The 56,420-nt window shown below is 58.5% G+C and carries 56 protein-coding genes and 1 tRNA gene (2 of these 57 running past the window's edge); 21 read left to right on the top strand and 36 right to left on the bottom strand.

The features are described 5' to 3' along the window. A protein-coding gene (locus tag GOX73_RS07850) for a CPBP family intramembrane glutamic endopeptidase (protein WP_171124324.1) crosses the window boundary here: on the top strand, positions 1-388 show its 3' portion. 401 nt of this gene lie to the left of the window's left edge; 388 of the gene's 789 nt are visible here — the last part of the coding sequence; its start codon lies off the left edge, out of view; the stop codon is at positions 386-388. 1 nt (position 389) lies between these two features. Here the strand turns inward: GOX73_RS07850 and GOX73_RS07845 are convergent, their stop codons facing one another. Then, the gene (locus GOX73_RS07845) at positions 390-848 is read right to left on the bottom strand and encodes an Lrp/AsnC family transcriptional regulator (protein ID WP_171122720.1); all 459 of its coding nucleotides are present in this window, start codon (positions 846-848) and stop codon (positions 390-392) included. Positions 849-984: 136 nt separating this feature from the next. Here GOX73_RS07845 and ald point away from each other — a divergent pair, with 136 nt between their 5' ends. Further along, the gene (gene ald / locus GOX73_RS07840; protein WP_171124322.1) at positions 985-2,103 is read left to right on the top strand and encodes an alanine dehydrogenase; all 1,119 of its coding nucleotides are present in this window, start codon (positions 985-987) and stop codon (positions 2,101-2,103) included. A 130-nt stretch (positions 2,104-2,233) separates the two neighbouring features. Here ald and GOX73_RS07835 read toward each other — a convergent pair whose 3' ends face one another. Next, on the bottom strand, positions 2,234-3,040 hold the full coding sequence (locus tag GOX73_RS07835; protein ID WP_171122723.1) for a mechanosensitive ion channel domain-containing protein: 807 nt from the start codon (positions 3,038-3,040) through the stop codon (positions 2,234-2,236). 214 nt (positions 3,041-3,254) lie between these two features. Here GOX73_RS07835 and GOX73_RS07830 point away from each other — a divergent pair, with 214 nt between their 5' ends. Next, positions 3,255-3,953 carry a glutathione S-transferase family protein gene (locus GOX73_RS07830; RefSeq protein ID WP_171124319.1) on the top strand — a complete coding sequence of 233 codons (699 nt, stop codon included), beginning with the start codon at positions 3,255-3,257 and terminating at the stop codon, positions 3,951-3,953. Positions 3,954-3,995: 42 nt separating this feature from the next. On the opposite strand, the gene GOX73_RS07825 is transcribed toward GOX73_RS07830, so the two are convergent. The 9 genes from GOX73_RS07825 to GOX73_RS07785 form a co-directional block, all read right to left on the bottom strand. After that, positions 3,996-4,445, bottom strand: coding sequence for a YtoQ family protein (locus GOX73_RS07825; protein WP_171124317.1), 450 nt, complete (start codon positions 4,443-4,445; stop codon positions 3,996-3,998). A gap of 128 nt (positions 4,446-4,573) precedes the next feature. After that, positions 4,574-6,970, bottom strand: a complete 2,397-nt coding sequence (gene pheT, locus GOX73_RS07820; protein WP_171134845.1) for a phenylalanine--tRNA ligase subunit beta — start codon at positions 6,968-6,970, stop codon at positions 4,574-4,576. A gap of 78 nt (positions 6,971-7,048) precedes the next feature. After that, a complete protein-coding gene (locus GOX73_RS07815; protein WP_171124313.1) occupies positions 7,049-7,852 on the bottom strand; it encodes a PHB depolymerase family esterase in 804 nt (267 codons plus the stop codon). Positions 7,853-8,280: 428 nt separating this feature from the next. After that, positions 8,281-9,354: a phenylalanine--tRNA ligase subunit alpha gene (pheS, locus tag GOX73_RS07810; protein WP_171124311.1), complete on the bottom strand. Its 1,074-nt coding sequence runs from the start codon at positions 9,352-9,354 to the stop codon at positions 8,281-8,283. Positions 9,355-9,439: 85 nt separating this feature from the next. Beyond that, on the bottom strand, positions 9,440-10,507 hold the full coding sequence (locus tag GOX73_RS07805) for a Hint domain-containing protein (protein ID WP_171124309.1): 1,068 nt from the start codon (positions 10,505-10,507) through the stop codon (positions 9,440-9,442). A 127-nt stretch (positions 10,508-10,634) separates the two neighbouring features. Further along, a complete protein-coding gene (locus GOX73_RS07800) occupies positions 10,635-12,005 on the bottom strand; it encodes a glutamate--cysteine ligase (RefSeq protein ID WP_171122737.1) in 1,371 nt (456 codons plus the stop codon). A gap of 64 nt (positions 12,006-12,069) precedes the next feature. Next, positions 12,070-12,597: a hypothetical protein gene (locus GOX73_RS07795; protein WP_171124306.1), complete on the bottom strand. Its 528-nt coding sequence runs from the start codon at positions 12,595-12,597 to the stop codon at positions 12,070-12,072. Next, the gene (locus GOX73_RS07790) at positions 12,594-13,442 is read right to left on the bottom strand and encodes a GNAT family N-acetyltransferase (protein WP_371808576.1); all 849 of its coding nucleotides are present in this window, start codon (positions 13,440-13,442) and stop codon (positions 12,594-12,596) included. Before GOX73_RS07790 ends, GOX73_RS07795 begins: the two co-directional genes overlap by 4 nt. Next, a complete protein-coding gene (locus GOX73_RS07785) occupies positions 13,439-14,164 on the bottom strand; it encodes a 16S rRNA (uracil(1498)-N(3))-methyltransferase (RefSeq protein ID WP_171124305.1) in 726 nt (241 codons plus the stop codon). The genes GOX73_RS07790 and GOX73_RS07785 overlap by 4 nt, the downstream gene beginning before the upstream one ends. A gap of 12 nt (positions 14,165-14,176) precedes the next feature. Here GOX73_RS07785 and ubiA point away from each other — a divergent pair, with 12 nt between their 5' ends. The 3 genes from ubiA (at position 14,177) to GOX73_RS07770 (ending at position 17,437) form a co-directional block, all read left to right on the top strand. Beyond that, complete coding sequence (ubiA, locus tag GOX73_RS07780) at positions 14,177-15,139, top strand: 4-hydroxybenzoate octaprenyltransferase (protein ID WP_171124303.1); 963 nt, start codon at positions 14,177-14,179, stop codon at positions 15,137-15,139. A 65-nt stretch (positions 15,140-15,204) separates the two neighbouring features. Beyond that, positions 15,205-17,115, top strand: coding sequence for an OmpA family protein (locus tag GOX73_RS07775; protein ID WP_171134844.1), 1,911 nt, complete (start codon positions 15,205-15,207; stop codon positions 17,113-17,115). A gap of 1 nt (position 17,116) precedes the next feature. Next, the gene (locus GOX73_RS07770; protein ID WP_170387322.1) at positions 17,117-17,437 is read left to right on the top strand and encodes a hypothetical protein; all 321 of its coding nucleotides are present in this window, start codon (positions 17,117-17,119) and stop codon (positions 17,435-17,437) included. A 1-nt stretch (position 17,438) separates the two neighbouring features. On the opposite strand, the gene GOX73_RS07765 is transcribed toward GOX73_RS07770, so the two are convergent. From GOX73_RS07765 to pgsA, 3 genes are read right to left on the bottom strand one after another with little or no spacing between them, the layout of a single operon-like run. Further along, positions 17,439-17,882 (bottom strand): molybdenum cofactor biosynthesis protein MoaE, encoded by a 444-nt coding sequence (locus GOX73_RS07765; RefSeq protein ID WP_171124299.1) that lies wholly within the window; start codon positions 17,880-17,882, stop codon positions 17,439-17,441. 3 nt (positions 17,883-17,885) lie between these two features. Beyond that, on the bottom strand, positions 17,886-18,131 hold the full coding sequence (moaD, locus tag GOX73_RS07760) for a molybdopterin converting factor subunit 1 (protein ID WP_142635267.1): 246 nt from the start codon (positions 18,129-18,131) through the stop codon (positions 17,886-17,888). Between the two features lie 3 nt (positions 18,132-18,134). Beyond that, positions 18,135-18,803, bottom strand: coding sequence for a CDP-diacylglycerol--glycerol-3-phosphate 3-phosphatidyltransferase (gene pgsA / locus GOX73_RS07755; RefSeq protein ID WP_171122753.1), 669 nt, complete (start codon positions 18,801-18,803; stop codon positions 18,135-18,137). A gap of 170 nt (positions 18,804-18,973) precedes the next feature. On the opposite strand from pgsA, the gene GOX73_RS07750 reads away from it, so the two are divergent. Beyond that, positions 18,974-19,858: a DMT family transporter gene (locus tag GOX73_RS07750; RefSeq protein WP_171124296.1), complete on the top strand. Its 885-nt coding sequence runs from the start codon at positions 18,974-18,976 to the stop codon at positions 19,856-19,858. Here GOX73_RS07750 and uvrC read toward each other — a convergent pair. The 7 genes from uvrC to GOX73_RS07715 all read right to left on the bottom strand — a co-directional run bounded on the left by uvrC (position 19,855) and on the right by GOX73_RS07715 (position 27,916). Beyond that, a complete protein-coding gene (gene uvrC, locus GOX73_RS07745) occupies positions 19,855-21,729 on the bottom strand; it encodes an excinuclease ABC subunit UvrC (protein WP_171124294.1) in 1,875 nt (624 codons plus the stop codon). The genes GOX73_RS07750 and uvrC overlap by 4 nt on opposite strands. Positions 21,730-22,019: 290 nt before the next feature. Next, entirely contained in the window at positions 22,020-22,799 is a 780-nt protein-coding gene (locus GOX73_RS07740; RefSeq protein ID WP_171124293.1) for an SDR family oxidoreductase, read from the bottom strand. A gap of 21 nt (positions 22,800-22,820) precedes the next feature. Further along, positions 22,821-23,783 (bottom strand): calcium/sodium antiporter, encoded by a 963-nt coding sequence (locus GOX73_RS07735; protein ID WP_171122759.1) that lies wholly within the window; start codon positions 23,781-23,783, stop codon positions 22,821-22,823. 168 nt (positions 23,784-23,951) lie between these two features. Continuing rightward, positions 23,952-24,749: a S49 family peptidase gene (locus GOX73_RS07730; RefSeq protein ID WP_171124291.1), complete on the bottom strand. Its 798-nt coding sequence runs from the start codon at positions 24,747-24,749 to the stop codon at positions 23,952-23,954. Between the two features lie 113 nt (positions 24,750-24,862). Beyond that, positions 24,863-25,624 carry an ABC transporter permease gene (locus GOX73_RS07725; protein WP_171124289.1) on the bottom strand — a complete coding sequence of 254 codons (762 nt, stop codon included), beginning with the start codon at positions 25,622-25,624 and terminating at the stop codon, positions 24,863-24,865. Next, entirely contained in the window at positions 25,621-26,550 is a 930-nt protein-coding gene (locus GOX73_RS07720) for an ABC transporter ATP-binding protein (RefSeq protein WP_171124287.1), read from the bottom strand. The genes GOX73_RS07725 and GOX73_RS07720 overlap by 4 nt, the downstream gene beginning before the upstream one ends. A 100-nt stretch (positions 26,551-26,650) precedes the next feature. Then, positions 26,651-27,916 (bottom strand): TAXI family TRAP transporter solute-binding subunit, encoded by a 1,266-nt coding sequence (locus GOX73_RS07715; RefSeq protein ID WP_171124285.1) that lies wholly within the window; start codon positions 27,914-27,916, stop codon positions 26,651-26,653. A 123-nt stretch (positions 27,917-28,039) separates the two neighbouring features. Here GOX73_RS07715 and GOX73_RS07710 point away from each other — a divergent pair, with 123 nt between their 5' ends. Continuing rightward, positions 28,040-29,128, top strand: a complete 1,089-nt coding sequence (locus GOX73_RS07710) for a CaiB/BaiF CoA-transferase family protein (RefSeq protein ID WP_171124282.1) — start codon at positions 28,040-28,042, stop codon at positions 29,126-29,128. An 82-nt stretch (positions 29,129-29,210) separates the two neighbouring features. On the opposite strand, the gene hemE is transcribed toward GOX73_RS07710, so the two are convergent. Beyond that, entirely contained in the window at positions 29,211-30,245 is a 1,035-nt protein-coding gene (gene hemE, locus GOX73_RS07705; protein ID WP_171124280.1) for a uroporphyrinogen decarboxylase, read from the bottom strand. Positions 30,246-30,351: 106 nt separating this feature from the next. Between hemE and hemC the strand changes: the two genes are divergently transcribed. Next, a complete protein-coding gene (gene hemC / locus GOX73_RS07700; protein WP_171124278.1) occupies positions 30,352-31,311 on the top strand; it encodes a hydroxymethylbilane synthase in 960 nt (319 codons plus the stop codon). A 232-nt stretch (positions 31,312-31,543) separates the two neighbouring features. Here hemC and GOX73_RS07695 read toward each other — a convergent pair whose 3' ends face one another. From GOX73_RS07695 to GOX73_RS07675, 5 genes are read right to left on the bottom strand one after another with little or no spacing between them, the layout of a single operon-like run. After that, positions 31,544-32,821, bottom strand: coding sequence for an aspartate aminotransferase family protein (locus GOX73_RS07695; protein WP_171124276.1), 1,278 nt, complete (start codon positions 32,819-32,821; stop codon positions 31,544-31,546). 1 nt (position 32,822) lies between these two features. Beyond that, on the bottom strand, positions 32,823-33,926 hold the full coding sequence (locus GOX73_RS07690; RefSeq protein WP_171124274.1) for a mandelate racemase/muconate lactonizing enzyme family protein: 1,104 nt from the start codon (positions 33,924-33,926) through the stop codon (positions 32,823-32,825). Then, positions 33,923-34,498: a dimethylsulfonioproprionate lyase family protein gene (locus GOX73_RS07685; RefSeq protein WP_171122780.1), complete on the bottom strand. Its 576-nt coding sequence runs from the start codon at positions 34,496-34,498 to the stop codon at positions 33,923-33,925. The genes GOX73_RS07690 and GOX73_RS07685 overlap by 4 nt, the downstream gene beginning before the upstream one ends. Next, positions 34,495-35,577: an alcohol dehydrogenase family protein gene (locus GOX73_RS07680; RefSeq protein WP_254429138.1), complete on the bottom strand. Its 1,083-nt coding sequence runs from the start codon at positions 35,575-35,577 to the stop codon at positions 34,495-34,497. The genes GOX73_RS07685 and GOX73_RS07680 overlap by 4 nt, the downstream gene beginning before the upstream one ends. Then, a complete protein-coding gene (locus GOX73_RS07675) occupies positions 35,574-38,030 on the bottom strand; it encodes an FAD-dependent oxidoreductase (protein ID WP_171124271.1) in 2,457 nt (818 codons plus the stop codon). Before GOX73_RS07675 ends, GOX73_RS07680 begins: the two co-directional genes overlap by 4 nt. Before the next feature lie 68 nt (positions 38,031-38,098). Between GOX73_RS07675 and GOX73_RS07670 the strand changes: the two genes are divergently transcribed. Genes GOX73_RS07670 through GOX73_RS07660 form a run of 3 tightly spaced genes read left to right on the top strand, consistent with a single transcriptional unit; the run spans position 38,099 to position 40,498 of the window. Beyond that, the gene (locus GOX73_RS07670; protein WP_171124269.1) at positions 38,099-38,986 is read left to right on the top strand and encodes a MurR/RpiR family transcriptional regulator; all 888 of its coding nucleotides are present in this window, start codon (positions 38,099-38,101) and stop codon (positions 38,984-38,986) included. After that, positions 38,983-40,071 (top strand): aromatic ring-hydroxylating dioxygenase subunit alpha, encoded by a 1,089-nt coding sequence (locus tag GOX73_RS07665; protein WP_171124267.1) that lies wholly within the window; start codon positions 38,983-38,985, stop codon positions 40,069-40,071. Before GOX73_RS07670 ends, GOX73_RS07665 begins: the two co-directional genes overlap by 4 nt. Positions 40,072-40,114: 43 nt before the next feature. Further along, positions 40,115-40,498, top strand: a complete 384-nt coding sequence (locus tag GOX73_RS07660; protein WP_171122788.1) for a carboxymuconolactone decarboxylase family protein — start codon at positions 40,115-40,117, stop codon at positions 40,496-40,498. A 39-nt stretch (positions 40,499-40,537) separates the two neighbouring features. On the opposite strand, the gene GOX73_RS07655 is transcribed toward GOX73_RS07660, so the two are convergent. After that, the gene (locus tag GOX73_RS07655; protein WP_254429137.1) at positions 40,538-41,134 is read right to left on the bottom strand and encodes a TetR/AcrR family transcriptional regulator; all 597 of its coding nucleotides are present in this window, start codon (positions 41,132-41,134) and stop codon (positions 40,538-40,540) included. A 140-nt stretch (positions 41,135-41,274) separates the two neighbouring features. On the opposite strand from GOX73_RS07655, the gene GOX73_RS07650 reads away from it, so the two are divergent. The 4 genes from GOX73_RS07650 to GOX73_RS07635 are packed head-to-tail and all read left to right on the top strand — an operon-like array spanning position 41,275 to position 45,240. Further along, positions 41,275-42,630, top strand: a complete 1,356-nt coding sequence (locus GOX73_RS07650; protein ID WP_171124262.1) for an NAD(P)/FAD-dependent oxidoreductase — start codon at positions 41,275-41,277, stop codon at positions 42,628-42,630. Beyond that, complete coding sequence (locus tag GOX73_RS07645; RefSeq protein ID WP_171124260.1) at positions 42,627-43,529, top strand: bile acid:sodium symporter family protein; 903 nt, start codon at positions 42,627-42,629, stop codon at positions 43,527-43,529. The genes GOX73_RS07650 and GOX73_RS07645 overlap by 4 nt, the downstream gene beginning before the upstream one ends. Then, positions 43,526-44,464, top strand: a complete 939-nt coding sequence (locus tag GOX73_RS07640; RefSeq protein WP_171124259.1) for an SDR family oxidoreductase — start codon at positions 43,526-43,528, stop codon at positions 44,462-44,464. Before GOX73_RS07645 ends, GOX73_RS07640 begins: the two co-directional genes overlap by 4 nt. Next, positions 44,461-45,240 carry an SDR family oxidoreductase gene (locus tag GOX73_RS07635; protein WP_171124257.1) on the top strand — a complete coding sequence of 260 codons (780 nt, stop codon included), beginning with the start codon at positions 44,461-44,463 and terminating at the stop codon, positions 45,238-45,240. The genes GOX73_RS07640 and GOX73_RS07635 overlap by 4 nt, the downstream gene beginning before the upstream one ends. Positions 45,241-45,256: 16 nt before the next feature. Here the strand turns inward: GOX73_RS07635 and GOX73_RS07630 are convergent, their stop codons facing one another. From GOX73_RS07630 to GOX73_RS07620, 4 genes are all read right to left on the bottom strand, one after another. Then, positions 45,257-46,333: an AI-2E family transporter gene (locus GOX73_RS07630; protein ID WP_171122801.1), complete on the bottom strand. Its 1,077-nt coding sequence runs from the start codon at positions 46,331-46,333 to the stop codon at positions 45,257-45,259. 224 nt (positions 46,334-46,557) lie between these two features. Further along, the gene (locus tag GOX73_RS07625; protein WP_171124255.1) at positions 46,558-47,316 is read right to left on the bottom strand and encodes a bifunctional 2-polyprenyl-6-hydroxyphenol methylase/3-demethylubiquinol 3-O-methyltransferase UbiG; all 759 of its coding nucleotides are present in this window, start codon (positions 47,314-47,316) and stop codon (positions 46,558-46,560) included. Continuing rightward, positions 47,300-47,431 carry a hypothetical protein gene (locus tag GOX73_RS20920; protein ID WP_256367678.1) on the bottom strand — a complete coding sequence of 44 codons (132 nt, stop codon included), beginning with the start codon at positions 47,429-47,431 and terminating at the stop codon, positions 47,300-47,302. Before GOX73_RS20920 ends, GOX73_RS07625 begins: the two co-directional genes overlap by 17 nt. A gap of 154 nt (positions 47,432-47,585) precedes the next feature. Next, positions 47,586-47,675, bottom strand: a tRNA-Ser gene (locus tag GOX73_RS07620). A gap of 320 nt (positions 47,676-47,995) precedes the next feature. Between GOX73_RS07620 and GOX73_RS07615 the strand changes: the two genes are divergently transcribed. Together GOX73_RS07615 and GOX73_RS07610 are read left to right on the top strand one after the other, a co-directional pair. After that, on the top strand, positions 47,996-49,039 hold the full coding sequence (locus GOX73_RS07615; RefSeq protein WP_254429136.1) for a FecR domain-containing protein: 1,044 nt from the start codon (positions 47,996-47,998) through the stop codon (positions 49,037-49,039). Positions 49,040-49,072: 33 nt separating this feature from the next. After that, positions 49,073-51,307 (top strand): CHASE2 domain-containing protein, encoded by a 2,235-nt coding sequence (locus tag GOX73_RS07610; RefSeq protein ID WP_371808575.1) that lies wholly within the window; start codon positions 49,073-49,075, stop codon positions 51,305-51,307. Positions 51,308-51,351: 44 nt separating this feature from the next. On the opposite strand, the gene GOX73_RS07605 is transcribed toward GOX73_RS07610, so the two are convergent. The 3 genes from GOX73_RS07605 to GOX73_RS07595 all read right to left on the bottom strand — a co-directional run bounded on the left by GOX73_RS07605 (position 51,352) and on the right by GOX73_RS07595 (position 53,718). Next, positions 51,352-52,431: a hypothetical protein gene (locus GOX73_RS07605; RefSeq protein WP_171124253.1), complete on the bottom strand. Its 1,080-nt coding sequence runs from the start codon at positions 52,429-52,431 to the stop codon at positions 51,352-51,354. Between the two features lie 106 nt (positions 52,432-52,537). Then, entirely contained in the window at positions 52,538-52,855 is a 318-nt protein-coding gene (locus GOX73_RS07600; protein WP_171122860.1) for a DUF3775 domain-containing protein, read from the bottom strand. An 89-nt stretch (positions 52,856-52,944) separates the two neighbouring features. Beyond that, entirely contained in the window at positions 52,945-53,718 is a 774-nt protein-coding gene (locus tag GOX73_RS07595; protein ID WP_171124251.1) for a DUF1365 domain-containing protein, read from the bottom strand. 147 nt (positions 53,719-53,865) lie between these two features. On the opposite strand from GOX73_RS07595, the gene GOX73_RS07590 reads away from it, so the two are divergent. The 3 genes from GOX73_RS07590 to GOX73_RS07580 are packed head-to-tail and all read left to right on the top strand — an operon-like array spanning position 53,866 to position 55,644. Continuing rightward, complete coding sequence (locus GOX73_RS07590; RefSeq protein WP_171124670.1) at positions 53,866-54,522, top strand: sigma-70 family RNA polymerase sigma factor; 657 nt, start codon at positions 53,866-53,868, stop codon at positions 54,520-54,522. Positions 54,523-54,532: 10 nt separating this feature from the next. Further along, entirely contained in the window at positions 54,533-55,183 is a 651-nt protein-coding gene (locus GOX73_RS07585) for a ChrR family anti-sigma-E factor (RefSeq protein WP_171124249.1), read from the top strand. A gap of 59 nt (positions 55,184-55,242) precedes the next feature. Then, the gene (locus GOX73_RS07580) at positions 55,243-55,644 is read left to right on the top strand and encodes a hypothetical protein (protein WP_171124247.1); all 402 of its coding nucleotides are present in this window, start codon (positions 55,243-55,245) and stop codon (positions 55,642-55,644) included. A gap of 3 nt (positions 55,645-55,647) precedes the next feature. On the opposite strand, the gene GOX73_RS07575 is transcribed toward GOX73_RS07580, so the two are convergent. Continuing rightward, positions 55,648-56,420, bottom strand: partial view of a DNA recombination protein RmuC gene (locus GOX73_RS07575; RefSeq protein ID WP_171134843.1) — the 3' portion only. The gene runs 457 nt beyond the window's last position; only the last 773 of its 1,230 coding nucleotides appear in the window; its start codon lies beyond the right edge, outside the window; it ends in the stop codon at positions 55,648-55,650.

Below are 56,420 nucleotides of genomic sequence, written 5' to 3'. Positions count from 1 at the left end.
TGGCCTAATACTCTTGCCTCTGCTGTTCGCAACTGGCCTTGCAACCGGGGCCGTACGGCCCGAGATCGGCCTGCCCGAGTGGTGGCTGTTGTTCGCACTCGCAAACCTGCTGCTAACCTGCCTGACGGAAGAGGCTTTCTTTCGCGGCTATCTGCAATCCATGATTTCTTCAAAACTTGGGGCAGCCTTGGGAATTGCCGCCGCGAGCGTTCTGTTCGGTCTGGTGCACTGGCCGGGTGGATTGGCGCTGGTCGCGTTCGCTTCGATCCTCGGGGCGGCTTGCGGGCTTGGCTATTATGCAACCGGTCGGCTTTGGGTGCCCACGCTGATGCACTTTGCGTTTAACGCGGTGCATCTGGCCTTTTTCACCTATCCCGGCCCTGTCTGAATTACACTGGCAAAGCCGTGGTCTTGAACACCGTCCGCAGCGCGAAAGAGCTTTGCATCTGCGCCACGCCCGGCAGTCGCGACAAGTACTGACGGTGAATGCGAGCGAAATCTTCAGTATTTTCAGCCACGACCTTCAGAATATAGTCCGCCGTTCCCGCCATCAGATGACACTCAAGAACATCCGGAATCCGTGCAACGGCCTTCTCGAATGCATCCAGAACCTCTTCGGCCTGACCCTGCAGCGTGATCTCGACAAATACGGTCGTCGGCACCTTCATCATGCGCGCATCGAGCAAGGCAACATAGTCCCGGATATACCCTTCTGACTCGAGTCGCTGCACGCGACGATGACAGGCCGAGGGCGACAGGTTGGCCTGCTCGGACAATTCGGCATTGGACATTCTGCCATTTCTTTGCAACGCGGCAAGAATCTTTCGATCTGTCGTATCAAGGCTCATGAGCGCAATCCTTTTGCAGGTAGACGCTATTTTATCGAAGAATCTTCGGAAGAAAAGCACAGCGGCAGGCAGAGTTTCACAGAAATTGCATCCGGCATTGCCTATATTTTAGGCAATTAATAAACGGAGAGGCCAAATGAAAATCGGTTGCCCCAAGGAAATCAAACCGCAAGAGTTCCGCGTCGGCATGACACCCAACGCCGCGCAAGAGGCCATTGCCAGAGGTCACGAGGTGATTATCGAAACCGGGGCCGGACAGGGCTCGGGCTTTGACAATGCCGACTACATCGCAGCCGGAGCGACGATCGTCGACACCGCGGCCGAGGTTTTCGCCACGGCAGACATGATCGTCAAAGTGAAAGAACCGCAGGCAGCCGAGCGCAAGATGCTGCGCGAAGGTCAGTTGTTGTTTACCTACCTCCACCTTGCACCCGATCCAGATCAGACGCATGACCTGCTTGCTTCGGGGTGTACGGCCATTGCTTATGAAACCGTAACCGACTCCAGCGGTGGCCTGCCCTTGCTTGCGCCGATGTCCGAAGTCGCGGGTCGCCTTGCGCCGCAAGTCGGCTCATGGACCCTCCAGAAGGCCAACGGTGGCCGCGGGGTGCTGATGGGCGGTGTCCCCGGTGTAGGCCCCGCGAAAGTTGTGGTCATCGGCGGGGGCGTTGTGGGAACGCATGCCGCCCAGATCGCAGCCGGCATGGGCGCAGATGTCACTGTGCTGGACCGCTCTCTGCCGCGCTTGCGCTACCTCGACGACGTGTTCGGGAACAGGTTCAAGAACCAGTACTCGACGGCCGGTGCCACGGCTGAGCTGATTCAAACCGCGGACATGGTCATCGGTGCGGTGCTGATCCCCGGAGCCGCTGCGCCAAAACTGGTTACGCGCGAACAGCTATCCACGATGAAACCCGGCGCGGTTTTGGTTGACGTCGCCATTGACCAGGGTGGTTGTTTCGAGACCTCAAAAGCCACAACCCACGCCGAGCCGATCTACGAGGTCGATGGCATCATGCACTATTGCGTGGCCAATATGCCCGGCGCCGTCGCGCGGACTTCGACCATTGCATTGGGGAACGCGACGATGCCCTTCATGCTGGCGCTAGCCGACAAAGGTTGGAAACAGGCCTGTCAGGACGATCCGCACCTGCTGGCCGGGCTGAATGTTCACGCCGGACAACTGACCTATTATGCGGTCGGTAAGGCACTGGGGATCGACGTTGTATCACCCAATGTGGTGATCAAGTCCTGAACCCTCCCGCCCCTGAAAGCGCCCTCTGCCGAGGGCGTTTACAGCGTTGGGTCCGGCGCCGCGCCAAAGGCGCGGCGCCGGACCCAACCGGAGAAGGGCATTTTCAATGCCCGACGACGGGCGGGAGCACTTACGCCTGTTTGTGAATCTCCACCGAATGCGGATATGGAATCGAGACACCCTTGGCGTCGAACGCTTCCTTGATCGCTTTGGTCAACTCGAACTTCACGTCCCAGTAATCGGCATTTGCGCACCACAACCGTGCGGTCAAATCAACCGAGCTGTCGCCCAGATTGGTCACCCGTACCCAGGGTTCGGGATCGCTCAGAATGCGGCTGTCCGCCTGCGCGACACTTAGAATGATCTTCATCGCCTCATCCGCGCTGTCGCCATAGTCGATCCCAAACACCAAATCGACACGCCGGGTATCATGCGCCGAATAGTTCGAGATGATCGACCCCCAGGACTGACCATTGGGGACAATGATCTGTACGTTGTCGGGCGTCACAAGCTCGGTCGTGAATAGGTTCAGGTCTTTCACGGTGCCGGACGTCCCGCCAATGTCGACATACTGACCCAGCTTGTAGGGGCGGAACACCACCAGCATCACTCCGGCGGCAAGATCACTGAGCGTTCCCTGAAGCGCCAAACCGATCGCAAGCGAAGCAGCACCCAGAATGGCGACGATGCTGGTCGCCTCGATGCCGAAAATGCCCAGCACGGCGACCAGAACCATGGCCAGTATCGCCCATTTCACAAGGCTGGCGACAAAATTCCCAAGCGTCTGATCAATGTTCGGTGTTGCATTGATCCGGCGGCGGACCACGCCGCTGATCGCTCCGGCCACGATCCACCCAAGGATTAGAACAATCAATGCCTTCACAGCGTTCACGATAAGGGGGGCAAACGCACCCACCTGAGTCACGACCTCATCCACGCGCTTCTCCTTTCCGAGTTGTTCCTGACCCGCGACGGCTGCGCGGGATTGCCGAAGTTTGAGCGATAACGGGGCTTTGGTCTAGGTGTGAGATCCAGACCTTTTCCCCGTTGTTCCAGAATACACAGCCGCTGACCGGCTGCGCACACTCCCACCACTGGAAGGATCGTCCATCCGTGCTTACCTGTTGCAGACCGTCTGAAAGGAACCAACCATGCTGGACACCACCTCACACCCGATTACAGCCCGCTGGCCTACCAGCAGCCCCGACAAGATCCAACTCTATTCCTATCCTACGCCCAATGGCGTCAAAGTCTCGATCATGCTGGAAGAAACCGGCCTGCCCTATGAGCCGCATCTGGTCACGCTGTCCGACAAGGATGTTAAAAGCCCCGAGTTTCTTTCGCTGAATCCCAACAACAAGATCCCCGCGATCATCGACCCCAATGGTCCGGACGGAGAACCGCTGGCGCTTTTCGAAAGCGGTGCGATTCTGCTGTATCTCGCCGAAAAAAGCGGCAAGCTGCTGGGGTCAACGCCGGCCGACAAACATCGTGTCACCCAATGGCTGATGTTTCAGATGGGCGGTCTTGGGCCGATGTTCGGACAGTTGGGCTATTTCCACAAATTCGCCGGAAAAGAGATCGAAGACCCACGCCCCCGCGAACGGTACATCGCCGAAGCGAAACGGTTGCTGAACGTCCTGGACACACAACTCAGCGGTCAAGACTGGATCGCCGGAGAGTATTCGGTCGCCGACATAGCCATCGTCCCATGGCTGCGCGGTTTGGACTATTATGGCGTCAAAGAGATCGTTGGATGGGACGATTTCGCGAACCTTCAACCCTATGTCGACCGGTTCCTTGCACGGCCCGCCGTTCAGCGCGGCCTGCGCATTCCAGCGACAGAGTAAAACCGGGTAGGGTGAGGTCCCGCCTCACCCCGCACCTTCACTTCAGCCAGGAAGTTTGCCCGTCAAGACGTACCGCAGCACGTCAACAACTTGCGCGGGCTGCTCGGCAACTGCCAGCGCAGCGGCGTCCACCTCTTTCAGGGCGTGCTGGTGATCGGGGCCGTGCAATACGATCAGGGACTTGCCCAAAGCCGCAGCATACCCTGCGTCGAACGCTGCGTTCCACTGCTTGTACTTCTCGCCAAACCGCACCACGACAACGTCAGCATCGGTGATCCCGTTGCGCGTGCGAATAGCGTTAACCATCGCGCCCTTATGGTCATGCCAGTATTTGTTCGACTCGGCACCCAGAATGGTCACTCCGCAATCATCGCTGGCGTCGTGATCCGTCACGGGGCTGTTGAACGTAATATCCAACCCTTTTGCGCCTTCGATGATCTGCTCACGCCAGTCGGTGTGAATCTCTCCGGACAGGTAAACGCTCAGGCTCATGGAACTCTCCTTGCTGGTTGGCGCGACCCTAGTGCGAATTCCTTGGCAACCCAAGAGGTCGCAACGTCATAGGTTCGGCAAAAAAAGCGCGCCCGAAGGCGCGCCCTAAACTTCGATTGCAGACCGGCTTAACCGCGCAGGGTTCCACCGGTCGCCTTGGTAACCTTGGCGATGATCTTCTGGGCGGCCGCCTCGATATCTTCTTCCTTGAGCGTCTTGTCAGTCGGCTGAAGGCGAACAGTAATGGCAAGGGATTTCTTGCCCTCACCGACGCTGCCACCGATGAATTCGTCAAAGACACGCACATCCTCGATCAGTGCCTTGTCCGCACCTGCGGCCGCATTGACCAAGGTCAGTGCCTCGACACTTTCGTCTACGACAAAGGCAAAATCCCGCTCGACCGCTTGCAGGTCACGCAGTTCTAATGCCGCTCGGGTCGCGCCGGACTTACGGGGCAGAGGCACCTCATCCGGCCATATGGTAAAGGCCATCGCCGGGCCTTTGATATCCATCGCCTGCAGGATACGCGGGTGCAGTTCACCAAACACACCCAACACCTTTTTCGGACCCAGACAGATTCTACCGTGACGGCCCGGATGCCACCACGCATCGCTATCGCGCAGAATCTGAACCTTGGCGGGCGCACCAATGGCTGCAAGCACAGCCTCGGCATCTGCTTTCACGTCGAACAAGTCGACGGGGCGTGACGCACCATGCACATCTTTTGGCCCGTCGCGGCCGACCAGCAGACCGGAAATCTGAGTTTTCTGATCCCCCGGTTCGCCATCATGGAAGACAGGGCCGACCTCGAACAGGGCCACATCTGCATATCCGCGCGCCTGATTGCGCGCCGCCGCCTGCAACAGACCGGGCAGAAGATCGGGGCGCATATGGCTCATCTCAGACGAGATCGGGTTTTCCAACTGCGTCACCTCATCACCGCCACCGAACAGCGCAGCCGACGCCTGATCAATGAACGTGTATGACACGCACTCATTATACCCCAAGGCCGCGCAAGTACGACGCGCCATGGATTGACGGCGCTGTGTGGGCGTCATCACCGGTTTGGGGATACCATCCGTGATACGCGGCAGCGGCTTGCCTTTCAGCTTGGTCAGGGACGCAATCCGCGCGACCTCTTCCACCAGATCGGCTTCACCCATGATATCGGGGCGCCAACTAGGAACATGGGCCATCTCGCCCTCAAGGCGGAACCCCAGACGGGTCAGGGTCTGGCGCTGCTCGCTTTCGGGAATATCCATCCCGACCAGCGACTGCACACGCGCCGCGTCCAGCTTGTAGGCACGCGCATGGTTCGGTGCTTTGCCTGCTTCGACAACGGACGAAACCTCGCCCCCGCAGATATCCAGAATCATCTGCGTTGCCTGCTCCAGCCCTTCGCGGGTGTAATCGGGATCAACGCCACGTTCGAACCGATACCGCGCGTCCGAGTTGATCTTGAGCGCACGACCGGTCAGGGCGATCTGCACATGATCCCAGAACGCGCTTTCGAGGAAGACATTTACTGTCTCTTCGGTACAACCGGTTTCCTCGCCACCCATGATGCCAGCGATAGATTCCGCGCCCTTGTCGTCCGAAATCACCATCATGCCGGGCTGCAAAGTGTATTCTTTTTCGTCCAGCGCCACCAGCTTCTCGCCGCCCTTAGCGCGATGAACGCGCAGGTTGCCCTGCACCTTGTCCGCATCAAACACATGCAACGGGCGGTTCTGGTCAAAGGTCATGTAATTAGTGATATCCACCAGAGCCGAAATCGGACGCAACCCAATCGCCTTCAACTGATCCTGCAACCATTGCGGGCTGGGTCCATTCCTGACCCCGCGGATCACCCGTCCAGTGAAATGAGGCGCACCGTCGAGCGTGTCTTCGTCAATCGTCACCTTGATCGGGCTTTCGAAATCGCCGGGTACAGGCGTATAGTCACGCTGCTTCAGCGTCCCCACACCCCGCGCGGCCAGATCGCGCGCAATCCCCGCCACACCAAGCGCATCGGGGCGGTTCGGCGTGATCGCGATCTCGATCATCGGGTCGACCTTCGAGGGTTCATTCTCGGCCAGCCAGTCCACGAACGTGTCACCCACCTCGCCCGAGGGCAGCTCGATAATGCCGTCATGTTCGTCCGACAGCTCCAGCTCGCGCTCGGACGCCATCATGCCAAAGCTTTCGACGCCGCGAATCTTGCCGACGCTGATGGTGATATCCAGACCAGGGATATACATGCCCGGCTTGCAGACAACGACCGTGATCCCTGTGCGGGCATTGGGCGCACCGCAGATGATCTGCAAATCGCCCTCATCGGTTTCCACGGTGCACACACGCAGCTTATCCGCGTCGGGGTGCTTCTCGGCATGTTTCACATGGCCCAGCGTAAAGCCTGCCAGCCGGTCCGCCGGGTTCACGATCTCTTCGACCTCAAGGCCAAGGTCGGTCAGCGCCTCGGCGATCTCATCAACCGACGCATCCGTATCGAGGTGGTCTTTCAGCCAGGACAGAGTGAATTTCATTGCAGCGGGCTTTCTTGGGCAATCATCCGTTTGGCACAGGCAATGGCAAAGATTGCGCCAAGGTGCAAGCGCTGCGCGCTACGGATAGGTGGGGGTGCGGCCCAAAAGCTCGTCCAATTGCCAGCCGATCCAGCCATGCGGAATGAAATGTCCGCCCGGATGCGTGTCCAGCACCACCTGCCCCTGCGCGCAATCGGTCCATTCCGTGCGGCTGAGCGTCAGGAACGGCTTCACGCTCCAATCCCCGCGCGGGGTCGCGCCGTTGCAATTGTACTTCTCGCGCCACAGCGCCACCGGATAGGTCGTGTCCCCATCGGGGCCAAGGGGGAAATCCATCACTGTATCATCCAAGCCATGCACATGCCGCACCTCGCGCGGGGCTTCGGGACAGGTTTCCGTCTGACGGATCGAGCCGGCAACGGCCAGCAGCGCCGCCATGTCATTACCCGACTGGCACACAAAGCGCCACGCCATCGCACCGCCATAAGAATACCCCGAGACATAGATGCGGTCCGGGTCCACCGGATAGCGATTGGCCACATCCTCTAGCACCCGATCGGCAAACGGGACATCCCCGGTATCCGCCGACCAGAAATTCCAGCTTTTGCCCAAGCCGTTCGGGGCCACCAGCAACACACCCCGCAGCTTCGTGGCCCCCGCGATCCGTTCATGGTTCACCACTACGGTGCCCTGCCGCGACCATCCGTGAAAATGCAGCAGCACCGGCAGAGGACTTTCCCCATCCCATCCATCCGGCTCCAGCACATGATACGAGCGGTCCCCGACCTCACAGGCGGTATCGCCATGGCAATCGGATTTCCAAGGTCCCATGGCGAGCGCCGGGGTTGCGGTCATCAAGAGGAAAAGCAGTCGATAGATCATAGGCCAGAGCCTAGTCACCTGACACGCGGTGTCACATAAAATATTGGTGTAGGCCGGGCTTCAGCCCGGCACCCATCCGAACCAAATGGCGGGCTAAAGCCCGGCCTACAATCAACGCAGCGCCAAGCCGTACAATTCTACTTTCTCTTCTTTGTCCCGCGCTGCACTCGCAAAATTCGCAATTTTTCTTCCTGTCGCGGCCTCACTTGCATGCTGAAACGAACGTAAGCGGCCCAAATACCTGGGCAAACCGCTACAAGAAGGACAAAACCCATCAACACAGCGCTGGAACCTGCAATAGAAACAGCCACTCGTGTAACTATCACAATCCCAAACGCTAGACCCAAAAGCCAACGTAAGGGAGCATGTGAAACCCGATCGTCCCAACAATCCAAGTAACGGGCCAGATACAGTCCCAGCGGATATATTTACCGCGACAAACCACCATGCAGGTTCGGCATATCCAGCGCCGCGAACCCGTAGTGGCGCAGCCAGCGCAGATCGCTATCAAAGAACGCCCGCAGATCAGGAATACCGTATTTCAGCATCGCCAGACGGTCGATACCGATGCCGAACGCAAAGCCCTGATAGGCTTCGGGGTCGATCCCGCCGGCGGCGATGACCTTGGGGTGGACCATGCCGGAACCCAGAATTTCCATCCAGTCGTCGCCCTCGCCGATCTTTAGCTGGCCGTTATCCCATGAACAGCGGATATCGACCTCGGCCGACGGCTCGGTGAAGGGGAAGTGCGAGGCGCGGAAGCGTAGTTCGACATCGTCGACTTCGAAGAACGCCTTCACGAACTCTTCCAGAACCCATTTCAGGTTCGCCATCGAGATGTCTTTGTCGATGGCCAACCCCTCGACCTGATGGAACATCGGCGTGTGGGTCTGGTCGTAGTCGGCGCGGTACACACCGCCCGGACAGATCACGCGGATCGGCGCGCCTTGCAGTTCCATCGACCTGATCTGCACCGGAGACGTATGGGTCCGCAGCACATGCGGCGGGCGATTGTCACCCTCGGCACGGTGCATGTAGAACGTATCCATCTCGGCCCGTGCAGGGTGGTGGCCGGGGATGTTCAGCGCGTCGAAGTTGTACCAGTCGTCTTCAATGCGCGGCCCTTCGGCCACCGAGAAACCCAGTTCAGCAAAGATCGCAGTCAGTTCCTCGGTCGCCTGACTGACCGGGTGGATCGACCCCTGTCGGCGCGCGCGGGTCGGCAGGGTCACGTCCAGCCATTCAGTGCGCAGGCGTTCGTCCAGCGCGGCATCGGCCAAAGCCGCCTTTTTCGCGGACAGGGCCGAGTTGATCTCGTCCTTCAAAGCGTTCAGCGCAGGGCCTGCGACCTGACGTTCCTCGGGCGTCATCTTGCCCAGTTCGCGCATTTTTAGCGCGACCTCGCCTTTTTTGCCCACGGCCGCGACGCGGATCGCCTCAAGCGCGTTCTCGTCGCCTGCCTCGGCGATCTGCCCCAGATATTTTGCCTTAAGATCGTCCATGACGCTTCCTGAACCTGGCCTCTGACTGATGTTCAGGACCTGCTATCACAGCGACGCGCGAAAGCAAGAGGGGGCCGGTGCGCTTTCAAATCGACCGCAGCGCGATTGCCTCGGCCTTGCGCTGTACGGGCCGTGATGTCGGGCCATAGCTGCCAGGATGGTCGCGTAATTCGGGAAACAGCGCGAAAAGTTCATCCGCCGTGTCAGCACCAAGCCCCTTTAGCCCTTCACCCCCTGGAAAAAAACTCTCAGAAATCAAGCCAGAGGTTGAGACAAGCTGATGGCGATCAAACATCAGATGCACATAGCGCACGATATCGCAGGGCGCAGAGGCGATCGTTTTGCCATTGGTCAAAGCGCTGGCGGCGATCAGCACGTCGTCCTCGCCAAACAGCAATTGCGCCTGCCAGCCAGAAATCAGCAACCGATGTTGGGGTGAGACAAGGATGTCGCGCTGCGCGCCCAAGGTGCCGGCCTGAATCCGAACAGGGGCAAACCGGCCGTTGCCCCTGACCGTCTGCCCTCCGACCCACCGCACCGGGCACGCACCGTCGTCAACCGTCAAAACCAGATCGCCCGGCCGCAGCGTTTCAACCCGACGCGGGCCGTCCGGTGTCTCCACAAGCGCACCCGCCACAAAACAGGCCGCACCGCTGTCACCCGGCGAAAGAGGCGCGTTAACCTGCGTATCAGGGTCTGGCTGATTAAACTGAATAGACGTCGTCGTCTGACCCGGATTTGTCAAAACCGGCAGGTTTTCCGAGGTCGCACCAGCAGCGGCCCCATCCAAAGCCAGAATATTCTGCGTCCCGCGACCGATGTCGTAAAAGTCGATCACTTCGTTCGTCGCGGTGTTGGTGAGCGCATAAGCCTCAAAAATGTTCGGACCACCGCCGTTAGGATCGGTAAGCAGGATCGGGAAATCGTCCGCCGAGATCACAAAGACCTGCTCGCCGTTGTCAGGGTCGGTAAAGACCTGAACAGACGGGTCATCAAGCGGAATTTCTATGCCGACCGTACCATTGGCCTGATAAAAGGACACCGTGAAATCCGATGGGTCCTCGGACGGGCTGAGCGAGACTTCCAGAAACTCGGCCACGCCTGTTTGCGCGGCATACGCGTTCGAATAATGTAGTTCACTGATACGAGCCATATGTCCACCGACACACAAAGGTTTGTCGGGACTATACCCTCAAAACCAAAAACCGAACCTTAATACACATGAGATTTGGACCGGGGATCACTCATTTGCAACAATCCGGCGATCGGCGTGACGGCAATCAATAGCTGTATTCGGGATAAATCCGGGTCAGATCGCCGTTCCAGTCGCCATTGTAGTGATCCAGCAACTCATCCGCGGGGACTTTGCCTGTCTCGATGCTGTCCTTCAGAGCGTTCAGAAAATGGGTCTCATCCGGAACCAACCCGCCAGCGCCGGGCAAGGCGCGGGACTTCAGGCCAGACTCGGCAATCGAAACAACTTCGCGCGCAAGATCGTGCATGTTGATGTTTCCGACCCGTGCCTGCAGGCCATCTTTAGCGGCCTCGACGCGTAAGGATTCGCGCGTTTCAGCGTCCCATCCTTTGACCAGATCCCACGCGGCATCCAGTGCACCCTGGTCATAGGTCAGACCCACCCAGAAAGCAGGCAACGCACACAGGCGACGCCAAGGGCCGCCATCTGCGCCGCGCATCTCCATGAACTTCTTGATCCGCGCTTCGGGGAAGGCGGTCGTCAGGTGATCGGCCCAATCCGATAGGGTTGGCGTTTCACCGGGCAGCGCGGGCAGCTTGCCCTGCAGGAAGTCGCGGAAGGACATGCCCAGCGCGTCGATATACTGCCCATCGCGATAAACGAAGTACATCGGCACATCGAGCGCGTATTGCACGTAACGCTCGAACCCGAAGCCTTCTTCGAACACGAAAGGCAGCATTCCGGTCCGTGCATCGTCCAAATGCCGCCAGATATAGCTGCGCCAGCTTTTCTGGCCGTTCACCTTGCCCTCGAAGAACGGCGAGTTCGCAAACAGTGCGGTCGCCACCGGCTGCAACGCCAGCGCCACACGCAATTTCTGCACCATGTCGGCCTCGGACCCAAAGTCAATATTGACCTGAACCGTACAGGTGCGACGCATCATGGCGCGCCCCATGGTGCCAACCTTTTCCATATAGTCGTTCATCAACCGATAGCGGCCCTTGGGCATCAACGGCATCTCGTCATGGGTCCAGATGGGGGCCGCGCCCAGTCCGATGAACCCCACGCCGATCTCGTCGGCAATATCCTTCACCTCGCGCAGGTGGGTGTTCACCTCATCGCAGGTCTCGTGGATGGTCTCGAGCGGAGCACCCGACAACTCCAGCGCACCGCCGGGTTCAAGGCTGACATTCGCGCCGTCTTTCTCAAGCCCGATCAAGTGACCCGCTTCGCGCACCTCGGCCCAGCCATGGCGGTCGCGCAGACCTTCCAGCACAGCCACGATCGAGCGTTTGCCTTCAAACGGCAGCGGTTTCAGAGTGTCCTTGCAATAGCCGAACTTCTCATGCTCGGTCCCGATACGCCAATCGGACTTGGGCTTGCAGCCCGATTCCAGATATTCGGCAAGTTGTTCGTGGCGTTCGATCGGCCCGCCGCCGGACTGGGGGATGGACATGAACCGCTCTCCGATCCTGATGTGTCTGTCTTTCGGTCAGTCGTGCGGTGAAATGCCGCCAGTGTCAATGCAGCCGAAGATGTGGCGGGCGCATCGGGTTACGCTCCCATATGACTACCGGATGCACGCCTCCGCTGTTCAGTTCCGCCAGCATTGCTTCGGTTTTAAGCCCCGGCAAGGCCGAGAAAACGTCGAACAACGCCTCGGCCCCTTCTGCATTCACAGGAATGTGAAGCGCAGGCTGACCCGGCTGATCCAGAACCCAATGCGCAGGGTTCGAGGTCGGGTCCAATGCCAGCCGCTCGATTTCACGTGCAGCGACGATGCCACCATCCAACGGGCCAAGATAGGTGATCTGCCCTTCGTCAATAGTAACAACGCCGGGTCCGCCTGCTCCGGTTCTGAACCGCGCGCGTTGAATACCGATCACGGTCAACGCCGCGGCGACAATCACCAGCACCCACCCCAACCAGCCAAGCAGGCCCCCGGGGCCGCTGATCCAACTGAGTCCGACCAACAGAACCACACCGGCCGCCAGCACCTCGCGCCAGCGCCACAGGGTCAGTTTGGCTTCGGGTCGGATGAAACTCATGCCGGGTCCTTTGGGGTCTTGAACAGGATCAGGGAATACTGACCTGCGGGTTTAAATCCGATTGCGATATAAGCACGCGCAGCGGAATCGGAAGCCGCAAAAAGAACAGCGCGGGTTACACCCGCCGCCCGAGCCTCAAGCAGGTGCAGCGCGACGGCCAATTTCGCATAGCCGCATCCGCGCAAGGTAGGCGGGGTATAAACGCCACCGATTTGCACCACTTCGGGCAATCGCGCATTGAATCCCGTCATTCCCACAGGCTGACCAGAAACCAGCAAAGCCCGGTGAGAATCGCGTTCGACATAGGCGGCAACGTCTTTCTTTGACTGGTTTTGCGCGCGATCCTCGTCGAAATCCATCGCTTCGGTCAGGTAGCTCTGACGCCAGCCCTCGGCAATCTCGCGATCCACATCACCCAGCGGCACTAGCGTGGCGCCGGACGTATCGGGCAAGACGATGTGGTTCAGATCCAGTGTGAAGCCCGGTTCGTCACTGTTCATGGTCGCAGGCCGATTATCCCACCCCGCCAAATGCATGAATCGGCGGGCCTGCGTTGCCTCGGCCGCCAGACCGAACAATGCGCGGCCCCGGATCAACTCTATCGCTTCTAAAAGCTCGGCATCGCTGCAATCAGGGCATTGCGGCAGCACCATACCCTCGTTCGTGATGGCAAGAATGGCACGCGGACTATCGCCCAATGCCCAGACATTCAACGCGCGCGGGTCACACCCCCGCAAACCAAAATCACGCAAATTGGCCAGAGGAAACATCGATGTCTGAATGTGTTTCGACAGAAACCGGTCGATCATTGGCACGTCTTCTTGCCGCGCCTGCCGCCACGTCACGTCCAATCCCCCAGCGCCTGCTGCCACATTGTCAGCGCAGCAACCGCCGCCGTATCCGCCCGCAGGATGCGTGGGCCCAGACTGACCACATGCGCAAAGGGCAACCCAGACAGGCGCGAGCGTTCCCGATCGGAAAACCCTCCTTCGGGCCCTATGAGGATAGCCCAGGGCTGATCCTTTTCGTTCGCTGCCAGACGCAGGGCTGATCCCACCTCGGCCTCGTCACAGAACATCAGTTGGCGACCGTCAGGCCATGAATCCAGCACGCGGTCCAGACGCTGCAGGTCGGCGACTTGGGGTACATAAGTCCCGCCGCATTGCTCAGCGGCTTCGACCGCGTGGGCCTGCAGGCGGTCCTGTCGGATACGTTCGGAATTGGTGAATTCGGTCTGGACGGGCAGGATGCGCGCGGCACCCATCTCGGCCGCCTTTTCGACAATGAAATCGGTCCGTGCTTTTTTGATCGGCGCAAAAAGCAGCCACAGATCAGGCGGCAGTTGCAAAGGTTTGGACTGTTTCAAACAGGTCAGCACCCCGCCGCGTTTTCCGGCCTGCACGACCTGGGCCAGCCACTCTCCGTCTTGGCCGTTGAACAGCGCCACGTGCCCGCCCACGGCCAGACGCATGACGCCGAAAAGGTAATGCGCCTGCTCGCGCGTCAAATCAACGGATTGCCCCGGACCCAGAGGGTGCTCTACATACAGTCTGATCTTTGCACTCATGAGACGTTACATATGCAAGGCAACGCCCCAACACCAGACGGTCAGGTCGCCGATGCGGTATCCGGCAACTGGGTCGATACACACGCGCCCGCTTTCGCCCGGCCATACTTGCGCCTGAGCCGTGCAGACCGGCCCATCGGCACATGGCTATTGCTGATCCCCTGCTGGTGGGGTCTGGCGCTGGCGATCCTGAGCGACGGCAATCCGCGTTTGGAAGATCTTTGGATCGCTGTCGCCTGTGCCATCGGTGCGTTCCTGATGCGGGGCGCGGGCTGCACATGGAATGATATCACCGACCGAGAATTCGATGCTCAGGTCGAACGCACCCGGTCGCGACCCATTCCTTCGGGACAAGTCAGTGTGCGGCAGGCTGCGTTCTGGATGTTGCTGCAATGCCTTCTGGCATTGATGATCCTGCTGACCTTCAACCGGGCCGCCATGGCAATGGGCGTGCTGTCTCTGCTTCCTGTAACGATCTACCCTTTCGCCAAACGCTTCACTTGGTGGCCGCAGGTGTTTCTGGGCCTCGCGTTCAATTGGGGCATCCTTCTGACTTGGGCCGCGCATACGGGAACAGTCAGCGTTCCCGCAATCACGCTGTATCTGGCAGGCATCGCGTGGACGTTGTTCTATGACACGATCTATGCCCATCAGGACGCCGAAGATGACGAGCTGATCGGCATCAAATCCACCGCCCGTCTATTTGGTGAGAACACGGCGAAATGGCTGAAATACTTCCTTGTCGCAACCGTCGCGTTAATGGGCCTTGCGATCATCGACGCAGCAACGGGACAGGCGTCGACCCTTGCACTGTTCGTGGCTCTTTTCGGTCCTTGGGCGATGGGATGGCATATGGCGTGGCAGTTGCGCGGATTGGACACGGATGACAACGCCAAGCTGCTGCAATTGTTCCGCGCCAATCGGGACACCGGCCTTATTCCGCTGATCTTCCTTGGCGTCGCGTTGCTGGTCTGATTGCACCTCGGCGCAGGCCTCTGTAAGAGTGCTGCTCAATCACCCGAGGAGTCGATTGCCCGCACATGCGCCTGCCCTATTTCATCGCCGTTGCCCTGATTTTCCTCGTGTCAGCCGGAGTATCCCTGCTGGCAGCCAGTTACGCGGTGACAAAGGTCGAAGAGGCATCCGAATTCGCAGTGCGGCGCGCGCTGGACCTTAAAGGCCATGACTGGGCCGAAGTTGAATCCGACGGCCTGCGAGTCATCCTGACCGGAACCGCACAGGATGAGGCCGCCCGTTTCAACGCATTAACAGCCGCAGGGACCGAAGTTGATACGTCGCGCGTCATTGACGAGATGCAGGTTGAAGCGACGCGTCAGTTGGCTCCACCACGCTTTTCCGCAGAAATCCTGCGCAACGACAGCGGCATTTCGGTTATTGGCCTCATACCTGCCAGCCAGGACCGGGACGCGTTGGTAGACCGGCTTCGCAATCTGAATGGCGGCAAGGTCTCGGACCTGATGGAAACCGCAGACTATCCAAAGCCGAAAGGCTGGGAAGAAGCGTTAAACTATTCGGTTGAGGCACTGGCGCGTCTGCCGCGCGCCAAAATCTCAGCCAGCCCCGGACTGGTCAAGATCACGGCCATCGCAGACAGCCAGCAGGAAAAAGAGCAACTGGAACAGGACCTGACCCGGGCAGCCCCCCCCAGCCTGCGCATCGGGCTGTCCATTTCGGCGCCAAGACCGGTGATCACGCCTTTCACCCTGCGTTATTTGATTGATGAGTCCGGCGGGACCTTTGATGCGTGCTCGGCGCAAGACGAAGAAGCGCGCGACACGATAATCCAAGCGGCGCAAGGCGCTGGTCTGACGGGTCCGTATTCCTGCACGATCGGGCTGGGTGTGCCATCGCCCCGCTGGCCCGAGGCTACATCTCTGGGCATTCGCGCGCTGGCGGAAATTGGTCAGGGTTCAATCACAATTTCGGACGCTGATGTAACGCTGGTCGCCGCCGAAGGCACCAATCCCGCGCTTTTTGACAGGATCGTAGGCGAGCTTGAGGCCGCTCTGCCCGGTGTTTTCGCCTTGCACGCCGTATTGCCGGAACCGACCGAAGACGCACCTGCGGGTCCGACAGAGTTCTCCGCAACACGCAGCCCTGAAGGTCTGGTGCAGATGCGCGGCCGTTTGGGTGACGAAGCGGCGCGCGACATGGTCGACAGTTTCGCACGGGCGGCTTTTGGGTCTGAACAAGTTTATACCGCCGCGCGGATTGCCCCCGATTTACCGTCAGACTGGCCCGTGCGCGTGCTGGCCGGGCTCGAAGCCCTGTCTCACCTGCACAATGGCGCTCTGACAGTAACGCCGGATGATGTCGTCCTTAGCGGCATCAGTCACGATCCCGAGTCCAAGGCCCGCATCGCCGGTCTGCTGTCCGAAAAACTGGGGGACGCGCAGGACTATACTCTGTCCATCACCTATCAAGCACCCCCTGAACCAGAAGACACGCTGCCGGACCCCGAAATGTGTGAGGAGCAGATCGCGGAGATTCAGGCAGCAACCAAAATTGCCTTCGAGCCGGGCTCGGCCACGATTGCGTCAGACTCGCGCGACACTGTGAACCAAATTGCCGACATTTTGCGAGAGTGCGGACCAATTCGGATGGAAATTCAGGGCCATACCGACAGTCAGGGCCGCGAAGAGATGAACCAGCAACTCAGCCAGGCGCGGGCACAGTCCATTCTGAACGAATTGCGCGGCCGCCGGATTCCAACCGGCAGCTACTCGGCCGTCGGCTATGGTGAAACCCAGCCCATCGCAGAAAACGACACCGAAGAAGGCCGTGAGGAAAACCGTCGGATCGAGTTCCGACTGATCCGACCCGAACCTGTCGCCAATTCCGAAACCGGGCTTGAGGCGATGGAAGCCACGACAGGCGACTCGGAAGACGCGCAGCCAGAAGCCGAAAATACCGGCGCAGAGGAACAGTAAGTTGAACAGAATCGAATTCATCATCGCCACCGCCGTTATCCTGTTTGCGGCATTCTGCATGGGCTGGTTCGCGAACTGGCTTGCGCACCGCCTGTCGCGTGTGCGTCAAAGCGATGTGGCCGATCTGGACCGCATGAGTCAGGAATTGCACGAAGCCGAAGAGACCCGCGATCAGGCGATTACCTACCTGCAACAGCGTGAAGCGGAACTGACCAACCAACTGACGCAGGCCGAGGCGGAATTGTCCGCAGCCATGGATGGCCTGCGCGCTGCACGTCAAGAGGCCGAAGAACTGCGGGGCCGTATCAACAACGCGGACTGACCTACCACCGGGTCAGCGCGTCTTCATCCTCGTCCTTGGCGGCCACCCAATCGGCCCCATCCGACGTGATTTCCTTTTTCCAAAACGGTGCGCGGGATTTCAGGTAGTCCATCAGAAATTCTGCAGCCTCGAACGCATCCTTGCGGTGCGGTGCGGCGGTTGCCACCATCATGATCCGATCCCCCGGAGCCAGTCGCCCGTGGCGGTGGATGACAAGGACATCACCCAGTGACCAGCGGCTTTGCGCCTCTTCCGCGATCTTGGTCAGGGCACGTTCGGTCATGCCGGGATAATGTTCAATCTCCATGACATCCAAATCGGCCGCAGCCAGATCACGGACAACGCCGGTAAATGTCACAATCGCCCCGTTTGCGGCATCACTCGCGGCAAAGGCGTTGGCTTCGGCCCCCAGATCAAACGCCTCTTCCTGAACCACGATACGCATGGATTAGCCGCCGGTCATGGGAGGGAAGAACGCGACTTCACGAACCCCGGCAAGCGGCGCGTCAAAGTCCGAAAGCTCCTGATCGAGCGCCACGCGCAGCGCCGATAGATCAGCAAAGGCTGCGGCATAGCGATCCTCGCGCGCGCTAAGTTCCGCGACCAGATCGGAAACGGTCGCGGCTTCGGTTTCCACCCGCTCTTTCGGCAGGCCAATGCGCTCGCGCACCCAGGCGAAATACAGCACGTCCATCGCTTAACTCTCCTTCAGATGGGGCATGGCTTTACGTAGGTAGTCGTAGCCCGTGATCAATGTCAGGGTCGCTGCGATCCACAACAGCCACAATCCGATCCGGCCCGACCAGAACATCCCTTCAAGGTGCCAGCGGATGTTGTTTACATCACCTACCTGTCCCGTAAGAACCTGATCAATGGTCGTAGGATCCATTCCGAACGTGGACATCACAAAGTTATGCTCGAATATCCCTTGCGAAAACAAGATAGCGATCGCAACCATCTGCGCGGTGGTCTTCCACTTGGCCAGCTTGGTCACTTTCAGCGTCCCCGCCACATCGCCCAGATATTCGCGCAGGCCCGAGACAAACACCTCGCGGAACAGGATCACGGTTGCGGGCAGTACTAGCCACGGCGTCCAGTGTTCGGTGGAATATCCAACAAGGATCATCAGCGCGATCACCACCATTGCTTTGTCAGCAATCGGGTCCAGCATTGCACCAATCTTGGTTTCCTGTTTCCACGCCCGCGCCAGATAGCCATCAAACCAGTCGGTGATTGCGGCAGACAGGAACAGGATCAGGGCAAACCAATCCGCATAGGGCCGGGTGAAATACAGAAACATCACGGCCAGACCGGGGGCCGCAAGCAGGCGAAGAACGGTCAGAATATTGGGCAAGTTCCACTTCATGACCTGACCCTACATCGCCGGTTCGGGACATAAAAGGTGGCCCATCGAGAATCTGCCCCGATCACAGGCAGTTGTGGCGCCCGGGGTCAAAGGGTCGCAACCCCGAATGCGCGGCTTGGCGCGCGGGGGCTTTGCGGTCAGATTGGCGCGCGGTCCAGACAGAGCAAAACATGACACAGCACATTCAAACCGATCCCCGATCCAACCTGATCGGCAGCGCGTGGATGATCGCCGCAATGGCGCTGTTCGCGCTAGAGGATGCGCTGATCAAGGTGGCCTCGGCGGCGATTCCGATTTGGCAGGTGCTGGTTCTGTTTGGCGCGGGCGGCGCGGTGATCTATGCGGCGGTGGCCCTACTTCGCGGCTCGCGGCTGTTTCAGGAAGATGTACTGTCGCGCCCCATGAAAGTACGTGTGGTGTTTGAAATTCTGGGGCGGCTGTTCTATGTGCTAGCCATCGCACTGACGCCGCTTTCATCCGCCACGGTGATCTTGCAAGCCACGCCTCTGGTCGTTGTCGCGGGGGCCGCGCTGGTCTTTGGCGAAACCGTCGGCTGGCGGAGGTGGAGCGCCATTCTGGTCGGCATGATCGGCGTCGTCATCATCATCCAACCGACCGGAGACAGCTTTTCGCCCCTGTCCATCCTTGCGGTGCTGGGGATGCTGGGGTTCGCGGGCCGTGATCTGGCCAGCCGCGCTGCGCCCGCCTCACTGGGGACCGAGGTGCTGGGTTTCTACGGTTTCCTCTGCATCATCATCGCCGGGCTGGCCTATCGGTTTTGGGAGGGGACACCGATACAGCCCCTTACCCCGCATGTCAGCCTGCACATGACAGGCGCAATCGTGATGGGCGTCTTGGCTTATGCCTCGCTGATGAAGGCGATGCGCACAGGCGAGGTCTCATCCGTCACGCCCTTCCGCTATTCCCGGCTGTTGTTCGGGATCGGGCTGGGCGTGGTCATGTTTGGTGAGCGGCTGGACCAGACCATGTGGATCGGGTCGGCGCTGATCGTGGCCTCGGGCCTCTATATCCTGTGGCGCGGACGGCGAGCCTAGCCCTTGTCATGGAAGAAATCATAGACCTTCTGCGCCAACCCGGCTGAGATCCCCTCAACCGCTTTCAAATCCGCCAGGTTGGCCCGGCTGACCGCCTTGGCGCTGCCGAAATGAGTTAGCAACGCGCGTTTACGCGCCGCCCCGACGCCGGGGATTTCGTCCAGAGGCGTCGCCCCCACCGCCTTGGCGCGTTTTGCACGGTGTGTTCCGATGGCAAAACGGTGCGCCTCGTCCCGCAGGCGCTGGATGAAATACAGCACCGGATCGTTGCGTTTCAGCGCAAAGGCGCGCTGGCCGATGCGGTGGAATTCCTCTTTCCCGTGGTCGCGGTCCACGCCCTTGGCAACGCCGACCATCGGGATGTCTTCGACGCCATGTTCGACCATGATTTCATGCACCGCGCTCACCTGACCCGCGCCACCGTCGATCAACAACAGGTCCGGCCAATGCCCCTTGTCGCGGTCGGGGTCTTCTTTCAACAGGCGGGTAAAGCGGCGGGTTAGGACCTCTTTCATCATGCCAAAGTCGTCGCCGGGGGTCAGATCATCCCCACGGATGTTGAACTTGCGATAGGCGTTTTTCATGAACCCTTCGGGGCCCGCCACGATCATACCGCCCACCGCATTGGTGCCCTGTATATGTGAGTTGTCGTAGACCTCGATCCGGCTTGGCGGGCTGTCCAGGTCAAACGCCTCGGCCACGCCGCGCAGCAGCTTGGCCTGTGTGGCACTTTCCGACATGCGGCGGGCAAGCGACTCACGCGCGTTACGCAGGGCACCGGCGACCAGTTCCTGTTTCTCACCACGCTGCGGCACGAGGATTTCCACCTTACGCCCGGCTTTCTCAGCCAGCGCTTGCTCCATCAGGTCAGCGTTTTCGATCCCGTCCGACAGGATCAACTGACGCGGCGGTTCCTTGTTGTCGTAGAACTGACCAAGGAACGCCTCCATCACCTCGGCTGGCGACACATCCGCCCCCACCCGAGGGTAAAAATCCTTGTTTCCCCAGTTCTGGTTGGCGCGGACAAAGAACACCTGCACACAAGCCTGCCCGCTCTCCATATAGAGGCCGATCACATCCGCCTCGGCCACGCCGCGCGGGTTGATGCCCTGGGACGTCTGCACCTGCGTCAGCGCCCGAATGCGGTCGCGCAGGCTGGCGGCACGTTCAAACTCCATCGCCTCGGAGGCGGCCATCATCTGTTCAGCCAGTTCTTCCTGCACCTTGGTCGACCGGCCCGACAGAAAGCGTTCGGCATCCTTGACGCTTTCGCCGTAATCGCTTTCCGAGATCAGCCCAACGCACGGCCCCGAACAGCGCTTGATCTGAAACAGCAGACAGGGCCGCGTGCGGCTATCGAACATGGAATCCGAGCAGTTGCGCAGCAAGAACGCCTTTTGCAACTGGTTCAGCGTCCGGTTAACGGCACCCGCACTGGCGAAGGGGCCAAAATAGGCGCCCTTTTCTTTCTTTGCCCCACGATGCTTCTTGATTTGCGGAAACCCATGATCCTTGGCGACCAGAATGTTCGGAAAACTCTTATCATCGCGCAGCAGCACATTGTATTTAGGCTTGAGCTGCTTGATCAGATTCTGTTCCAGCAGCAGCGCCTCGGTCTCGGTCCGCGTGGTCAGAAACATCATCGAGGCGGTCGCGGCGATCATCTTCTCGATCCGCCCCGAATGGCCGGGCCGCGTATAGTTCGACACCCGCGCCTTCAGGTTCCGCGCCTTGCCCACGTACAGAACCCGGCTGTCCGCATCCAACATCCTGTAAACGCCCGGAGAACTGTCCAGCGTTTTCACATAACGCTGTATACATTTGTATCCAGTGGCTCGGCCGTCGGGGTTCGATTCGTTCTGGGTGGTCATGAGTCCGAAATATGATTCCCTGACCATGGCTGCAATCTTAAGCGTCTCAATTCAAGAGAAAACAAATCCACGGTTTCTGTGGATAACTATGAAGATAAGTTTCCAAGGGTCTCGATTTTCCCTTGATTCATTAAGGATTCCTTGATTTGCACAAAAAATAGGCGCTATATTAACTACCTGTTTTTAAATGTAATTTTTTCATGCACATGGCAAGTGCATGAAAAAAAAGACAATTTTGTAACGCGCAAGTAACGGAAATGCGAGCGGTGCAAAACTTGAGGCAAAGATGCCTATTCAACCCCCAAAACATCCGGAGTTTGCCATCCAAGATGCTGCCCGCCATCGACGCATAGTAACTGCCCGGTCACGGCATGCGCGTCCAGAAAATATCCCAGCGCAGCGGTGATATCAGATGGGTTCGCGCCGCGTTCAAGCACGGTATTAGCGCGCTGCGCCTTGAAGTGATCTTCGCTTTGCCTGTGGCCCTGCATCGTCGGGCCGGGGCCGATCGCGTTGACGCGGATCGCGGGGGTTAGGGCCTGCGCCGCCGTGCGGGTCAGCGCCCAAAGACCCATCTTGGCAATGGTGTAGGACATGAACTCGGGCGTCAGTTTACGGACACGCATATCAACCATGTTGACGATCAGGCCAACTGCCACGGGTTCTCCCGCATCGTCGGTATCCGGTTCCAGATCCTGCTCTGCCATTGCCTGTGTCAGAACGAAGGGCGCGCGCAGATTACTGTCCAGATGCCGATCCCAGCTTTCGCGGGTCGCCGTATGGATGTTATCATATTCAAAGATCGAGGCGTTGTTGACCAAACAGGTAATTGGCCCGTCCAAAGCCTCAGCCGCGCGAGGCAAAAGCGTCTGAACCTGCGCCTCGTCCAGCAGGTCGGCCTGCAATGCGATGGCCTTGCGACCCATGGCCTGAACCTCGGATACAACTTCGGCGGCAGGATCGGCAGAAGTCGCGTAATGCACAGCAACATCATACCCGCGTTGGGCCAGATACAAAGCCATGGCTCGGCCAAGGCGGATTCCTGCACCGGTTACCAACGCTCGGGTCATACGTGTTCCCTCTTAATCAAGTCACGCCAACAAAGAGATGACGTAGACCGCATAGAGCAGAGTCAATAACAGTCCCCACCCACGCGTGATGTCTTTTTTGAAGAACACAAACGGGATCAGCAACAGCGACGCGCCCAACATGACCCACAGATCGAACCGCAGGAATTCCTGGTCAACCGGAATAGGCCCGACCAGTGTGGCGATGCCCACGATGGCCAGCAGGTTGAACATGTTCGAGCCGATCACATTGCCTAACGCAACGTCCGCCTGACGGCGCAGGGCGGCCATGACAGTCGTTGCCAATTCCGGCAGCGAGGTCCCGACCGCGACCAATGTCAGGCCGATGACGGTTTCGCTGACGCCATAGGTGCGCGCGATGACGGTCGCATTATCCACCAGCAGGTGCGCGCCCATCGGCAATCCGATCAGACCCAGAACCAAATAGATCGAGATCTTCCAATAAGGCATATCCGGGTCGGCTTCTTCCAGCCCGTCAAGCTCTTCATCGTCGGCGCAGGCTTCGCCGCAGGCCTTGCGGTGCGCGTGGGCCTCGCGGAACGCATTCCACAGAACAAGACCAAGCGCGGCCAGCAGGATCGCACCGCTGTACAAATTGAATATGCCACAGAAGGCCAGTCCGATGAAAAGAACCGAGGCCAGCAACATGAAGACATAGTTCTTGCGGCTGTCGCATTCACTGGTGTGCAGCGTCGCCAAAAGCGCAGGCAGACCCAGCACTAAAAGGATATTGGCCGTGTTCGACCCCACCACATTCCCCAGCGCGATCCCCGGCGCATTTTCCTTGATGGCGCTGATGGCAATCAGCAGTTCGGGGGCCGAGGTGCCAAAGGCCACGATTGTCAGACTGACGATCAGCGCGGGCACGCCCAGACGCAGGCTCAGGTTCACTGCACCACGCACCAGCGCATCACCCGCCAACAGCAGGATCAGCAGCCCGAGGCCGGAAAGCAGCCATGCCGTCATGTACGGCCTCCTTTTTCGCAGGCGCAAGGACCTTTGCCGATCCTGAACCGCCCGCAGCGCGGGCATCTTGAAGACTGCAACCTCTGCTGTCCCGGAAAGCGCAGTTTCCCGAACATGGCCAGGACACCCATAGCAATCAGAAAAAAGGTTACGATCTTGATAATCACGTTACAAACCGAAACGCGCGTAGGCCGCGCGCTCCTCAAGGCCGGCAATCGCATCCTGGGCGAGTGACGCCCCGAACCGAGACCACAGCGGTTTGCGAAGGCCGTATCGACGGAACTTTACCTTGTCGCCGAAACGCTCCTGCATCTTTGGCTTAAGATGGGCGATACCGTCGATCAGCCCCAATTCCCGCGCGCGCCGGGCTAACCAGACCTCGCCGGTGAACAGGTCCTCGTTCTCATCCAACTTTGCGCCCCGGCGGTTTTTTACATGGGTGATGAAATTGTCGTGAATATCGGCCAGCAATCTTTCGAGCCGCGCGACATCCTCTTTCTTTTCCGGAGAGAACGGGTCCAGCATGGACTTTGACTGCCCGGCCGTGTGGACACGACGTTCAATTCCCTGACGTTTCAGCAACACATGCGCCCCGAACCCGGACGAGATCACCCCGATCGAGCCAAGAACCGAACTGTCGTCTGCATAGATTTCATCGGCTGCCGCTGCCAGCCAGTACCCACCCGAGGCTGCAACATCCTCGACAAACGCAATGACCGGCACATTCAGTTCCTCGGACAAGCGCCGTATGCGGGCGCCAATCAACGAGCTTTGAACCGGTGATCCTCCGGGCGAATTGATCTCAAGCGCCACCGCCGAGGGCTTTCCCTTGCGAAAGGCTTTCTCAAGTACCGGGGCAAGCGAAGTATCGGACATCGACGCGCGGCCGGCCATTCCGATGGCACCGGACAATCGCACGACAGCGACGCTGGGTTGTTTTTTGAGAAACGGCAGGCTGAGTTTCATGGATGCCGATGTAGAGTGCAGCCAACCGGTAAACAAGGGACCGCTGGGGCCTAAAACGCGACGTGAACCAGATTCACACACATGACGGGCAAAAATGCAACGCCACGGATCGCCTAGCTGCGAATGCGCCAGCCTGTTTTGAAAATCCACCCGATGATGCCCAGACAGATGCCGGTGAACACCAAAATTGCCAAAAGGCTGAACCCAATGGGAACATCGGCAAGCCCATAGAAGGACCAGCGGAACCCGGAAATCAGATAAACCACCGGATTGAACAGGGTGATTGTCTGCCACACTGGAGGCAGCATCGAAATCGAATAGAACGTACCACCCAGAAAGATAAGAGGCGTCACCACCAATTGTGGGACCAGTGACATCTGTTCAAAATTGCTGGCCCAGATGCCTATTATGAACCCCAGCAGCGAAAAGCTGAGACAGGTCAGAACCAGAAACCACACCATCGCAAAAGGGTGTTCGATCCTTAGATCCACAAAGAACGTGGCGGTAATCAGGATCACCACCCCCACGAACAGCGCCTTTGTCGCGGCGGCTCCGACGTAGCCGATCACAATCTCGATAAAGTTCACGGGGGCGGATAGCAGTTCGTATATCGTGCCTAGAAACTTGGGAAAATAAATCCCAAAGGACGCGTTCGAGATCGACAGCATCACTACCGACAGCATGATAAGCCCCGGTACGATGAACGCACCATAAGATACGCCCTCGATCTCTTGGATACGGCTGCCGATTGCGGTGCCAAAAACCACGAAATACAACGAAGTCGACAGGACCGGAGACAGAAAGCTCTGCGCCAGTGTTCGAAAGAACCGGGCCATTTCGAACCGGTAGATGGCGGCGACGGCGGACCAGTTCATGCGGGGGCTCCGGACACTAGATTAACAAAAATTTCCTCAAGGCTCGACTGACGGGTCTGTACATCGCGCAACACCAACCCCGCCTGGGCCACGTCATTCAGCAAGGTGGTGATGCCTGTCCGGTCGGCGTGGATATCATAAGTATAGATCAGCACATCACCGTTTCCGTTCAAAGTCAGGTTGTGCTCGGCCAGGGCTTTGGGAATGGATTGAATGGGTTCTGTCAGCATGACCTCGATCTGCTTCTTGCCCATCTGGGCCATAAGCGTGTTCTTGTCCTGAACCAGCAGCAATTCACCCTTGTCGATGACCCCCACGCGGTCAGCGATGGCCTCGGCTTCTTCAATGTAATGCGTGGTCAGAATGATGGTGACGCCTGCCTGTTTCAGCTCGGCCACGATCTCCCACATGTCTTTGCGCAGCTCAACATCAACACCGGCTGTGGGCTCGTCCAGAAACAACACCCGCGGTTCATGCGCCAGTGCCTTGGCGATCAGAACGCGGCGCTTCATGCCGCCTGACAATTCCTTGATCGCGTTCTTGCGCTTGTTCCACAAGGACAGCTTGCGCAGGATTTCCTCGATCCGAGAATTGTCAGCACCATACCCGAACAACCCGCGCGAAAACCGCACCGTATTCCAAACTTTCTCGAACGGCTCCAATGCAATCTCTTGCGGAACCAGCCCAATCATTCGACGGGCGGCCCGAAAATCGGTCTGGATATCATGCCCGCCTACCGTCACCGACCCGGAAGTCGGGGTCGTGATCCCGCAAACGGTTGAAATCAGGGTCGTCTTGCCCGCTCCGTTTGGCCCCAGCAGCGCAAGAATCTCACCTTCTTCAATATCCAATGAGACGCCCTTCAGCGCCTCGAAACCGTCGGCATAGGATTTGCGCAAGTCCCTGATGGACAGAATTGGTGTCATTCACTTTCCCCGTTCTGGCGGGGACATTACCCCGGCGAACCGACACAGAACAGGCCCATTTCGCACAGGGTCCTGCGCATTTTTGTACGCGCCAACAGCCTCAAGCGGGTCCGGCATTGCGCAATTCGGCTATTCGCTTCTGGATCAACTCAACGTGCAGCCGGGCGTCGTATTGCCCCTGCCGATAAGCAGCCGGCAACCGCAGCGCAGCCAGACGCTCATCCAGTTCACTCAAATGCGCCTGCATCATGTCCAACTCGGCGTCGCTTGGGTCATTGGCCAATTCCAGCTCGATATCGCGGATTTCGGGGTAATGCTGCCAAACGCGCCAGCGCATCGCATAAGCATAGGCGAAGGGCAGCAACCGCATCAGCGGAACCACGATAAAGAAAAACGGCAGCAACAACAGCAATACCCGGTTGATCTGCGCGGCAATCCAATAAGGCAGCCAGTTGTGCCAGGTGGACGGGCCATCAAGGATCAATTGGCGCGCGGTATTGCTGACATTCAGGCCGGTGCCGTCAATGTTCGGGAAAACGCCCGGGTCCGAGATAATGCCCCTTGCCTGGTGCAACTCGATCGCTGCCATTGTCAGACGGTTGACCAAAGCCGGATGCAGATCGGGTCGCACGACCAACCGTGCCTCGATCGCGACCAACTCAACAGCGCGTGGCGGCAGCACAGGGTCCAAAGACATTCCCCCGGCCGGCACCGATACCACCGTCGCATAGGTCAGGCGTCTGGAAATTGCCTGTACATGGGCCAGGTCCAACACCCGCAGCCCCGGAGATTCATAGGCCGCCTTGAGATAGGGCGCTTCTATCGGGGCCACATAGACTGCGATATCCAGTTCACCCGCAAGCAGGGCAGCCGCAGCTTCGGCATAAGGTATTGAGAAATGTTCGTTTGCGTCCTCGGCCAGCCCCACGGCCCGTTCAAGATCACGAAACGCCGCCGCCGTTCCTGACCCGGGTGCACCGCTGTTGATCCGCAAACCGGACCAAAGGGCAGGATTGCGCGGGATGGCCGCGTCTTTGTTCACCAGAAAAACAACAGGCTCAAAGAATACGGCACCGACAGCTTCGGCTCTGTTTGGGTCAACCTTGATTCCACCTTGCAGAAAAGCGGCATCCACCTCGCCATTATTCAGCAGATCAGCATTCTCTACTGATCCGGCCGTTTCGAGTATTTCAAGCCGGATGCCATCCCGCGCCAATATGTCTGCATAGTCCTGCGCTACGGTTTCATAGGCCCCACCCGCGGGACCCGCAGCCAATACGATGGTTCCAGGGGGATGCAGGCGCGACAGAACACCGGCGAGAACCGCCAGCGCAAGAACGCTCCCGAAAAGGATCCACAACCGCATCCGAGCCTCTCTCCAATCCCCGCTGGAAACGCTAGTGGTCACGTAACCATCTTGCAAGCCATCAGAATCCGGCCTTGCAATTCCCGCAAAGCCTCGAAACCCTGCCTGAAAAGGAGGGCCACAATGCTGAACGGAATCCGGATCATCGAAGTCGAGGGCTTGGGCCCCGGCCCGTTCGCGGCCATGATGCTGGCCGACCTGGGCGCAGATGTCATAACCATCCATCGCAAGGGCCAGCCCACCACCCCCGGAATGCCTGAGAGTTCCGTGCTGGATCGCGGCAAACGGTCCATAGACCTGAACCTCAAGGATGACGCCGATCTTGAGATCGCCTTGCGCCTGATTTCGTCAGCCGACGCACTGATCGAAGGCTACCGCCCCGGCGTGATGGAAAAACTCGGCCTCGGACCCGAAACCTGCCACTCCCTCAACCCCAAACTGGTCTATGGCCGCATGACGGGCTGGGGGCAGGACAGCCCCCTTTCGGACAGGGCGGGCCACGACCTGAACTATATCGCGATGTCCGGCGCGCTCTGGTACGCCTCGGCAGCAGGGCAACCCCCACAGACACCGGCAACATTGGTGGGCGATATCGGGGGCGGCGCGATGTACCTTGTCGCAGGCATAATGGCTGGCCTGATCAATGCACAGCGCACAGGTCAGGGTACCGTCGTCGATGCCGCCATCTATGACGGCTCGGCGCATATGATGAACCTGCTCATGAGCATGCGTCAAACCGGCAACCTGTCGGAAACACGCGGCCAAAGCCTGCTGGACGGCCCTCATTGGAGCCGCACCTATACCTGCGCCGACGGCGGGTTCATCACCGTGCAATGCCTCGAGCCAAAATTCTACGCTGAGTTCCTCAACAAACTGAGCCTGTCACAGGATCCTGACTTCAAAAATCAATATGACCCAAAACTCTGGCCACTGCTCACCGCGCGCCTGACTGAAATCTTCGCTCAACACCCGCGCAATCATTGGGCGATGCTTTTCTACGACACCGACGCCTGCGTCGCCCCCGCGCTTAGCCCCGAACAGGCACATTCCCATCCCATGAACAACGCGCGCCAGACATGGCAGAACATCGACGGAACCCTCCAGGCCGCCGCCGCGCCGCGCTTTTCAAACCACGCATGGCAACCTAAGCCCAGCCCATTGCGCGGCGAACACCGCTCGGAAATTCTGGACGAACTCAACCCAAAGCGCTGATCCGCCCCTTCATCTGGCTATAAATATCCCGGGGGATGAATTGGCCGCTGGCCAAGAAGGGGGCTGGCCCCCTTCCACCAGCTTACCGCGATCGCACAGTATCAATCATCAATTGCACGTTCTCGGGGTCGGCATCCGGCGTGATCCCATGCCCAAGGTTGAAAATATGCGGTCCCTTTGAAAACGCCTCAACGATCTTGCGCGTTTCATCCACCAAAGCCTGCCCACCCGTCACCATATGGGACGAGGCCAGATTGCCTTGAACACAGCCATCCACCTGCACGTGGGCCGCCGCCCAATCCGGCGCGACCGAGTTATCCAGCGCCACACAATCCACTCCGGTCGCCTTCGCAAACCCGACATAGCCTTCACCGGCCTCACGCGGGAAACCGATCACCGGAATGCCGGGATGGCGCGCCTTGATGGCCTGAGTGATGACCCGGCACGGCTCAACGGCGTATTTCTGGAACGCGTCCCCCTTCAACGACCCGGCCCAGCTGTCAAAGATCTTGACCACCTCGGCCCCTGCCTCGATCTGGGCCGAGAGGTATTCGATCGTCGCCAGCGTGATCCGCTCCAGCAACGCCTCGAACAATGCCACATTCCCTTCGCGCAGCGCATGGGCCGGGCCCTGATCCGGCGTGCCGCGCCCGGCGATCATATAGGTCGCCACCGTCCAGGGCGCGCCTGCAAACCCGATCAACGTTGTCTCGGACGGCAATTCCCGCGACAGGATACGCACGGTCTCATAGACTGGAGACAAAGTCTCGTGAATCGCATCCATGGGCTTCAAAGCGTCGAATTCGGCCTGCTGTGTGATGGTCGACAGGCGCGGTCCCTCGCCGGTCACGAACCACAAATCCGCGCCCAGCGCCTGCGGTACCAGCAGGATATCGGCAAACAAGATCGCCGCATCGAACCCATAGCGGCGAATTGGTTGCAACGTTACCTCGGCCGCCAGTTCGGGGTTATAACACAGCGACAGGAAATCCCCTGCCTGCGCCCGTGTCGCGCGATATTCGGGCAGATACCGCCCGGCCTGACGCATCATCCAGATCGGCGGCACATCCTGCACCTCACCCGCCAGCGCCCGCAGCAGTTTCTTTGTTTCGGCCATGTCTGCCCCCAATCATCAGGTTTGCGCCACGGGTCGGCCCTCAGTGGCAATTTGTCAAGCTCTGCCCCCATTGTCAGGGCAATGTGACGCGACTAAAGCTGTGCGCATGACACTGACCCTGCCCTCCCCCGACTCGCCGCTCAAGATCGGTACCAGAGGATCACCTCTGGCGCTGGCACAAGCCTATGAGACACGGCAGCGACTGGGCGCGGCTTTCGACTTGCCGGATGAAGCGTTCGAGATCGTGGTGATCAAGACCACCGGCGACAACCGCGCCATGATCGACGCGGATCGCCCGTTGAAAGAGATCGGCAACAAGGGCCTGTTCACCAAAGAGATCGAGGAGGCGATGCTGCGCGGCGATATCGACATCGCGGTGCATTCCACCAAGGATATGCCAGTGGAACAGCCCGCAGGTCTGGTGCTGGACACCTTCCTGCCGCGTGAAGATGTGCGCGACGCGTTCATCTCGCCCAGCCTGACAACCATTCACGACCTGCCGCAGGGTGCCACCGTCGGCACCTCATCCCTGCGCCGACGGGCGCAGTTGCTGAACCGCCGCCCCGACCTGAACGTGGTTGAATTTCGCGGCAATGTGCAAACGCGGCTGAAGAAACTGGCCGATGGCGTGGCGGATTGCACCTTTCTGGCCATGGCCGGTATCCGCCGCCTGAAAATGGACGACGTCCCTGCCACCGCCATTGCGCCCGAGGACATGCTGCCTGCCATTGCGCAGGGCACTATCGGTATCGAACGCCGCAGCGACGATTCCCGCGCAGCTTGTATGCTCGAAGCCATCCACCACGCCGAAACCGGCCAGCGCCTGATCGCAGAGCGCACGCTACTGGCTGCGCTGGACGGTTCGTGCGAGACGCCGATCGCTGGCCTTGCCGAAATACAGGACGGCCACCTGCGCCTGCGAGGTGAGGTTCTGCGCCCGGACGGGTCCGAGGCCATCTCGGAAGACATCACCGGTGCGGTTGCCGATGGGCCCGAGATGGGCCACGCCATGGCGGAAACGCTGCTGCAGAAGGCGGGTTCAGGCTTCTTCGACTGGAGAAGTTGAGAAAAAGTTGCGCAATGTGAACTACTTCACTGCTCGCATTTCCAAACGCTGACAAGATACAGATACACCGATTGAGACGTCGGGCTGCTCTCGAAAAAGTCGAAAGTTTGCAAGTCTGTCCGTATTTTTAAGTGGTATTCGAGGGGGCGAGGTGCAGCCCCGGACATCCAATCAGTCAGGACCGCTGTCATCAACTGGCAGCGGCCCGTTTCTTTGCCCAGACTAAATCCGTTTAGGCATTGGCAATTATCTGGACCGCTTTTTCAACCGCGTGCTTAGTCTGTTGCAGGTCCGCTTCCGTCACAGCCAAGGAAGGATAAAGCTTGCCCGGCGACTTGAATATCCCGCTCGCCCTTAAGCTGTTGTTGTAAATCACGTTACGATGCGGATCATCATGCTTGGTGCTGCGGTAATCGCGGCAATCGTTTTCCGTGAAGAAGATATCGAACAACGTCTCGTCGCCACAAATCCGAAACGGAATCCCGGCTTTGACCAAGGCAGTACCCTGCATCTGTTGCAACGCTGCACCCGTTGCGCGCAGTTGGTCATAGACGCCGTCGCGCCGAAGAACCTCCATCGTTTTCAGGCCCGCGACCGAGGCCACCGGGTTTCCCGACAAGGTCCCAAGCTGCATCAGCCACCCGTCCTCGCCAACCTGATCCTTGTCGAAATGTTTCATGATCTCGGCGCTTGCACCCAGCGCAGCCAAAGGGAACCCTCCGCCGATGATCTTGCCCAGCGTGCAGATATCGGGTGTCACACCGTACTTCTCCTGCGCGCCGCCATAGGCCAAGCGAAACCCCGTGACGATCTCGTCAAAGATCAGCAGGACGTTGTGCTTGTCGCACAAGTCACGCAGCCCTTGCAGGTATCCGGGCAAGGGCGGGATGATCCGCTGCAAGGGTTCGACCATGATCGCTGCGATGTCGTCATGTTCATTCAGCAGGGCCGCGACGGCCTCAAGGTCGTTGAACGGCGCAATCAGCATCTGCTCGGCCACCCCCGCAGGTATCCCGGCGCTGTCAGGCACCGCTTGCGGAAAGTTGACCCGACGGCTGGGGGCAAGGCTCATCTGCGCCTCGGCGCTCATGCCATGATAGCCCCCTTCAAATTTCAGAATCTTGTCACGCCCGGTATAGGCGCGGGCCAGACGGATGGCGTACATGTCGGCCTCGCCACCCGAGGCCACAAAACGCACCTGTTCGCAGCACGGCACCGCATCGACAATAGCCTCAGCCAGTTCGATACCCTTGGCGTTATTGGCAAAGAAGGTCATGCCCTTGGGCAGTTGTTCCAGTACCGCTTCCATCACTTCGGGGTGGCCGTGGCCCAGCAGCATCGGGCCGGATCCGATCAGATAGTCGATATATTCATTGCCGTCCTCATCCCAGACGCGGCTGCCCTCGCCACGTGCGATAATGATGCCGGGGTCGAAATTGCCAAAACCCCCAGCGGGCAAGACCTCATTTGCACGGGCGATCCATTCGGATTGGGTGTTGATCTTGAGCATCTCAGGCGATCTCCAATATCGGGGAGCCAAGGATATCCGGGTCGGGCGTCACGCCCAAACCGTGTCCTTCAGGCGGAGCAATGCGGCCGTCTTTGCGGCTGGGCGCATCGGGGCAAAGGCGTGGCGCCACGTAAGAGGACAGATCGCAGGTGTTCATCAGCGATCCCTGCGGGGTCGAGGCCGCGAAATGCAGCGCGGCCGCGGTGACGATATCGGACCCCCATGTGCACTCGGCGCAGATTTCGGCCCCCAGATATACGGTCAGGTCCCGTGCACGGCGCATGGCCGACAGACCTCCGAACTTAGATAGTTTTAACGCCACCGCATCCATGCAGCCAAGTTCATGCGCCCGCAGCAGCGAGGCCAGATCATGTGCGTTCTCGTCGATCTTCATCGGCAGGCCAGTGGCTTGCCGGACGGCAGCACAATCTTCCAGCGTTTTGCAGGGCTGCTCCAGCATCACATCCAGATGCGCCACCGCGCGGCCCGTGCGCGTGGCCTGAAGACGCGATGCGCCGCAGTTCCAGTCGCCATAGACGATAGGGCCCTGCCCCACGGCCTCGCGCACTTTGATCAGGCGTTCAGCGTCGGCCTGCCAATCGGCTTCGACCCCAAGTTTGACCTGAAACTGGCGAACGCCTGTCTGATAGGCGGTTTGCGCGATGCGGGCCATCTCATCCGGAGCAACGCAGGTGATCGAGTGATAAAGCGGCATGTCCTTGCGCGTGCGCCCACCCAACAGCGCATAGACCGGTTGGCCCGTGGCCTGTCCAAACAAATCCCACAGCGCCAGATCGACGGCGGATTTGGCGTAGCGATGGCCTGGCAAAAACCCATCAAGTTTGCGCATCGGCGCGTCGGCCCCGAAAGGTGACATCCCGAGGATTTCCGGGGCCATTTCAGCAATCGCGGCGGGAACACCATCGGCATAGGCCGGAAGGTAGTGGGGGATCGGGCAAACCTCACCCCACCCTTTCAGGCCAGTATCTGTGATTAGGCACAGGACATGGGTTTTAACCGTGGCACAGGTTTTGCCTTCGGCCATGCGGTACGTTTCATGGCTGCTGAGGTCGACAGACCAGAGGATGAGTTTGGTAATCTTCATGCGGCGTCCATCTGGGGCAGATCGTCCAAGCCTTCGCCGCGCCACAACACATAGGTCAGGATCGGGCTGTCGGTGGTGATCATGGCATGGCTCTGCCAACTGGCATGCAAGCGGGTTTGATTGGGGGTTAGGTCGGCCTCATTTCCTTGAACGCGAAACCGCGCGCGGCCAGCGGCGATCAGGTACAGTTCTTCGGCCTTGTGGCTGTGCCAATCATAGTTCAGCCCGTCACCCCAATAGGCCACATAGCCGCGCAGTTGCGCCGAGTAGAAATGGCCGGTTGGACCGAACAGCTCGTAATATCCATAGCGATTCAGAAAATCGGCTCCGACTTCGTCTTCAGTATAGGTCTGTTTCCAGTTGGCCAGATGTGCGGTTGCGCGAATTGCCTCGGTCAGGGCTAGGGTCGGCCCGGCGTCGGGCCGGATTGCCTGCACCAGGGGAACCGCCGGAATTGCGTTTGGCGGCACATCAGCGGCAAACAGGTCGTCGGGCCAATCTCCGAACGCAGCCAGATCGGGATGCGTGTAATGCAACCGCCACGCGGCTTCGAGGACATCATCCATGGTCATGGGATCACCACAATGTTTCCAGTGTGTTGTTTCGCTATGAACGCGGCCTGCGCCTCGCGCAGTTCTTCCAGCGGATAGGTCGCGGCAAGGGCCGGTTTGATCTGACCTGCCTCGATATATTTGACGAGGTTCTGCATCACCTGCGGGTCGATGACGGTCGAGCCGGTGAAGGTCAGGTCGCGCAAATAGAAGGTGCGCAGGTCAAAATCCACCATTGGCCCTGCGATGGCACCGGAACAGGTATAGCGTCCGCCGCGTTCAAGGATGTCGATCAGGTTGGACCAATAGGGGCCACCGACCACATCGGCGACCACAGTGATTTTTTCGTCCCCCAGCGCCGCACGCAAGTTATCGGGCGCGCGCGGCAGGATTTTGTCCGGGCCAAGTGCGGCGACGTCGGCGTGCTTCGCCTCGGATGCCAGTGCAATCACCCGTGCGCCGCGCCGTTTGGCCAGTTGCACCAATGCGCCTCCGACACCGCCGGAAGCTCCGGGCACCAGAACGGTGTCATTGTCGGTGACATTGGCGCGGGTCAGCATCCCCTCGGCGGTCGAGTAGGAGCAGGAAAACGTTGCCAGTTCTGCATCCGACAGATCGGACGTGATCGGCACGGCATTCACCGCCAGAGTGGTGGCGTATTCGGCAAATCCCCCGTCCCGTTCCGAGCCGTAGTAGCCGGTTTTGTCCATATTCCCCGGGTCATCCGGGTCGCGCAACCAGCCATCTGTGATTACACGCTGACCGATGCGGGCCGGGTCGACGCCTTCGCCTACGGCGACGATATGGCCACAGATATCAGCTCCTTGGATGCGTGGGAAGGTGATCGGGTTGCCTCCCCAGGTGGGGTCTTCTTCGCCTACCTCTTCAAACGCGCCTCCGGTGGTCGCGTCAGTGACGGTCTTGGAATACCAGCCCGACCGCGTATTGACGTCCGTGTTGTTCAGACCGCAGGCGGCGACCTTGATCAGCACTTCATTGGCAGCCGGTTCGGGGCGGGGCCAGTTGGGGTGCAACACCATTTGTTCTAATCCGCCATGACCCATCGTGACCATGGCTTTCATTGTATCGGGCAGGGTCATTGCGCGGCCTCCAGTACGGTGTCAGTGCGTGGCAAAAAGCTTTGGGGATCGTAAGCCGGTTCATCCAGCACGCAGGCCACGCGGGGTCGGCCGTGGATCACGACCTGCAAGGCTGTGCCGGGTGTGGCGGCCTCGGGCTTGACGTAAGCGAAGGCGAGGATCTTGCCGACGGTATGCCCATAGGCCACCGATGCGATCGAGCCGACGACGCGGCCATCCAGCATCACCGCCTCGCCGCCATGGCCGTCGATCTCACCATCCGGTTCAATCTCCAGATAAGCGCAAACCCACGGCAGGTCGCTGTTCAGGGTCTTGTCTTTGCCCAGATACTCCTTGTCGGTGCGCGCAAAGCGCAGCACATCGGCCTCGGCCAGAGTGACCTCATTGGTCAGCTCGCCCGCGCCTTTGAAACCCTTCTCCATCCGCATCACATTCATGGCAAAGCTACCATAGTCGGCGATGCCGTGTGGTTCTCCGGCGGCCCAAAGCGCCGAGTAAACGTCCAAACAGGCGGCGTTTGGCATGTGCAACTCCCAGCCCAGTTCCCCGGCATAGGACATGCGGAAAGCCCAGACCTTGTGACCCGCGATGTCGATTTCCTGCGCCGAGAGCCAACGGAACCCGGCATTGGTCAGATCGGCATCGGTGCACCGCGCCAGCACATCCCGCGATCGGGGGCCGTTCAGTGACAAGGCAGACCAGTCAGCGGACAAAGCGTTGATCTGCACATCCTCATCCACACGCTGTTGCGTCATATGGTCCAGCAGGCGTTGTTCGAAGAAGGCCGCGCAGACCAGATAAAAGCGATCTTCGGCTATGCGGACGATGGTTGTCTCCAACTCGATCCGGCCACGGCGGTTCAGCATATGGGTCAGCGTAATCGAGCCGACCTTTTGGGGCATCCGGTTGGCGGTCAGCCGATCCAGCAACGCATAGGCGTCCGGTCCTGAAACCTCGATCTTGGTAAAGGCGGTCACATCCATGATGCCGACGCGTTCGCGCACCGCTTTGACCTCGGCTGCGACCATGTCATCGGCGGGGGTTCGGCGGAAAGAATAGTGGTCACGCTGTTCCACCCCATCCCGCGCGAACCAGCGGGGGCGTTCAAACCCATAGACCTCCTCATGGACCGCGCCCTTGGAGTTCAGCAGATCATACAAAGGCGACGGTTTGATCGGGCGCCCCTGGAGCCGGTTGAAATGCGGAAAAGGGATTTCGTGGCGCAGGCAATAGTCTTCCTCTGCCTTGATCACTTGCCAATCCTTGGTGGCATAGCTGCCGAACCGGCGCGGATCGAACTCGCGCATAGAGATATCGGCGGCCCCATGCACCATCCAGCGCGCCAACTCACGCGTCAGGCCCGGCCCCCAACCAATGCCGATCTGCGTACCGCAGCAGCACCAATAGTTCCGCACACCCGGCGCAGGCCCGATCAGCGGGTTACCATCGGGCGGATGCGAGATCGCCCCATGCACATCGCGCTGAATGCCCAACTCGGCAAAGATCGGCATCCTGTTCAGGCTTTCCTCAAGCCACGGCATCACCCGGTCGTAATCCGCGTCGAACAGCCAGTTTTCATATTCCCATGGGCAATGATCGTGCCAAACCGAGTTCGGGTTTTCTTTTTCATAAATCCCGATCAGGCCCCGATTTTGCTCCATGCGGATATAGCCCGAGACTTTGCGGTCATCGCGGATAACCGGCAATTCCTTGTCCAGATTCTGGAACTCGGGCACCGGCTCGGTCACGAAGTAATGGTGTGTCATCGAGGTCATCGGCAGTTGCAGCCCGGACCATTCGCCCATCTGACGCGCATAGGTGCCGCCCGCGTTCACCACATGCTCGCAGGTGATGGTGCCCATTTCGGTTTCAACCACCCATTCGCCATTCTCGGCCTGCGTGATGTTGGTGGCGCGACAGTTGCGGAAGATGCGGACGCTCTTTTGGCGCGCGCCCGTGGCCATCGCCATGGTCACATTGGTTGGGTCCACATGGCCGTCATCGGGCGTGTGCAGCGCGCCCAGAACACCGTCCAAGTTATAAAACGGGTGCAGCTCGGCCACCTTCTCAGGGCCAACCAGTTCAATATTGAACCCCAGCGAGCGACCCACCGACAGCGTGTGGCGCAGCCAGTCCATCTCATCCTCGGTATAGGCCAGACGGAACGAGCCGCAGCCATGCCATGTCACCGGCTGGCCGGTCTCGGCTTCCAGAGCACCGGAGTACAAACCGATATTGTAATCCACGCATTTCCCCAAACCAAAGCTTGAGGTCGAATGCGTGATCTGGCCCGCCGCGTGCCATGTGCTGCCGCTGGTCAGTTCGGCCTTTTCCAGCAGGACGGTATCCTCGCCCCAGCCTTCATGCGCCAGATGATAGGCTAGACCGACCCCCATGACGCCGCCTCCAACGATGACCACGCGGGCGTGGGTGGGCAATTTCTTCTCGGACATGACATTTCCTCTTCCCGAGTCGCTTTTCTGCTCGACAGGCTAATTCCACATTTGTACCATCGTCAATCATGAATGACACAAATGTATCATCCACCGTATTGGATCGTCTCAGTGAAGAATGGGACGCCCTGACGCCCGAGGCACAGAAGGCCGCGCGCTATGTGCTGGAAAACCCCACGGATGTCGGGGTTTCGACGGTGCGCGAGATCGCCGAAGCCGCCAAGGTCAAGCCCAACACCTTTGTCCGCATGGCGCGGCAAGTGGGCTTCGAAGGTTATGAGGATTTCCGCGCGCCCTTCCGCGATGCGATTCGGCGCGGTGGTATATCCTTTCCCGATCGCGCCCGCTGGTTGCAGGATATCGGCAAATCGGGTGAACTGGGCGGGCTTTATGCCGATATGGTCGGTGCTGCGATCCGCAATATCGAGGACACCTTTGCCGGGATCGACGCCGCCCGCCTGAAGGCGGCCGCCGAGGATATCTGGAACTGTCGCCAGATCTTTACCCTGGGCGTCGGCGTGAACAACTCGAACGCGCGCAACTTCACCTATCTGGCGTCGACGGGGATGAAGCAGTTCTATGCCATACCGCGGCCCGGATCGACCCCCGTGGACGATCTGGCCTGGGCGGATGAGCAGGACGTGCTGATCGCCATCACCTGCCACCCATACCGGACCGAGGTGATCGACGCGATCAAACTGGCCCGGCAACAGGGGCTGACCGTCATCGGCATCTCGGACAGCCCCGCCAGTCCGGTGATCCTGAACGCGCAGCACGGCTTTGTCGTGGCGGCCGACACGCCGCAATTCTTCCCTTCTTCCGTCTCGACCATCGCTTTGCTGGAAACGCTGCTGTCCTTTGTGGTGGCTGTGTCCAGCGATGAAATCGTCGACAGGGTCGAGAAGTTTCACCAACGCAGGCACCACCTTGGTCTTTACGCAGAGGAGCCCGAATGAACGCCCCCCTGACCCATTCACTGGACGCGCGATACTATACCGACCCTGCGATCTTCGTGCAGGAAATGCAGGGGCTTTTGGCGCGAACCTGGCAATTCGCGGGCCACGTGGCGCAGGTGCGCGAACCCGGCGATTACTTCGCCTTCGAGATTGCGGGCCAGAACCTGTTCTGCATTCGCGGTCGTGACGGTGAAATCCGCACGTTTTACAACGTCTGCCAGCACCGGGCGCATGAGATGGTCAGCGGCGCGGGCAATACCCGCGTTGTCGTCTGCCCCTATCATTCCTGGACCTATGAGCTGTCAGGCCAGTTGCGCGCCGGACCAAACATCAAATCAGTTCCCGGTTTCGACCGCAGCGCCATTTGCCTGACTTCGGTGCGGACCGAGGTGTTCAACGGTTTCATCTTCGTCAACCTCGACGATGACGCCGCGCCCATGGACGACTGGTACCCCGGCGTGCGCGAGGAAATCCGTGCCTTTGTTCCACAGATCGACGATCTGGAACCGCTGGAATGGGTGGAAATCCAAGAAAACTGCAACTGGAAAGTCAGCATCGAGAACTATTCGGAATGCTACCACTGCCCGACCAACCACCCAACCTTTGCCGAAGGCGTCGTCAAGCCCGAGACATATGACATCCAGCCCGATGCGGGCGGCGGCTATGTCCTGCGTCATACGACCGAGTGTCAGAGCCTCGACAAGATGACCTACCCGATCGACATGTCTGTACCGCACGCGGGCGATTATCAATCGTGGTTTCTTTGGCCGATGTTCTCGTTCCAATGCTATCCGGGCAACGTGCTTAACACCTATCATTGGCGCGCACATGACGCCGATCACTGCACCGTCTGGCGCGGCTGGTACACCGAGGGCGGGTCCGAAAGCGCGGTGATCCGGCAACTTGCCGTCCAAGACCGCGAAACCACTGTCGAAGAGGATATCCGTCTGGTCGAATCCGTTCATCGCGGTCTGAAGTCCCGCGGCTACCGCCCCGGACCATTGGTCTTGGACCCCGGTTGTGGTGTGATGTCAGAACACTCAATTGCTCGGTTGCAGCAATGGATGCGCGAAGCCGTGGACTGAAGACCTGCACAACAGATCGAGACCCGAAAAAACAGAGGATAATATGGCAGATATTTTCGACGAAGACCTGTTCCTGAAAGGGTTGGAACAACGCAAAAGCACTCTGGGCGCGGAGTATGTCGAGAAGAACCTAGCCGCAGCCGATGACTTCACCCGCCCGTTTCAAGAGGCCATGACCGCATGGTGCTGGGGCTTTGGCTGGGGCGATGACGTGATCGACGCCAAGACGCGCTCGATGATGAACCTGTCGATGATCGGTGCGTTAGGCAAGATGCACGAATGGGAGATCCACTGTAAAGGCGCGATCAACAACGGTGTAACCCCCGAAGAAATTCGCGCCATTATTCACGTGATCGGCATATACTGCGGCGTCCCACAGGCGTTGGAGTGCTTCCGCGTCGCGCGTAAGGTTCTGGGATACGCATAACCGACGTGATGCGCGGCAGGTCCGAGGCCATTCGCGGGATCAGGCGGTCTCGGCGCTTAAACTGCCAGTAATGCCTGCCTCGCAAAAACTCAGCAGATTCTCGATCATGTCCTGAGCCTTGGGCCCACCCTCGGAACCGGACAGGGCCGAAATACGCCAGTCGGACGTACACAGGGCCAGCATCGCAGACACCGCATAGACCAGTGACGCGGACACGCGGTTTGGATCGGCATTGGGGAACCGTGCACACAAGGCTTGAACCGCGAAAGACGCAGCGGGGTCGAAATGCACCTTTGCCAGCGCCCGCCAGCGCGTATCCGCGGACACCATCGCCACGATACGCGCATAAGCCAGCCATTGCGGATCACCACCGAACGCGCGCGTGATCAGCGGTTGCATATAGGCCGCGACAAAGTCCCTGACCTGCCAATCCTGGCCCTCCAGCGCCTTGATCGCGGTCAGGCGTTCTTCGGAAAGAACAGAGGCACGGCGCGCGACGATCCGTTCAAACAGTTCTTCTTTCGGGCCACCGTGAAAATTCACGTTCGCCTTCTGAACCTGTGCCCGCTCTGCGATGTCCCGAATCGATGCGCCTTCGAATCCCCGTTCGGAAAAAACCTGCTCGGCAGCGTCCAAGATTCGCTCTCGCGCAGCTACAGATCGCTGCGACGGCGCCCTTTTTCTTTCTTTTACAGCGTGTTGCGACATCTCAAAAATCAGTTTGCCTTATTTAGAACGATCGTTCAAGGTAAATGACGTCGCAGGAGGAGAGACGCATGGAGCAGGTGCAGTTTGGAGCGGGCCAGCCGGTAAAGGTGAAGGCCCGCCCGGAAGATAGTTTTGCGCTTATCGGGGCCGGGCCCATGGGTCTTGCGATGGCAAAAACGCTCATCGAGCAGGGCGTGCTGTTTCAAGGATTTGAACTGGCAGATGATGTGGGTGGTCTGTGGAACGTTGATGCACCTCGGTCCACGATGTACGAGACCGCCCACCTCATTTCTTCGAAACGCATGACTGAATTCGCAGATTTCCCGATGCTTGAGGAAACGGCCGAATATCCGTCGCACCGCGAGTTGAAGACCTATTTTCAGGACTTCGCCACCGCGTTCGATTTGTATCATCACTTCCACTTCGGTGCCGAGGTTCTAAGCACCAAGCCGCTGGACAAAGGTGGGTGGGAGGTCCGCTGGCGCGACAAATCCGGCACCGAGCAAACACAGACGTTCGCGGGCGTTCTGATCGCCAACGGAACCCTGTCGGAACCTAATATGCCAGAGTTTGAAGGTAGGTTCACCGGTGAATTCATCCACGCGTCGCAGTATCGCTATCCAACGCAGTTTGCGGGCAAAAGGGTTCTTGTCATCGGCGCGGGAAACTCGGGCTGTGATATTGCAGTTGATGCGATCCACCATGGGGTTTCGTGCGACATTTCCATGCGTCGCGGGTACTACTTTGTTCCGAAATACGTCTTCGGCAAACCAGCTGACACGATGGGCGGGAAAATTCGCCTTCCGATGTGGCTGAAGCGCAAGGTGGATGGTGCAATTCTAAAATGGTTTGTGGGGAACCCTCAGAAATACGGGTTTCCAAAACCGGATTACGAACTGTACGAGTCCCACCCCATCGTGAATTCGCTTATCCTGTTTCACGCCGGGCATGGCGACCTGAAAGTCCGCCCTGACATTGCACGGTTTGACGGCAAGACCGTTCACTTCCGGGATGGCAGTTCGGCCGAGTACGACATGATTCTTGCGGCGACCGGGTACAAGCTGCATTACCCGTTCATCGCCAATTCGCTTCTGAACTGGACAGGCGACGCACCGCATCTTTACCTGAACTGTATGCATCCTGAACGGGATGACGTGTTTGTTCTAGGCATGATCGAAGCATCCGGGCTGGGCTGGCAGGGCCGGCATGAGCAGGCCGAAATGATCGCTCGGTATATTTCCGGGTTGCGGTCCGGAAACACGGCAGCAGAAGCGATCCGCGCAACCAAGGCCGAAGGGTTCGAGCGGGCAACGGGCGGCATGAACTATATCGACCTGCCCCGCATGGCCTATTACGTCGACAAGGCAACCTATCGGCGCGAAGTGACGGGCCAGATCGCGGCTCTTAGGGCGGCAGAAAAATGAACGGGATCGACCAGGTCACACTGAACTTCGACGCGAGCAACCTGAAGCTGTTGAACGCCATCCTCGCCGTCGTCATGTTTTCAATCGCGCTGGACCTAAGGTTTGATGATTTTCGGCGGGTGGCTCGGGGGCCCAAGCCCCTGATCGTCGGACTGACTTCGCAGTTCGTCGTTTTACCCGCCCTGACATTCCTGATGATCGTCGCGTTAAAGCCCATGCCCTCTGTCGCGATGGGGCTTATTCTTGTTGCGGCATGTCCTGGTGGGAACATCTCGAATTTCATGACCCATCGTGCAAAGGGCAATGTCGCGCTGTCCGTGTCGATGACAGCTTTCGCAACCGTCGCAGCGATCATCATCACGCCCGCAAATATCGCGTTCTGGGGCAATCTCTATGGCCCGACCCGTGAAATCCTGCAGCGCACTGAAATCGACCCGGTCGCGGTGGCAATCACCGTAGGGTTCATGCTAATCCTGCCGCTGATCCTGGGAATGTTTGTGAACGCGCGCTTTACACGGTTCGCCGATCGCATTCGCCGACCGATGCAGTGGCTGTCGATGGCCATCTTCGTTGCGTTCATTGTCGTCGCATTGGCGGCGAACTGGGACAACTTCCTTCAGGTTGCCGGGGCCATCATCGGGCTGGTCATCCTGCACAACGCCCTGGCCTTTCTGGGCGGCTACTTCACCGCCACCGCGGGCGGCCTGTCCGAGCGCGATCGTCGCTCGGTCACGATCGAAACTGGAATCCAGAACTCGGGGCTAGGGCTGATCCTGATCTTCGCCTTCTTCGGTGGCTTGGGCGGCATGGCCGTTGCCGCAGCCCTATGGGGTATCTGGCACGCAATATCGGGCATCGCCCTTGCCGCGTTCTTCGCAAGACGAGAGATTCCGCAATGACCCGGATTCTGATCACAGGTGCAGCCGGAGCCGTTGGCACGGCGCTGCTGCACCGACTTGGCCCCCGATCTGATCTTGAGATCATCGCGACCGACATTCGGGAACCTTCGAACCTGCCCGCAAATGCGCGGTTCAGAAAAATGAACGTGACCAGAAATGACCCTCAATCCGTTATCCTCGAAGAGCGTCCTCATACGATTGTACATCTTGCCTCTATCGTAACACCCGGTCCGAATTCGACCCGCGAACTGGAATACAGGGTTGATGTCGAAGGCACGCGCAATGTTCTGGACGCAGCAATCGGTGCAGGCACCCGGCGACTGGTGGTAACATCGTCTGGGGCGGCCTATGGATATTACGAAGACAACCCCGTTCCGCTAAAGGAAACGGACGCGATCCGAGGCAACGAAGAGTTTGCCTATTCCTGGCACAAACGTCTGGTCGAACAGATGCTGGCCGAGGCCAGATACTCTGCGCCGGATCTGCAACAGGTCATCCTGCGCGTTGGCACGGTACTTGGTGCAAATATCGAAAACCAAATCACCGCCCTGTTCCGCAAGCCCCGCCTTTTGGGCCTGAAAGGATCGGACAGCCCATTTGTCTTTATCTGGGACAAGGATCTGGCGGAAATCCTGGTGCGGGCCGCGACTGACAGTCCCGCCGGTATCTTCAACGTATCCGGCAACGGATCGCTGACCATTTCACAGATCGCGTCGGCGATGGGAAAGTCGGTTCGATGGTTACGGCCTGGGCTGCTCAAAGCTGCGCTAACATTTGCGCGCCCTCTGGGTCTATCGCGCTATGGCCCTGAACAGGTGCGTTTTCTGCTGTACCGCCCTGTGCTGGACAATTCCGCGCTTAGGACAAGTTTCGGATATGAGCCCGAGCTTTCCAGCGCAGAGGCATTTCAACGCTGGTGGGAGGCCGCACAATGACACAAACCGCAGTGATAACCGGCGGCGCGGGTGGACTAGGCCGAGCCCTGTCTGCGGCGCTGCGTGCCCAAGGGTGGCACACCGTACTGATCGACCTTCCGGGCCCCGAGCTAGACTCTTATGCCCGCTTGGACGGCGTGACCACATTCGCCTGCGACCTGACCCAACCAGACCAGATCAAAAAGACCTGCACCCAGGTCATTGAATCCTGCGCGTCGATTGATCTGGTGATTTACAACGCGGGCGTTTCGCAGATCTCTGCCTTCGCCGAATGCGATATGGCCTCACACCGAAATCTCTTCGAGATCAATTATTTCGCGGCAGTCGACTGTGCCAGGCAGTTTCTGCACCCTTTGCGACAGTCCAAGGGAACTCACTTGGCCATATCCTCGGTTGCCGGGTTTGCGCCGCTTTTTCATCGTACTGCCTATGCCGCCAGCAAGCACGCGCTTGAAGGGTTCTTCAAATCGCTTGGCGCAGAAGAAATCAAGCATGGTGTAAGTGTCAGCATCGCCGCACCTTCGTTTGTAGCCACCAACATCGGACGCCCCGATGCGGCACAAAGCGGGTTTGTCAGGCCGGGTTCAGCCTCGGACGGCGTTGACTATATGGAGCCTGAGGACGCAGCCCGCGTCATCCTTCGCGGCTATGCCCGAGGCAAGCGGTTTATCCCCGTGGGCCGCGTGGCGCGGCTGGCCAATATCGTGAACCGCATTGCGCCGGGTTTTTACTTTTCCCAAATGTTGCGCACGATCGCCAAGGACCATCCGACCTGATCCGGTGCGCCGCGGGTCAGGTATCTATTTTTCCATCACCGGACATCAATATCGCGATAGGTTTTGTGGCGGGGATGTTGGACATCACGATCATAATGCAGACGGTTATCGGGACGCTCATCAAAGCCCCTGCGACACCCCAGATTGCCGTCCAAAACGTAAGCGCAAGAATAACCATGAAGGGTGACAAATTCAGACTTCGCCCCAAAAGCATGGGCTCCAGGATATTGCCAACAGAAAACTGGACCGCGCCGCACCCGCCCAACACGATCAAAAGCGGGATGACTTCTTCAAATTGAACCAGCGCCACCACTGTCGGCAACGCCACGCCAATAATCGAACCCACTGTTGGAATGAAGTTCAGTATGAAGGCAAGAACGGCCCATGTTTCCGCGAAATCCAACCCCACCGAAGCCATCACCAGATAGCTTCCAAAACCTGTAAGAGCGCTGGCGAAGGTCTTGATGCCGACATACCGCTGAACGCTGTCGGATGTTCGATCCAGAATACGCCTTACCTTCTCGGCGGTTTCTTCATCTTTGACCGCCAGCTTGATCTTTGCACGCATCGGGGTGCGCTCGATCAGCATGAAGGGGACATAGAGTAAAACCAGAAAGAACGCGCTGAGGAAGGCACCGGCTGACCCGATCACACCCTGCGCGAACCCCGACAGGTTGATCTGCTTCAACGCCTTGAGCGCGGCCGCATAGTTGTCTTGCCCCACCAACGAAACCACGCGCGCCAGAATACCTGTCAGTTTTTCTTCATACCGCGGAAAAGCTTGCGAGACTTCGCCCGCCTGACTGGACAGGATCGACAGCACAACGCCAACCCCCATTATCACGAGCGCAATGGCCGCAAGTTGCGCAATCCATTTGGGAATTGTCCGCCCCCCAAGCCTGACCCTGCCGATTTGATCCGACGTGGCCGTCAGCAGAACGAACAAAAGAACTGCAAAAGACAGCGGCACCAGAACCGAGGACGCAAGCACCAGCGACGCAACGAAGAAAAACAAAAACGCGACCAGATGATACCAGAAAGCCAGTCCCCGAAAGTATGACGAGGGCGTGCCGGGTTGCTTGGTCTTATTCATACACAGGCTCCGTCCACAGGTTGCCAGAACTTTAAGACATTACTTTCGGACGTATTTGGCCTTTTCACGAGACATCTGACAAGGGCCACTCAGCAGCCGGTAAGTTCGGCTGTTTGGCCCCTGCGGTGAACTGCACTCCGAAAAGTGCCCGGGCGACCGCGACTGCCCGTTATTGAAATTCAGACTTTCGCTGATCAAAACTCGCAATCAGTCGCCATGCGACGTCACCCTCTCTTGACGGCAGAGGCTGAAAAGAAGGGGCGAAGGCGCGGGAACACGCGTTGCGTCAGGCGCATCAGGCGTTTTCCGCGCATACCGCGATAGATGATTTCCCGTGTCTCAAGATCAAAATGCTCAAGAAATTCTATGACATCGCGTGTCGTGTATTCGCGAACATGGCCCATATGGCCCAATGTGCGCAGCTTGCTGAATTCCTCATAGGGATCGGGGCAAACAAACGCGCTTCGGTTTGACAGAACCAGATTTCGAATACCCGCCAAACTTTGCAGGTTTGGGGTCGAAAGAAATAATTGCCCGCCGGGTTTCAGCACGCGGGCCACTTCACTGATTGTGAATATCGGATCAATACGCAGATGTTCAAAAACCTCGTTGAAAATCACAACATCCGCGACGCCACCGTCAAGCGGCACGGGATCCCTCTCAATATCGCATTTCAAAATCTCAAGCGATCCGGTTGCTTCCGTGATCCGGTCAGGTTCAAGATCAAGCCCGATGACCTTAAATCCCGCCGACTGCGCTGCATGTGTCAATAGACAAGGCGCCGACCCGAATTCGACAACCGTGGCACCGTCAGCCGCATTTTCCCGAAGCATCCTCAGGTCGATCGCCAGCCGCTTTCTGTGATTGAGAGTATATTGCGTGAACCAATCGCTGATCGCCTCTGACGGGCGCAACTTCTCATAGGCCGCATCTATCAGAGCAATATCTGCCTCGGTGAAATCTGGCTCAATTGATCGCTTCATGCGCTGTTAACCCTCCCGTTGGGGCAATGACCGGCTTTCTCAACTCGACCAGCCCGCGCATCTCCCCAATTCCAGAAATCTGATATTCCAACAGCGGTTTGATGGCCACCTGCATTATGACGCGCATATCAAGTATTAGCCGCCGCCGTCGTTTGTTGCAGATCGAAACTCTGTCAGCGCTTTACGGGCTGGGCACTTACACTCATGAAAAAAGAGCGACGATCCAGCTTCTATCTCGTCTTCATTTTTTTGATTTTCGCGCCGGTTGATGGCGGAGACGAAGGGATTCGAACCCTCGAGACGGTTTCCCGCCTACTCCCTTAGCAGGGGAGCGCCTTCGACCACTCGGCCACGTCTCCGCTGGCGGGTATATCCTTGCCTGCGCACCAGATACAAGGCGATTTTCCTGCGCTTCGCCAATTTTCTAAAAACCGACACTCATTTGATATTCCAAGCTGGGTCACATGCGAATGCATGGCAGAGCAGCCCCCGCTCGATATGCGCCCAAGCCAATGAAAAACATGCAGAAAGTCAGGATACTTGCCAAAAGCACGATGTTTAAGGCATATTTGGTCAGACATATTTTAAGCCATATCAATAAAAAGACTGATTTTTCAGAGGTTCAAACCGGGCAGTGAGCACATCGCTCACGACATATTCTATTTGGGGGAATAGACGCTTGGCCTGGTTCAGAGTTATTTTTGTTATTCTTTGTGTGTCTCTTATGCCTGTTCAGGCGATTGCCAACATCGGGACGGTTATCGGAGTTAAACAAGGCGCCAAGATCACACGCGCCGGAAATTCGCAGCCATTGGAATCGGGAATGGAAGTCGTCTCGGGCGACGCGATATCCACTGATGGCAATGGACTGGTCCAGTTGGTTTTTGTCGATGAGACAAAGATCGCGATTGGCCCGAATGCCAGTATGGTTCTGGACGTGACGATGTTGCGCGGCAACCGCAAAGCCAAGTCATTTGCGGTACAGGCACTCGGCGGCAGCTTTCGGTTTATCTCGGGCAAAAGCAAGAAACGAGCCTATTCGATCCGAACGCCGACCGCGACGATGGCAGTTCGCGGCACGACGTTTGACATGTGGGTCGTCCCCGGCAGCCAAAGCGCCATGCTGGTGCTGGAAGGAAATGTTCAAATGTGCAGCCTCAGCGGAAGCTGTCGCGCAACCGGACGGCAGTGCAGCCTGTTCGCCACGAGCGAAAGCGGAAGTGTCGGTCGCCCTGTGGATCAAGCACATTATGAGTTGGCTTTGAGCAATGGATTTCCCTTCATTCAGTCTCAGGAAAACTTGCTCAGCCCGTTGCAGATCGACATTGGTGGTTGCGCGGGAGAGCTTGCGCCGGTCCCGGTCCTGAAGTCTGATGCTCAGTTTCAAACGCCTGGAAGACCGCGCAGGGCAGCATTCCGCGAAACGCCTCGCAATGCCCCCCCTGCCCCAGAGCCCCGGTCGCCAGAGCCACCTGCGCCGGAGCCACCTGCATCAGAACCACCAGCACCAGAGCCACCCACGCCGGAACCGCCTGCGCCAGAACCACCGGCACCGGAACCTCCGGCACCTGAGCCAGAAACCAAGACAAACCGGTCCGGCCATGGGGATGGCAGCAATCCCGGAGGGCAAACCAGAAATTCACGCGGCTTTGGCAATCCCGGAAAGGGCAAAGGTCCGGGGCACGGAAAGGGCAAAGGTAAAGGCAATCAAGCAGCGCGTTAACAAGGGCATAGCCCGCTGACTTCGGAGGTTAACGTGACCGTGAAGCCCAAAGAAAGAACACCTCGCCGGCGTGGTTTTCGGTTGGTGGGTCTGGGTCTGATCCTGATCGGATGTTTCATCAGGGTCATGGATCCTTATCCCGTGCGGATGACGCGGCTGGTTTACTTTGACATTCTTCAGCGCGCCATGCCCAGAGAGTACAACCCTGATCTGCCTGTTCGGGTTCTGGACATTGACGAAAAGTCTCTTGCGAATTGGGGCCAGTGGCCTTGGCCCAGAACCTTATTGGCCCAGATGGTAGAAAACCTGGGCGAATATGGTGCCGCAGCCATTGCGTTCGATATGCTCTTTGCCGAACCAGACAGGTATTCTCCGGTTCGGTTGCTGAATGATCCAGCGCTCGCAGGTGTGGTGACGGTCGAAGATCACGCGCAAAAGATGGACTATGATGTGCTGTTCGGAATGGAGGTCGCCAATTGGCCCGTAGTCATGGGCACGGCTGCAAGGCTGTCTGACGAAGGCAATCAGGTCAGTCCGACGGCAGGGATTATTGAAATTGGGGAAAATCCGACCGCTGGCTTGATCTCGGTTCCTTATTGGACCCCGATCGCCGCCCCTCTTGATCGCAGCACCGCCGGGATCGGCGGCGTCAACGTCTCACCTCTGGGGGGCACTGGAATTGTACGACGGGTTCCAGTTCTGTGGGGCGGCCCGAGCGGCCCCATGCCCGGCCTGGGGATCGAAGCCCTAAGGGTTGCCATCGGCGCGCCTTTTATCCTTGCCGAAGGTGCATCCGACGAAGAAGGCATCATGCTTGCTGTCGAACTGGGGGATTTTCGCCTGCCCACGACCGAAAACGGCGAGGTTTGGATCAGGTACAGACATGACCAGCCAGAGCTGTACCTCTCTGCCGACGATGTGATGCAGACCCCGGATGACCCGGATCTGAGGGCTGAAATCGAGGGCCGTATTATTCTGATCGGAACCTCCGCGGCCGGCCTGTTCGACATGCATCTGACGTCATTGGGGGAATCCGTTCCCGGCGTGTCGATCCACGCCCAGATGCTGGAACAGATCATTACGGGCGAGATGCTCAGCCGGTCTGACGTGACCGCCGCGCTCGAGCTTTTGTCCTTTGTCCTGCTTGGCCTGATTGTGATCGCGGTCATGTCCAGCTTTGGCGCGGTCGCCTCATTCGTCGCCGGCGGTGCGGCGGCGGGTGTTGTTCTGGGCACCAGTTGGCTGGCCTTTCAGAACCAGCTTGTCCTGTTCGATGTGACATTTCCCTTGATGGGCGGAATGGCGAATTTTGGGATGCTTGCCGGCTATTTGTTCGTTTCGACCGAGCGGGAGAAAAGGGAAATCCGGCAGGTCTTTTCCCACTACGTCGCCCCCGAGATTCTGGACGAGATGGAAGTATCCGGTCACAGTCTGCAACTGGGCGGTGAAACGCAGGAAATTACCGTCATGTTTTCGGACATCCGGGGATTCACGCCTTTGTCGGAATCCGTGTCAGCCACCGATCTTGTCGCGTTGTTGAACGAGCTGTTCTCGCAAGTGGGCGATCAGATTCTGAAGGAACGAGGGACAATCGACAAATTCATCGGTGACGCGGTGATGGCGTTCTGGAATGCGCCCCTGCCCGTTGAAGATCATCCTTGCAGGGCAGCGTATGCTGCCTTGTTGATGCGCAAAGCACTGACAGAATTCAATGCATCGGACGTTATGCGAGGCAGACCTCCGATTGCCTTGGCAACGGGCTGCGCCACGGGGCAGGCCTGTGTGGGTAATATCGGGTCGCGCAGCCGGTTCAACTACACCGTTATTGGGGATGTTGTTAACGTCGCGGCGCGGATCGAACATAGTTGTCGCCATGTCGAATACGATATCTTGGTCTCAAGCTCGGTGCACCGCCTTGCCCGGCAGGATCTGGCGATGCTTGAGGCCGGGTTTGTCGATCTCAAGGGTAAATCCGATCTCGAAGCCGTGTACGCATTGGTTGGCGACAAAACAGTGCTCGACAGTCCGAAATTTAGAAAACTGTCAACGGCACACGGTGATCTGGTGGCTGCCATGCGGGACCGCCAATCCCACGTGCAGATCGAAAAGATGTGCCAGCGTTGCGCCATGATGGCTAAGGAAATCGAACCCGGCCTTCAACGCTTTTATCTCTCACTGCCCGGGCGGGCTGCGGATTTTCGGTCGGACGTCCAATCAAGCCAAGTGGTGTTCAGCCATCATGGTCGGGAAAGGCAGCCATCCGCATAGCGTTCATTCGGTCGCCCGTTCGGTACACTTGCATGTTCCCAGAGTTAGTTCTGCTCAACCTGAACCAAGGTGTTTTCAATAAGAAACTGCGCTGCGGGCTCCAGTTGTTCTGTCGACAAGATCGAACGAAGCTCCGGGTTCAATATGTCCGTTTCCCAAGACTTCGCTGCAAGGGCAATCCACACGGCAAGCGATGAATTCTGCTGCAACTCGCGTTTGAAAATGTCCAACATCTGCGTCTGAAACTCTGATCGGGCTGTACCGGCATCGGTCAATGCTCGGACCAAATCGCGTTTCATGTCCTGGGACAGGCTCTGCTGTTTCAGGGATGCCTCAATCGCCGTAATCGCGGCAGCACCATCAACCTCTATTCCCGCAAGCGCCCAGTCATAAAGGTTCGTGTCGCCAGAGGCCAACGCCTGCTGATAGCGTGTTCTGACGGCGGCTTTGGCCGCGGGGTCTGACTGAAGTCCCAATAGTCGGATCACAGCAGGCGCGTAGGCCAGCCGATTCACGGACCGCAATTCCTGCAGCAACGCGGCGGAAGATCCCTGATCGCGCAATTGCCGGACCATTGCATAGGGCGCACGGTGAAGCTCGATCAAAGCCGCGTTTCGCAGCAACGCATCCTCATGCCCAAGATACGAGCCAAAGAAGGCGACGCGCGATGGGTCGTCGGTTTTTCCAAAAGCCCAGGACGCGCCTTGATGGCGTATCGCCTCCACGAAATTCGCACGCTCTGGCGTCATCAAGAAGCCTTTGCTCCATCCCATAGACAGGCTACGTCCAGCCTTGTCCGGATATCCTGCACCGTAAATCATCAACACGCGTCTGCCGGGATCGGTGCGAAACGCGGATCGGGTCACGCTGTCGACCAGAAAGGGAATTTCCGGCAATGCGGAAAGCTGTTCTGCCGTGCCCTTCAGAATTGACATGGGTGAATAACTAAACGGGTTGTCCAAAGCCGGTGCAGCCAGAACGATAACGCGGGCGGACAATATACGATCTGCCAACGAGTATTCCGGCAGCGTTATGCAAACCGGGCATGCGGCCGACGGGCGCGGCCCGGCCAGGCTGCCTGCCAGAAATACCAAAGCCACCACTGTGACCAGCACTGAGCGCACCAAAAACCCTTTCGTTCTAAAGGCATTTGGGGGCAAGCGTACCTGAACGCCGCAAATTTTGCGAATGGACTCAGGCCATCAGAGGGTATTTCCCGACCCTAGACCGTCACATAAGGTCATTTTCAACGTCTTCAGCCGAGATACCCAACGAATCTAAACCATTCTCAAGATGGTCTGACAGGTGCGGCGTTCCGATCAGGTAATCCGCGCAGGGTGTTGATGCCTCGGCCTTGGCGGTTGCGATGGCCTCGGCCAGATCTTCGGCGAAAAAGCTTTCGCGCCCGATCCACATGACGGCAACCAGTTCGGCCTGTTCATCCTCGCTCATCCGGTCGATGAAAGCGCGCAATTCGCCCTCGGCCCGGTCCAGTTCGCGCCCCATCATGGCGACCTGAGCGACTTTTCTTGCCGAGATTTCCAACATGGCCCAACTCCTTCGTGTTCGCGGTTTCCAACCTACCACAAACACGCTGCCGGGGCCTGAGTCTTTGATCTTACGCAAACAACCCGGGCTTATGGCTCGCGGACCCGCGAGACTGCATGATCCGGGACAGGGGCAGAGCGAAACGGACGAAACCTGGCCTTTTTCAACTTCAGTTTCAGCGCCTGCCACAGGATCAGGGCAAAAGCGCGCCGCGCGCCGAACGGTCTACGTATCAACGACCAAAGGATCGTCCGGTCCGTCAGCGCAGAACGCGGGCCGGTAAGCGTTGCAATCAACCCACCATTCTTTCGCCCGTAGTCTATCCACACGCCGACCCTGTCCGCGCGGTAGTCAAATCGGAAGGTATAAGCACCTTCGATCTTCTGGAACGGTGACACATGCATCAGCTTGTCTGCCACGATCCGGTCCGAGGGCTGAATTGGCGCAAAATTTTGGTTGTGACACAGATAGCTGTGGCGCGTGCCATAGGTATTGGTCACTTCGGCCACAACAGCATAAAGCACGTCTTCCGCGTCGAAACAGAACCAGAAACTAACGGGGTTGAACACGTGACCGAAAACGCGCGGCTGGGTCAATAACATGATCCTGTTCGGCTGCGTGACACCGAGGTCATGGAATTGCTCACGCAACCACGCGGCGCCGCGCCCTTTGCCGGGTTCTCCGCCGTGATCGCGATCCCGCCAGTTCGTCACATTTACCCCGTTGACGGTGAACAACGCGGGTGTGGGCCCGGTGTTTTCCGGGTCCAGCAGGATGTAGTCGACAGAATAGCGAAAAGCGTTTTCAATCGACCCTTTGCGGCCGTGAAACGTATGCCCTGCAATGTGATCGACCCGGTTCATGCGGCCTTTTCCATTCTGACTGTAAACCGTTCAAACGGCGGTCTTTTCCTCAAACCGTATACAGATATTCTACGAAACGAACGCCCATATGGATTATTATTTGCCGCAGAAACTGATCCATCTTGGGCAGGCCCGCGTAATGTGGTTATGTTTACCGAGATCGATACCGCGAGCTTGGATGAACCGGTGGCCGACGGGCCCCTAGCAAAAACCTGGCACGCGAAAGAACGTGTCAGGGGCAGGCCGGTGAACGAAGCAAACGGCAGTTGCAATACCAAGACCGAGTGGGTTGAACACGTCACCCGCATTCGGGATGCGCAGGATCAGGCGGCATTTGCCGAGCTGTTCCAATATTTTGCGCCACGTATCAAGGCGTTCCTGATTAAATCGGGGTCTGATGCGGCGATGGCCGAGGAATGCGCGCAAGAGGTGATGGCGACCTTGTGGCACAAGGCGCATCTGTTCGACCCCTCGCGCGCGACAGTGGCCACTTGGGTCTTCACGATCGCACGGAACAAACGCATTGACGTCCTGCGCAAGCAGCGGCGACCGGAACCCGAAGATCTGGGTTGGGGTCCCGAGGCTGAACCGGAACAACATGACGTCATTGCGTTGCAACAGGAAACCGCGCAATTGCGCGACGCATTGTCAGCGTTGCCACAGGCGCAGAGAGAACTGATCGAAAAGGCGTATTTCGGTGACCTGAGTCACCGCGAGATTGCGTCTCAGACCGGGTTGCCCCTGGGAACGATCAAATCACGTATACGGCTGGCGCTGGACCGCTTGCGCCACGCGATGAACTGAGATGATGACGATGAGCAACAAGATCAAACATCACCTGACAGATGACCTGCTGATGGCGTATGCTGCGGGCGGTTTGCCAGAAGCATTCGACCTGATGGTCGCAACGCACCTGTCCCTGTGTGACCATTGCCGCGCGCGCGCCGAGAGCTTTGAGGCCGTTGGCGGGTGCGTCCTGCAAGATCAGGACGATAGCGTTGCGCTGAGCGACGGTTCACTTGCCGCAACCATGGCGCTGATCGCCAATGGCGCGCCGATTGCCAAGCCTGCTCGACCCGCCAGTTCCGTGCTTCCCGCGCCACTACAGGATTATGTGGGCGGTGACGTGAATGACATCCAGTGGCGCGCGATTGGGATGGGCGTCAAACAAGCGATCCTGCCCACAACGCGCGAAGCCACAGCCCGGTTGCTGTTTATTCCTGCAGGGGCTGCTGTACCCGACCACAGCCACAACGGCATGGAACTGACAATGGTCCTGCAAGGGGCATTCTCGGACGAAGTCGACCACTTTGCACGCGGCGATGTCGAGATCGCGGATGAAGACCTGCACCACACGCCAACGGCGGATATCTATGAGGATTGTATTTGCCTGGCCGTGACGGATGCACCGCTGAAATTCAACAAACTGATGCCGCGCCTGTTCCAGCCCTTTCTACGCATCTGATCTGCGTCGCCGTTTTGTGTTATACTGAGACTTCGACCCTGCAATCGGAGGATGTATTCATGAAAGCACTTGCCCTGACACTTGCCTGTATCGGTTTCGCCACATCTGCCAGCGCTCAGAGCGTTGCCGACGTAAAGTTCGAGACAGGCAACTATGGCACGATGGTCAACGGAACCGTTACGGGCAACGAATATTTTGACTACCGACTGGGTGCGAAGGCCGGGCAGGAACTGTTCGCAGAGCTTCAGGTCAGCGACACCAACGGGTATGGCGTAATTTATTTTAACATCCTGCCTCCGGGCAGTGACGGTGCCGCGATCTATAACGGGTCCATCAACGGAAATACCGCACGGGTTGAACTGCCTGAGGACGGAGATTACACGATCCGCGTCTACCTCATGGGCAATGACCGAGACTCCGATAAGACGGTTGGGTACAATCTGGAACTTTCGATCCAGTAGCTTTTAAGCCTCACTTTTACCAAGCGGCACCACGTTGGCGTGATCCTCTGGCGCGAGTTCCTCGAAATCAAAATTGTCCAGACGTTGTGCGCGACGCCCGGCTTTTTCGGCACTGATCTTGATGTCCGAGATATCCTTGGCCGCCTGTCCAAAGTGACGGTCCAGATTGGCCACGCGATCGCCCAGTCGTTCGACATCCTTGTGCAGCATTCCTAGTTCCTTGCGGATCGCACCAGCCTGTTCGCGCATTCGGGCGTCTTTCAGGATCGCGCGCATGGTGTTCAGCGTCGCCATGCAGGTGGTAGGGGACACGATCCAGACGCGCGCGGCAAACCCATCGCGGACCACATCGGGAAGACGTGCGTGCAACTCGGCATAGATCGCCTCGGACGGAACGAACATCAGCGCGCCATCGGCGGTTTCACCATCCAGAATGTACTTTTCTGAAATCGCCTTGATGTGGACCTTCACAGCGGCACCAAATGCCTTCAGGCACCTTTCGACGTCGGATTTGGTTTGAGCCGCCGCCAGTGCCTCGAAATCCTCCAACGGAAATTTTGCGTCAATGACAATGGGTCCGGGCGGGTTGGGCAGATGGATAAGGCAATCCGCCCGCTTGCCATTCGACAACGTGGCCTGCAACGAATAGCTGTCAGCAGGCAGCGCCTTCGAGACGATGTCGTTTAGCTGAATCTCACCGAACATCCCGCGTCGTTGTTTGTTCGACAGAATGTCCTGCAACGACAGCACATCGCCCGACAGCTTGGTGATATTGT

The sequence above is a fragment of the Ruegeria sp. HKCCD7221 genome (genome assembly GCF_013031225.1).
Taxonomy (GTDB): domain Bacteria; phylum Pseudomonadota; class Alphaproteobacteria; order Rhodobacterales; family Rhodobacteraceae; genus Ruegeria.
This window is presented reverse-complemented; position numbering and strand designations above follow the sequence as displayed.

Bases quoted from the DNA above. Each gene is read 5' to 3' on its own strand.
- ubiA (WP_171124303.1), top strand. From the start codon at position 14,177: ATGCAAGGCAACGCCCCAACACCAGACGGTCAGGTCGCCGATGCGGTA.
- GOX73_RS07775 (WP_171134844.1), top strand. From the start codon at position 15,205: ATGCGCCTGCCCTATTTCATCGCCGTTGCCCTGATTTTCCTCGTGTCA.
- GOX73_RS07600 (WP_171122860.1), bottom strand. From the start codon at position 52,855: ATGTTGGAAATCTCGGCAAGAAAAGTCGCTCAGGTCGCCATGATGGGG.
- pgsA (WP_171122753.1), bottom strand. From the start codon at position 18,803: ATGAAGTGGAACTTGCCCAATATTCTGACCGTTCTTCGCCTGCTTGCG.
- GOX73_RS07805 (WP_171124309.1), bottom strand. From the start codon at position 10,507: ATGGCTCGTATCAGTGAACTACATTATTCGAACGCGTATGCCGCGCAA.
- GOX73_RS07635 (WP_171124257.1), top strand. From the start codon at position 44,461: ATGACACAAACCGCAGTGATAACCGGCGGCGCGGGTGGACTAGGCCGA.
- GOX73_RS07595 (WP_171124251.1), bottom strand. From the start codon at position 53,718: ATGAACCGGGTCGATCACATTGCAGGGCATACGTTTCACGGCCGCAAA.
- GOX73_RS07735 (WP_171122759.1), bottom strand. From the start codon at position 23,783: ATGACGGCATGGCTGCTTTCCGGCCTCGGGCTGCTGATCCTGCTGTTG.
- GOX73_RS07825 (WP_171124317.1), bottom strand. From the start codon at position 4,445: ATGAGCCTGAGCGTTTACCTGTCCGGAGAGATTCACACCGACTGGCGT.
- GOX73_RS07630 (WP_171122801.1), bottom strand. From the start codon at position 46,333: ATGAATAAGACCAAGCAACCCGGCACGCCCTCGTCATACTTTCGGGGA.
- GOX73_RS07795 (WP_171124306.1), bottom strand. From the start codon at position 12,597: ATGAGTTTCATCCGACCCGAAGCCAAACTGACCCTGTGGCGCTGGCGC.
- GOX73_RS07660 (WP_171122788.1), top strand. From the start codon at position 40,115: ATGGCAGATATTTTCGACGAAGACCTGTTCCTGAAAGGGTTGGAACAA.
- GOX73_RS07645 (WP_171124260.1), top strand. From the start codon at position 42,627: ATGAACGGGATCGACCAGGTCACACTGAACTTCGACGCGAGCAACCTG.
- GOX73_RS07800 (WP_171122737.1), bottom strand. From the start codon at position 12,005: ATGTCCATCCCCCAGTCCGGCGGCGGGCCGATCGAACGCCACGAACAA.
- GOX73_RS07640 (WP_171124259.1), top strand. From the start codon at position 43,526: ATGACCCGGATTCTGATCACAGGTGCAGCCGGAGCCGTTGGCACGGCG.
- GOX73_RS07785 (WP_171124305.1), bottom strand. From the start codon at position 14,164: ATGAGTGCAAAGATCAGACTGTATGTAGAGCACCCTCTGGGTCCGGGG.
- hemC (WP_171124278.1), top strand. From the start codon at position 30,352: ATGACACTGACCCTGCCCTCCCCCGACTCGCCGCTCAAGATCGGTACC.
- GOX73_RS07670 (WP_171124269.1), top strand. From the start codon at position 38,099: ATGAATGACACAAATGTATCATCCACCGTATTGGATCGTCTCAGTGAA.
- GOX73_RS07815 (WP_171124313.1), bottom strand. From the start codon at position 7,852: ATGATCTATCGACTGCTTTTCCTCTTGATGACCGCAACCCCGGCGCTC.
- uvrC (WP_171124294.1), bottom strand. From the start codon at position 21,729: ATGACCACCCAGAACGAATCGAACCCCGACGGCCGAGCCACTGGATAC.
- GOX73_RS07675 (WP_171124271.1), bottom strand. From the start codon at position 38,030: ATGTCCGAGAAGAAATTGCCCACCCACGCCCGCGTGGTCATCGTTGGA.
- GOX73_RS07845 (WP_171122720.1), bottom strand. From the start codon at position 848: ATGAGCCTTGATACGACAGATCGAAAGATTCTTGCCGCGTTGCAAAGA.
- pheS (WP_171124311.1), bottom strand. From the start codon at position 9,354: ATGGACGATCTTAAGGCAAAATATCTGGGGCAGATCGCCGAGGCAGGC.
- GOX73_RS07695 (WP_171124276.1), bottom strand. From the start codon at position 32,821: ATGCTCAAGATCAACACCCAATCCGAATGGATCGCCCGTGCAAATGAG.
- ald (WP_171124322.1), top strand. From the start codon at position 985: ATGAAAATCGGTTGCCCCAAGGAAATCAAACCGCAAGAGTTCCGCGTC.
- moaD (WP_142635267.1), bottom strand. From the start codon at position 18,131: ATGGACGTGCTGTATTTCGCCTGGGTGCGCGAGCGCATTGGCCTGCCG.
- GOX73_RS07680 (WP_254429138.1), bottom strand. From the start codon at position 35,577: ATGACCCTGCCCGATACAATGAAAGCCATGGTCACGATGGGTCATGGC.
- GOX73_RS07725 (WP_171124289.1), bottom strand. From the start codon at position 25,624: ATGAACTGGTCCGCCGTCGCCGCCATCTACCGGTTCGAAATGGCCCGG.
- GOX73_RS07750 (WP_171124296.1), top strand. From the start codon at position 18,974: ATGACACAGCACATTCAAACCGATCCCCGATCCAACCTGATCGGCAGC.
- GOX73_RS07665 (WP_171124267.1), top strand. From the start codon at position 38,983: ATGAACGCCCCCCTGACCCATTCACTGGACGCGCGATACTATACCGAC.
- GOX73_RS07590 (WP_171124670.1), top strand. From the start codon at position 53,866: ATGTTTACCGAGATCGATACCGCGAGCTTGGATGAACCGGTGGCCGAC.
- GOX73_RS07690 (WP_171124274.1), bottom strand. From the start codon at position 33,926: ATGAAGATTACCAAACTCATCCTCTGGTCTGTCGACCTCAGCAGCCAT.
- GOX73_RS07580 (WP_171124247.1), top strand. From the start codon at position 55,243: ATGAAAGCACTTGCCCTGACACTTGCCTGTATCGGTTTCGCCACATCT.
- GOX73_RS07685 (WP_171122780.1), bottom strand. From the start codon at position 34,498: ATGACCATGGATGATGTCCTCGAAGCCGCGTGGCGGTTGCATTACACG.
- GOX73_RS07715 (WP_171124285.1), bottom strand. From the start codon at position 27,916: ATGCGGTTGTGGATCCTTTTCGGGAGCGTTCTTGCGCTGGCGGTTCTC.
- GOX73_RS07650 (WP_171124262.1), top strand. From the start codon at position 41,275: ATGGAGCAGGTGCAGTTTGGAGCGGGCCAGCCGGTAAAGGTGAAGGCC.
- GOX73_RS07765 (WP_171124299.1), bottom strand. From the start codon at position 17,882: ATGCGTATCGTGGTTCAGGAAGAGGCGTTTGATCTGGGGGCCGAAGCC.
- GOX73_RS07830 (WP_171124319.1), top strand. From the start codon at position 3,255: ATGCTGGACACCACCTCACACCCGATTACAGCCCGCTGGCCTACCAGC.
- hemE (WP_171124280.1), bottom strand. From the start codon at position 30,245: ATGGCCGAAACAAAGAAACTGCTGCGGGCGCTGGCGGGTGAGGTGCAG.
- GOX73_RS07625 (WP_171124255.1), bottom strand. From the start codon at position 47,316: ATGAAGCGATCAATTGAGCCAGATTTCACCGAGGCAGATATTGCTCTG.
- GOX73_RS07720 (WP_171124287.1), bottom strand. From the start codon at position 26,550: ATGACACCAATTCTGTCCATCAGGGACTTGCGCAAATCCTATGCCGAC.
- GOX73_RS07730 (WP_171124291.1), bottom strand. From the start codon at position 24,749: ATGAAACTCAGCCTGCCGTTTCTCAAAAAACAACCCAGCGTCGCTGTC.
- GOX73_RS07740 (WP_171124293.1), bottom strand. From the start codon at position 22,799: ATGACCCGAGCGTTGGTAACCGGTGCAGGAATCCGCCTTGGCCGAGCC.
- GOX73_RS07585 (WP_171124249.1), top strand. From the start codon at position 54,533: ATGAGCAACAAGATCAAACATCACCTGACAGATGACCTGCTGATGGCG.
- pheT (WP_171134845.1), bottom strand. From the start codon at position 6,970: ATGAAATTCACTCTGTCCTGGCTGAAAGACCACCTCGATACGGATGCG.
- GOX73_RS07710 (WP_171124282.1), top strand. From the start codon at position 28,040: ATGCTGAACGGAATCCGGATCATCGAAGTCGAGGGCTTGGGCCCCGGC.
- GOX73_RS20920 (WP_256367678.1), bottom strand. From the start codon at position 47,431: ATGCAGGTGGCCATCAAACCGCTGTTGGAATATCAGATTTCTGGAATT.